Origin of the sequence: uncultured Mailhella sp., from assembly GCF_947631555.1 — a bacterium.
Lineage (GTDB): Bacteria > Desulfobacterota > Desulfovibrionia > Desulfovibrionales > Desulfovibrionaceae > Mailhella.
This window is the reverse complement of sequence record NZ_CANRLT010000008.1, coordinates 1-47,670: the sequence shown is the minus strand read 5'-3', so window position 1 is coordinate 47,670 and position 47,670 is coordinate 1. Positions and strand designations below refer to the sequence as shown.

The following is a 47,670-nucleotide window of genomic DNA, read 5'->3' as shown; positions in this document are numbered from 1 at the left end:
TATGGTTTGAGACCTCGGCCTTTAGGCCGATAGAACCCCACCCCGCCCTGAAGGGCTTTGCTACATTATTGCTCAACATTTCCTTGAGGTGTGAACGTTTCCCCTGCAGAGGGAAACGAGTGAAGAACAAAACGGCGGAGCCGATGACATCCTTTTCCGGAGACGCTTTCTTCAGGGAGAGTTAATCCGCACGATTCCTGCCTGTCGGCTGCAGGGGCAGTCACGAAGGCGGGCCGGGAGAGAGTTGAAACATGGAAAGCAGGGAAGCAGGCAAAATTTTTGAAGCTCTGGCATCGGAAGTGCGTCTCGATGCCTTCCGGCTGCTCGTCCGGTATGCGCCGGACGGATTGGTTGCCGGAGATATCGCGAGGCTGCTCAAACTGCCTGCCACGAATCTTTCCTTTCACCTCAAGGGGCTTGTCCAGAGCGGTCTTGTCACGGTGGAGCGTGAAGGGCGTTTCCAGCGCTATCGGGCGTCCATCCCGCTGATGCTGGAAATCATCGCCTACCTGACGGCGGAGTGCTGCTCCGGCAAGCCGGAATGCTGCCGGAAGCTCCGTGAGGCGAGCGGCATAGCTCCGGAGTTTTTTAAGGCTCCATGAAGAACAGCTTTTTTTCGGAGTAATATTTCAATAGTTCAACGATTATCAATAAGAGGCTTTCATGAAAGAGGCTTTCCAATCGGCGCAGACAGCCGGAAACGGTACTGGGGAGCAGGGGATGAACGGCGTGGACAAGGCGGAAGTCCGCTGGCTTTTGCGCTATGGGGTAAGCATGGTCCTTCTCGCGCTGCTCTGGGCTGGCGTGTACATGCAGGCGGAAGCGGTGTCGGGCTGGCTGGTGTTCAACCTGTCTGGCCTCGCGGCAGATTCACCCTTCGCTGCGGCGCTTCAGTTTTTCCTCTATGACACGGTGAAGATTCTGCTTCTGCTCGTGGCACTCATCTATGTCATCGCCTGGCTGCGCGCTGGGCTGAATCCGGAGCGGGTGCGCGCTTTTCTGGCGGGCAGGAAGCGGGGGCTGGGCTATGTGCTTGCGGCGTTGTTCGGAGCAGTGTCGCCGTTTTGTTCCTGCTCCAGCGTGCCGCTTTTTCTCGGTTTTACCTCGGCGGGCATTCCCCTCGGCATAACCATGGCCTTTCTCATCACGTCGCCCATCATCAATGAAGTTGCCGTGGTACTCCTGTGGGGCCTGCTGGGATGGAAGTTCACCGTTGTGTATGCCGGCATCGGCATAGGTGCGGGGATAGCCGGAGGCTGCTTCATGGACGCGATAAGGGCGGACAGGTGGCTTCAGCCCCTTGTGCGCGATGCCATGAAAACGCCGCTCCTGCCGTTGACGCTTTCCCGGCGGCGTTCCAGGCTTTCCGTGTACCAGAGGCACCGTTTCGCCTGGGGAGAGACGGTTTCCATCTTCAGACGCGTGTGGAAATGGATCATTGCCGGCGTGTGCATCGGCGCGGCCATACACGGCCTTGTGCCCGCAAACTGGTTTGAGGAACATCTGGGCACCGGGCAGTGGTGGACGGTGCCGGCGGCGGTGATCGCAGGGATTCCCCTGTATTCCAGCGTTACGGGCATAGTGCCCGTCATGGAAGGGCTTCTGGGCAAGGGAATGCCCGTGGGAACCACGCTGGCCTTCTGCATGAGCGCCGTTGCTGCCAGCATTCCTGAAGTCGTCATGCTGAAACAGGTGATGACGAACCGGCTCCAGGCGGTCTTCATCGGCTATCTGTGGGTGATGTTCACTCTTGCGGGCTGGGCGCTCAACACGCTTCAGGGAGTGCTTTTCTGACCGGCGCACGGCATGGACTCCCTGAAACAGCGGCAGACCGCCGCTCCACATAAGGCCGGACTTCACGGAACCCCCGTTGTCCGGGTGTGGAAAGGACGGCTTTGCGGCACAGCCGCGGGAGCGGGATTTTTTTCTTGGATATCCGTGTGTTTTGCGGTATCTGAAGGCATGGCATCCTTCATCTATATCACCGACGTTTTCTGCCCGTGGTGCTACGGCTTTGCGCCTGTGCTGCGCAGGCTGACCGCCGCGTATGGTCTTCCTGTCCGCGTCCTGTGCGGGAACCTTGTGGACGAGCCCGAACAGACCTCGGCCATGGGTACGCCCCGCCTTCACGCCTTTTTCCAGCGTCTGGCCGGCACCACAGGCCGCGCCGCCGGGCAAGGCTTTTTCGACATCCTCTGCCCGGAACGCAGTGTACTCATGGACTCTTCCCGTTCAGCGCAGCTCATGGCCGCGCTCAAAACTCTTGCGCCGGGACATGCGTTGGAGCAGATGGAGGCGTTTCAGGACGCCTTTTACGGTGAAGGCCTGGACGTGCTCGCCCTGAACGTTCAGGTGGACGTTGCCCGGCGCTGGGGCGTGGATGCTGCCGCGCTCGAGCAGGCTCTTGCCTCTTCTGCCGTCAGGGAAAAGGCATCCCGCGAGATGGCCGAAGCCGAAGACATACTTGGGGATTTCGTGGTCTATCCCTCGCTCTTCGTCAAGGAAGGCGCGGCGCTTCACGCCGTAGCCCGGGGCTTTGCGCCTTACGATACCGTGGCTGCACTTATCGGCAAGGCTCTGTCCGATACCGGGGCGGAGGCACAGGTTTCGGGGCAGGCCTGCGGACTGGACGGATCGGGCTGCTGCCTGCGCTCTTGAACAAAGGGCAGGAAGAGGCTAGCCTTCTTTTATTGCAGAGGGGGAGCCGCCAGGCGGCGTCTCCCTTCCTGCCTTATCACTTTGTTCCCGACCGTCTTTGTACGGAGAAAAACTCCCGCTGCGTCCGGTAACCGCTCTGACGCCGGGGAGAGAACGCTATGGCGCTTACCGCAAAAGTCGTCCTGACCGGACTGCCCATGATCACGGCGGCGGCCATGTTCATGCAGATGCTGGACAGCACCGTACTCAATACGGCGCTGCCCACTATCGCCGCGGACATGCACCGTTCGCCCTTTTCCATGCAGATGGCGGTCATCAGCTATACGCTCACCGTGGCCCTGCTCATACCCGTGAGCGGCTGGCTGGCGGATCGCTGCGGTACGAAAAAGGTCTTCATGGGAGCGGTGTTTCTCTTCGGCCTGGGGTCACTGCTCTGCGCGCTTTCCCCCTCCCTGCCGGCGCTCGTGTCAGCGCGCATCGTGCAGGGCGTGGGCGGAGCCATGATGGTTCCCGTTTCGCGGCTGGCACTCCTGCGCGCCTACACGCCCCACGACTTCGTGCAGGTGTTCAACTTTGTGACCATACCGGGCCTCATAGGGCCTGTGGTAGGCCCGCTGCTCGGCGGCTGGCTCGTCACCTACGCTTCCTGGCACTGGATCTTCCTCGTCAATATTCCGCTCTGCGTTCTTGGGCTTCTGGTCTCCGTAAAAAAATTCCCGGACTTCCGGCAGGAGCGCGGCTCCTTTGATCTTCCGGGATTTCTGCTCATAGGGGCGGGCGTTTTGCTCCTGACCATCGGCATGGAATATACCGGCGGCAAAACGGCTTCCCTTCCGCTGGCGCTCTCCCTGATGGCCGGCGGGTTTCTTTGTGTGGCGGCCTATGTGCGGCACGGACTGCGCTCGCCGTCTCCGCTCATTTCTCTGAAGGTCTTCCGTATACGCACCTTTGCCGTGGGCATTTCGGGAAACATGGTTGCGCGTCTTGGCATCGGCAGCATTCCCTTCCTTGTTCCGCTCATGCTTCAGGTGGGGCTGAACTACCCTGCGGACGTGGCCGGAATGCTGCTCCTCGCTCCGGCCGTGGGTTCGATCATGGCCAAGACGCTGGTGCTCCGCGTACTTAATCGTTTCGGCTACCGGCACACGCTCATGTTTTTTACGATTTCCATCGGCGGCGTGTACATGCTGATGAGCCTTCAGGAGCCCGGCTGGTCGATACTCTTGCTTGTGGCACAGCTTTTTGTTCAAGGAATGCTCATGTCCGGACAGTTCACCTCCATGAATACCATCACACTGGGGGATCTGCCCGGAGAACTCGCCAGCGATGGCAACAGCCTGCTTTCCGTGGCCCAGAACCTCTGCCTCAGCTTCGGGGTGGCCATCAGCACGGCGCTGCTGCGCTTTTTCTCCCTTTCGGGCACAGAGCTTTATTCCCTGCACGCCACCTTTATTGCCGTGGGGGTAATGACCATGCTTTCCGCGCTTGTCTTCAGGCTTTTGCACGCACAGGACGGAGCGCACATGCTGAGCCGTGCGCCGCAGAACGGGCACACGCGTGGAATGTAAGCCGCGGTGGAGCGCGAAACAAGGAATGCCGAGGCTGATTATGAAACGAAGACTTTCCGTGGCTCAGGCCGTCGAAGCCGCAGCCATTCTTTTTTCTCTCAACTCCGGACGGGACGGAGTGCTCCTCATGGCCGCACGCTCCGGCCTGCCCTGTTCCTCAGAAGAGGAGATCCGCAGGCTGCTTCTGGAATGGCGCGCCTTTGTCCATGCCGCCGTGCTCTACGGGCTTATGGTGCAGGCTCCCAACGTGGTCGTGGTGGCCTACCTGCGCTCTACACAGGACATGCTGAAGCAGCTCGGCTATACCCAGGAGCAGGCGGACGCTTTTGTGGACGGCGCTTTTCGCGCCTATTCAGAACCGCTCGTGCGGACAAGAACGCAGGAATGCCCGGCGGTGTTTTTCCGCCGTCTTCTGGACAAGGACATCACGGATGTGCCCGCAAAGACGGCGGCCACGGTCTCCGGCATCATGGCCATGATTCTGTCCGCCGTGCTGGACAAGCTCGAACAGTACGACTACGCGCTGGACTGAGGCTTTCCCCGCGCAGGGAAAAGTGAAGACGCCCTTCACGGCGAACCGTGAGGGCGTCTTCTTCCATGCAGGGCCGGAAGCCGTGCTTCCGGCGGTGGATCAATGATACCTTGGCGTATGCTTCAGGCGGCTGCGGAACCAGTGGGTGACGTTGTTCACCACCACGAAGAAGGTAGGAATGAAGAAGATGCCGAGGCAGGTGGCGCATACCGTACCCCAGAACACGGCCGTACCCACGGCGTGCTGAGATGCCGCCCCCGCACCGGAGGCCGACATCATGGGCAGTACGCCCAGACCGAAGGCCAGCGAGGTCATGAGGATGGGACGCAGACGCAGACGGCAGGCTTCCACCGTGGCGTCGATGAGGCTGCGGCCTTCTTCTCTGAGGTTTCGGGCGAACTCAACGATCAGAATGGCGTTTTTCGACGAGAGACCCATCACGGCCAGAAGACCTACCTGGAAGTACACATCGTTAGTGAGTGACTTGCTGAAGTAGGTGCCGAGCACGGCGCCCAGAATGCCGAGAGGGATGACGAGCAGCACGGCGAAGGGGATGGACCAGCTTTCATACAGGGCCGCAAGGGCGAGAAAGACGACCAGCACGGACAGGGAATACAGCACGGTCGTCTGAGAGCCGGCCATTTTTTCCTGGAAGGAAAGGCTGGTCCATTCAATGCCGAAATCGCTGCCGAGTTTGCGCACTTCTTCTTCCATGATGGCCATGGCGTCACCGGATGCGACGCCCGGTATGGGTTCGCCCTGATATTCGAGGGCGGCCATGGCGTTGTAGCGCTGGAGAACGGCGGGACCGAAGGCCCAGTCCGTGGAGTACACCGCGTTGAAGGGCACCATTTCTCCGCGCTGATTGCGGAATTGGATGCGGTTGAGGCTTTCGGGCGTACGGCGTACGTCGGCGTCCCCCTGCACGTACACCTTCTTCACGCGCTCGTTATGCACGAAGTCATTGACGTAGGTGCCGCCGAGCAGGGTGGATATGTCGGAGTTCACGTTGGCGAGCGTCAGTCCCATGCTGGTGGCCTTGGCGGTGTCCAGATGGATGTTGAACTGGGTGATATCGTCCATGCCGGTGGGCCAGATGTACGCGATCTGCGGGTTGGCGAAGGCCGAGGTCATGAGCTTCATGCCGGCTTCTCTCAGCTTTTCATGACCCACGCTGCCTCGGTCCTGAAGCTCCATGGTAAAGCCGTTGGTCATGCCCAGAGAGATGATGGCCGGCGGGATGGAGGCGATGAACTGACCGTCGAGGATGCCGGCAAACCTGGAGCGAACGCGGGCGGCCACGGACGCGGCGTCCTGACCGGGTTTTGTGCGCATCGGATAGTCCTTCAGCTTGATGAAGCCCATGCCGGTATTTTCCGACACGCCGCCCATGCCGTAACCGGCCATGAACATATAGGAGTCCACGCTGTCCTTTTCTTCCGTGAGGACGTAGTCGGCTACCTGCTTGAGCTGTGCCGTGGTCTGCTCCAGAGTGGCGTTGGGCGGCATCTGGAGCATGGTGATGACGGCGCACTGGTCTTCCGTAGGCAGGAAGGAGGTAGGGAGCTGCTTGTAGACGAGTCCGAGGCAGGCGACGAGCATTGCGTAGATGATCATCAGTCTGCCGCCGCGCTGCGCCAGAGAGGCCACGCCGCCAGTGTAGCGGCGCTGGTTTCTGGTGAACATGCGGTTGAACCAGCCGAAGATGCCGTTCTGCGCACCCTGCGTATGCGGCTTGAGCATACTTGCGCACAGCGAGGGCGTGAGGATCAGAGCCACTAGCACGGACAGTGTCATGGCCGAGACGATGGTCACGGAGAACTGCCGGTAGATCACACCCGTGGATCCGCCCATGAAGGCCATGGGCAGGAACACGGCGGAGAGCACCACACCGATGCCGATCAGCGAGGAGCTGATCTGATCCATGGATTTTTCCGTTGCTTCCACAGGCTTGAGGTGTTCTTCCTCAATGATGCGCTCCACGTTTTCCACGACTACGATGGCGTCGTCCACGAGCAGACCGATGGCCAGCACCATGGCGAACAGCGTCAGTGTGTTGATGCTGTACCCAAAGGCTAGAAGCACGCCCAGTGTGCCGAGCAGAACGACGGGGACCGCGATAGTGGGAATGACGGTGGCACGGAAGCTCTGAAGGAACAGCCACATGACGAGGAAGACGAGGATGATGGCTTCCACCAGCGTTTTGACCACTTCCTTGATGGAGGCGATAACCGGAGGCGTGGTGTCGAAGGCCAGGTCATAGGCCATGCCGTCGGGGAAGTAGTGAGAAAGTTCCTCAATCTTGTTCTTGACCAGCCGCGCTGTTTCTAGGCCGTTGGCGCCCGGGGCGAGGGTGATGCCGATTCCGGAGGCGGGATGCCCGTTGTAATAGCTCGTGATACCGTCGTGTTCCGTGCCCATGGCGACGCGGGCCACGTCGCGGATATGAACCCTTTCGCCGTCTTCCGTCACCTTGAGCAGGACGTTTTCGAAGTCCGTTGTGTTGCGTAGTAGGCTCTGCGCCTTGATGATGACGTTGAGGGCCTGATCATTGACCCCGCCGATCTGGTTGGAGCCGAGCTGTCCAGCGGTGACTTCCGCGTTCTGCGTGGAGATGGCGCTGCGCACGTCCGAGGGCGTGAGGCTGTATTTGGCCAGCTTGTCCGCATCGAGCCAGATGCGCATAACGTACTTGCCGCCAAAGACTTGCACGGTGCCGACGCCCATCGTGCGGCTGATTTCGTCCTTGATGTTGGTGCTGATGTAGTCGGCGAGGTCGATGTTTTCCTGAGTGTCGTCTGGTGAAAACAGGGTAATGGCCATGAACATGTTGTCATTGCCCTTGGATACCGTGACGCCGTAGTTCTGCACGGCCAGGGGAAGCTGGGACTGAACCTGCTGAACCTTGTTCTGCACCTGCATGTGCGCCACGTCGGGGTCGGTACCCACGGCGAAGGTGAGCGTGATCTCAGACGTGCCGGAGGAGTCGGATTGGCCCTGCATGTAGATCACGTTGTCGATGCCGGTCAGGTTCTGTTCGATGACCTGCGTGACGGTCTGATCCACCGTGGTGGGTGAAGCGCCGGCGTACAGGGTATAGATGCGGATGGAGGGTGAGGCTACTTCCGGGTACTGCGATATGGGCATGGTGAAGATGGCCAGAACGCCGGAAAGCATGGTGATGATGGCCAGCACCCATGCGAAGATGGGATGATGGATAAAAAAGCGGGAAAGCATTAACGATCGCCTCCGGCCTGCTGCATGGCCTCTTCGGAGACCTCTTGCACGGGCATGCCGCCGCGCACGTTATGGACGCCGTTCAGGACAATCTTTTCACCCATGTCCAGCCCGGCGGTCACATACCAGTCGTTGCCGACGGCATGGCTTATGGTGATGAAGCGCCGTTCGGCCTTGCCGTCCTTGAGGACGTAGACATAGGGGGCACCCTTGAGGTCGCGCAGTACGGCTTTCTGCGGAGCGAGGATGGCGTGCGTGTCCTTGCCCATGATGACGCTGGTGCGGACGAAGAGTCCTGGCAGTAGCTCGCCTCCGGCGTTGGGAAATTCGGCGCGCAGTGTGACGGTGTTGGTACTCTGGGTAACGTCCACGCCGGTGAAGTTCAGATGGCCGGGCGTGGGATAGACGGAGCCGTCGTTCATGGTCAGCGTGGTCTTGATGGCGTCCGGCGAGCTGTTGCCCAGGGCGTTGTTTTTGCCGAGCTGTTTCCTGAGGGAATACAGGTCATCGGAAGACTGCGAGACATCCACATACATAGGGTCGGTCTGATAGATGGTGGCCAGAGGAGAAGTCTGACTTGCCGTGAGCAGCGCGCCTACGGTGTAGTTGCTGAGGCCTATGCGTCCGCTGATGGGAGCGCGTACTTCCGTGCGGCGGTAGTTGATCTCTGCGGCATCCAGTGCGGCACTGCAGGCCTGTACGGAAGCCTGTGCCTGACGCATGGCGGCCTTCACGTCGTCGTAGTCCTGCTGGCTCACGGATTTTGTCTTCAGCATACTGGCAGTGCGGCGTTCGCGCAGTCTGGTGACGTTGAGATTGGCTTCCGCGCTGGCGAGGTCGGCACGTGCCTTGTCCAGAGCGGCCTTGTAGGTGTCGGGTTCGATGCGGTAGAGCACGTCCCCGGCCTTCACACTGTCTCCTTCCACGAAGCAGCGCTCCTTCAGGATGCCGCTGACTTCAGGACGGACTTCCGCCCAGCGGCTGGCCACTGTGCGGCCGGTGAGTTCGCGCTGTATCTCCACGGTGTGCGGAGTCATTTCAACGGCGGTCACCCGAATGACGCGAGCCTGAGATGCGGAGGAAGCGCTTTTTTTGGTCAGGAGGCTGTCCATCTGATCGCAGCCGGTGAGAATGAGGGGGAGCGCCAGCAGAACGGGCGCAAGCGTATGGATGTTGACCATGATAATATGCTCCTTGAAAGCAAAGGGAAGACGTGGCTATTCCTGCCAGCCGCCGCCGAGCGCGAGGCATACTTCGGCGATACTGACGAGGTGGCCGGCATGTGCTGCGGCAAGGGCCTGCTGAGCGGAGAAGAGGTTGCTTTCCGCCGTGAGAAGTTCCAGATACGAGGCGAAACCGTTGTCATAGCGGGTGCGCGCATGAACCACGGCGCGGCTCAGGTAATCCACCTGACGGGTGAGAGCTTCCACGGAATGGGCGTATTCCGTCTGGGAGACCAGGGCGTCACGGATGTCCTTGAAGGCGTTCTGCACCGTGAGTTCATAGGTCGCAACCGCGGCGTCCTTTGCCGCTTCGGCGTTGTCCACGGTGCGTTTGATGGTCCAGAAATTCAAGGGCAGGCTCACGGCTCCGCCGAGTGCTGCGTACTGGTTTGTGCTGCGCAGAAGCTCATTCAGCTCCAGACTGGCGGATCCAAGCAGACCGGTCAGCGAGAAGGAGGGAAAGAAGGAGGCCCGAGCCGTGCCGATATCGTAGTTGGCCGCCTGAAGGTTGGCCTCCGCCTGACGGATGTCCGGGCGATATTCCAGAAGTTCGGAAGGAATGCCGGAGGGCAGGGCGGGCGTCGTGTCCAGAGAGGTCATGAGCGAGGCTGGCGCCTTGAGCTTGTCCGGCGTCATGATTTCGGCGGGAGAGCGGCCGAGCAGGACGGCCAGGGAAGTTTCGGCGGCATTTTTGGCGATGCGGGCCGAGGCGAGGGCGTTGCGGGCGGTCTCCACGTTGGCACGGATGCTCAGCATGTCGAGATCGCTGATCTGGCCGTTGTCGAAGCGGCTCTGATAAATCTGAAGCGAATCCTCGCGGTTTTTCAGGACGTCGCGGGCGATCTCTTCCTGCCAGGTATAGGCGCTCAGCCAGAAATAGGACTCTACGACACCCGCGGAGACGGTGAGGATGACGTTGTCGCGTGCGGCTTCGGTGGCAGTCAGAGAGGCACGGGCCGACTCTGCGGCGTTCCAGTATTTGCCCCAGAAGTCGAGGAGCCAGCTTGCGGAAAGTGCGCCGCTGAAGGTGTGGGTGTTCTTGCCGCCGCGCTGAAGAGCCGTGGGCGAGGTGGCTTCGCGCGCCATGGTGCGCTGCCCGTCGGCGGATGCGGAAGGCACGGGGAGCAGCGCGTCCCGGGCTATGCCGAGACCGGCCTGAGCCTGACGCACGGCAGCCATGGCCTGTGCGATATTTTTATTGTGCGCCAGAGCTTCCTCGACCAGAGCACTGAGCGTCTCGTCATGGAAGCGCGTCCACCAGGCGCGCTGGATGGCCTGGGACTGGGAGGCGTCCCAGGTCTGGGGAAGCTCCATTTCCGGACGCTGGTAGTCAGGCGCAAGATTGCAGCCTGCAAGGGCCAGCGCCAGCACTGGAGCGAGAAAAGACGAAAGTTTGACCATAAACAAAGGCTCCTGGATCCTTTATGCCACGGAGAACGGCGGAGCGGGGCAAAGGCCCGGGCTTCCGGCTCTCTTCAGCCCCCTGCCGCAGCAGAGAAGACGCCGCAGGCAGGTCTTGATAGCTTGCCGGAGATATCCTATACTTTTTGTTATGAAAAGTTAAAAACTATCAAAATTTTGATGGAATTGAGGTTTCGCTTCATGGACTGGACCATCGAACAGCTTGTTTCCTTTGTGACCTCCGCCGAAGAAGGTTCTTTTTCCGCTGCAGCCCGTTCGCTGGGGCGGGCGCAGTCCGTTGTGAGCACCCATATTTCCATGCTGGAAGACGCTCTGGGGGTGACGCTTTTCGACCGCTCGACCCGTTCCCCTGCACTCACGGAAGCGGGGCGCGATCTGCTGCCGGAGGCCAAGGCAGTGCTGCGCCAGAGCCGCCGCTTCCAGTCGCGAGCCATGGCGCAGTTTGACGGACAGGCGTTCAAATTCAGCATTGCCGTGAGTTACGGCATCCCGCTTCAGACTATTTCCGAGAGCGTTGCCGCGCTGACGCAGCGCTATCCCTACGTTTCCGGCGAGATGAACTTGGCATCGGTCTCCAGTGTGCTGGAACAGGTCAGGCAACGGAACGTCCATATCGGAGTGGTCTTTTCCGAGGCGCCGCACCTTCAGGAAAACTGCGAGCGTATGTGCCTCGGTCAGCTCCAGTACTGCGCGGTGGCCTCCCGGCATTCCGAACTCGCGAAGCTGGAGCGGGTCACGGCTCACGACGTTTCCCAGCACCGGCAGATTCTTCTTGGGGACGAAGGCCAGCAGAGCCACATCAGCTCGCAGTATCTGGTGGTGAACGACATCTTCTGTGCCGCGTACTGGGCCGCGCTGGGCATAGGCTGGGCGGCGCTGCCCCTGAGGATGGCGCAGCAGGCTTCCAGCTACGATGTCCTCAGGGATCTGGTGGTACTGAACTCCGAAAAGGTCATCTTCCCGGTACGCAACATCTTTCTCCTCTGGTCCCAGGATGTCCAGCGCAGAGACGTGCAGGAATTCTTCATTCAGGATCTCCAGGCCCGCTATCTGGCGCAGAGAGACAAGGTAATGCAGGCCATATCGCAGTCCGGCTTTTTTCCGAAGGGACTGCCAGCCTGAACGGAAGGAGCTGCCTGCACGGAGCCGAGGTTCGCAGCGTGCCCGCGCTCTTGACAGAAAAGGCCGCATCCCGCAGGATACGGCCTTTTCTCTTGGTGTGTCGGTGCTTACATGAAGAAGATCCAGGTAATCAGCAGGAAGAGCGGGCAGAGAATGCCCACGGACCAGCCCATGTAACCGAAGAAGCTGGGCATCTTGACACCCTGTTCTTCCGAGATGGCCTTGACCATGAAGTTGGGGGCGTTGCCGATGTAGGTGTTGGCGCCCATGAACACGGCGCCTGCGGAAATAGCTGCCAGCACTTCGCCTTCGGCCATGAGTTCAACGGCGTTGCCGCCCGCGGTGTTGAAGAACACGAGGTAGGTCGGCGCATTATCGAGGAAGGAGGAGAGTATACCCGTCATCCAGAAAAACATGGGGGTGACGTGGTGGCCCTGGGCGTCAGTAGTCAGGTTGACCACGGCGGCGAGGGCGCCGTCGGAACCGGCGCGCAGGATGGCGATGGCCGGAATCATGCTCAGGAAGATGCCGATGAACAGCTTGGCCACTTCTTCGATGGGGGCCCAGGTGAAGTTGTTGCGCTCGCGGCATTCTTTGCTGGTGGTCATCCAGGAGGCGACGGCGATGACGATGTACATGAGGTCGCGCACCACGTTCTGGAGTTCCATGGGAACACCGAAGATGTGGAAGGTCGGGCCGGTCCACTGACCGGAGATGAGCGTGTTGGCCACGATGCAGGCTAGGAACAGGAAGTTGATGCAACCCTCGAAGCCGAGCTTTTCGGAAGAGCTGGCTGCATCAGCAGGCACCGGGCTGCCTTCCTTTTTGAACAGTACGGTGTCGAGACCGTAGTACAACACCAGCAGGATGACGGCGGCCAGCAGCGTCTTGACGAAGAGGTGCTTGGTCGTCCAGAAGAAAGCCACACCCTTGAGGAAGCCGAGGAACAGCGGCGGATCGCCCAGAGGCGTCAGAGAGCCGCCGATATTGGCCACGAGGAAGATGAAGAAGATGACCTGATGCACGCGGTATTTGCGGTGAGCGTTGGCGCGCAGGAGCGGACGGATGAGCAGCATGGCCGCACCGGTGGTTCCCATCCAGCTTGCGAGCAACGTGCCTACGGCGAGGATGCCGGTGTTCACCAGAGGCGTTCCCACCAGTGTGCCCTTGAGCCGGATGCCGCCCGCCACGGTGAACAGGGCGAGGAGCAGCAGGATGAAGGGCAAATACTCGAGCAGGATACTGTCGGCGGCCAGGAAGAAGGCGTTGCCGAAGCCGAAGACCAGCGCACAGGGGATGAGGAAGGCCAGCCCCCAGAAGGCCGCCACCTTGCCGAAGTGATGTTCCCAGAAGTGCGGAACCGTCAGGGGGCAGATGGCGATGGACAGCAGCATGCAGACGAACGGGACTACCCAGAGGATGGACAGGTCGCTGGGCAGATGGAAATGTTCTTCCGCCAGGCAGATGCTGGGAACGAGCAGCAGCGCCAAAAGAAGGGAGAGAATAAATTTGAAGCGGTGCATCCGGTGTCTCCTTGTGACAAGAGCTATAGATTCGTTCCTCGTATCACAAAAAGAACGATTCAGCAAGCACTTCGGGGCGCGGCTTTGCGGAAGAACTCTTGACCTGCCGGAAATTTTGTCGTTTCTGAAAAGAAATACCTTAAAAAGGAGCCGTTTCATGCAGCAGCCACCCAACATTCTCACCATTGCCGGTTCTGATTCCGGCGGCGGCGCCGGTATCCAGGCCGATCTCAAGACCATGACCATGATGGGGGCCTTCGGCATGAGCGTGATCACCGCGCTCACGGCGCAGAACGGACTCGGCGTGAGCGGCGTCCACGCGCCGGAACCGGAATTTGCGGCGCTTCAGCTCCGCACCGTGCTGGAAGGCTTCCCCGTACACGCCGCCAAGACGGGTATGCTGTTCAACAGCGGAATCATTTCGGCACTGGCCGATATCTTGGATGAACAGTCCTTCCCGCTGGTGGTGGATCCCGTGTGCGTGAGCACCAGCGGACACCGGCTTATGGAGGATACGGGTGTGGCCACCCTGAGGGAACGCCTTCTGCCCCGCGCCGACCTGTTCACCCCGAACCGCCCCGAGGCTGAAACCTTCACGGGCGTGAGCGTCCGTTCGGATGACGACGCCCTTGAAGCCGGACAGCGGCTTCTGGACATGGGGGCGCGCGCCGTACTCATCAAGGGCGGGCACTGCGAGGGGCGGCCTGTTTTCGTCACGGACTGGCTTCTGGAGCCTGGCCGTGAACCCGTGCCCCTGCGTCAGCCCTTTGTGGAGACGGAAAACACGCATGGTACGGGCTGTACGCTTTCGGCCGCCATCGCCACGCAGCTGGGCTTCGGTATGCCGCTGCGCGTAGCCGTCACCCGTGCGCAGGAATTTCTGAACTGCGGGCTGCGCCACAGCTTCGCGCCGGGCAAGGGGCATGGACCGTGCAACCACATGGCCTGGAAGCGGTGACTCCTCTCTGATGAGGGGAGATCGGTCAGGAAAGCCGTCCGCGAAAATCCTCGTAGCCGAACACGCGGGTGACGCGGCGCTCATCGGTTTCCGAGTCCCAGAGTGCGATGGACGGCAGGCGCAGACCGTTGAAGGTCGTGGTCTTGACCATGCTGTAGATGGCCATGTCCAGGAATACCAGCCGTTCTCCGGGCTGAAGCGCGTGGTCGAAGGAATATTCCCCGATGACATCTCCGGCGAGGCAGGATTTTCCCGCAAGACGGCAGGTGAAGGCTTTTTCGCCGGGCATTCCCGCGCCGGCGACGTTCGGGCGGTAGGGCATCTCCAGAACGTCAGGCATATGGCAGGCTGCGGAAGTGTCGAGTATGGCAATGGGCATGTCGGCCTGAACCACGTCGAGCACGCTGGTCACAAGCACTCCGGCGTTGAGGGCCACGGCCTCGCCCGGTTCCAGATAGACCTGGACGCCGTAGCCGCCGCGGATGTGTTCGATGCAGCGGCAGAGCAGTTCCACGTCGTAGCCCGCACGGGTGATGTGGTGGCCGCCGCCGAAGTTAATCCATTTCATGCCGCGGAAGTACCTGCCGAAATGCCTTTCCACGGCCTTCAGTGTGCGGGCCAGAGGCTGTGCGTCCTGTTCGCACAGGGTGTGGAAGTGCAGCCCGCTGATACCGTCCAGGGCCTGCGGGTCGTGCGCGAGTTCCGCGTGGAAGGCGGCGGGGCGTATGCCCAGACGCGAACCCGGAGCGCAGGGGTCGTAGAGGGGGACGGTTCCTTCCGAATGTTCGGGATTCAGTCGCAGGCCGCATTCGATGCGCCGTCCTTCGCGGGTCTCGGCGGCTTCCACCAGCGGGCGGAAGCGCCGCCACTGAGCGAAGGAATTGAAGACGACGTGATCGGCATACTTCAGGGTTTCCGCAAGCTCCTCCTCGCTCCATGCGGCCGCAAAGGCATGGACTTCGCCGCGGAATTCTTCCCGGGCCAGGTGCGCTTCATCGGGAGAGCTGGCGCAGCAGCCGCAGAGCGGGCCGCGCATGGCGCGCGAGAGTCCGGGGAAGGCAGCCCACTGGGCAAAGCACTTGAGAGCCAGCATGATTCTGGCCCCCGTGCGCCGCTGTACGCCGTCGAGGATGGCGGCGTTTTTTCTCAGCCGGGCAAGATCGGTGACGAAGCAGGGAGAAGGCCAGGTTTCGGGGCGGAGCTTGGCGAGGCAGTCGTTCATGATTCCTCAGGAAGCGCGGTTCAGTATCGTTCCGGCATGTAGTGGGGCGGGAGCGTGTTCTGCGGAGCGTCGCGCAAGGCTTCGAGCGCAGCGTGCAGACTGTTTTCCATCTGTTCCACGCGTTTTTCCAGGAGATCGAGCTGCTTCTGCTGGCCGGTGAGCGCATCGTTGAGCTGAGAGAGCAGGCGCTCCTGAAAGTACGCCTGCTCTTCCAGCCGGGCCGCCGTTTTTTCCAGATCCATGCGGGCCTCCTGTCGGGGCGCTCCGTTGTTTCAGGCGAGATCGACGACCTTCCAGGGAAGCCCGTATCTGCCGAGGGCCTCCAGGAAGGGATCGGGATCCATCTGCTCCATGTTCCACACGCCGGGCCGGTTCCATGCGCCTGTGACCAGCATCATGGCTCCGACCATGGCTGGGACGCCGGTGGTGTAGGAGATGGCCTGTGAGCCAAGCTCACGGTAGCATTCCTGGTGATCGCAGATGTTGTAGATGTAGCGCACACGCTCCTTGCCGTCCTTTTGTCCGCGCATAAGGCAGCCGATGCAGGTTTTGCCCACGGTGCGCGGCCCCAGAGATGCGGGGTCGGGCAGGAGCCGGGCCAGAAATTGCAGGGGAACGATCTTCTGTCCCTGAAAGTCCACGGGTTCGATGCCGATAAGCCCCACATTCCTGAAGACCTGGAGGTGGTTCAGGTAGGCGTCGCCGAAGGTCATCCAGAAGCGGGCGCGGCGCAGCCCCCGGAGGTTTTTCACCAGCGATTCCAGCTCCTCGTGATACATGAGGTAGCAGCTGCGCCTGCCGATGCCTTCCGGGAAGTCGAAGGACATTTTCCAGGAGAGAGGGTCGGTCTCCACCCATTCCCCGCGTTCCCAGTAGCGCCCCCTGGCCGAAACTTCGCGCAGGTTGATTTCGGGATTGAAGTTCGTGGCGAAGGGCAGACCGTGATCTCCGGCGTTGGCGTCGATGATGTCCAGAACGTGGATTTCATCGAAGAGGTGCTTCTGGGCGTAGGCGCAGAAGACGTTGGTTACGCCGGGGTCGAAGCCGGAGCCGAGCAGGGCGCAGAGCCCGGCCTGCCGGAACCTGTCCGCATAGGCCCACTGCCATTTGTATTCGAAATGGGCATCATCCGGCGGTTCATAGTTGGCGGTATCCAGGTAGTTCACCCCGGCTTCGAGGCAGGCGTCCATGATGTGCAGGTCCTGATAGGGCAGGGCGATGTTCATGACCAGGTCGGGCTGTACGCTGCGGATGAGAGCCGTGAGTTCAGGCACATTGTCCGCGTCCACCCGTGCGGTCTCGATGCTGCGGCCGAAGCGCTGCTTCACGCTGGCGGCGATGGTGTCGCATCTGGCCCTGGTGCGGCTCGCCAGAACGATGTCGGTGAACACGTCCGCAGCCTGGGCGCATTTGTGGACGGCCACGGAACTCACGCCTCCGGCGCCGATGATGAGCACTTTTGCCATGTCTGCTCCTTGCGGGATAAAAGTTTACGGGAGGGACGGAGCCGTCTCTCAGCGTTCAAAATAGGTGTAGCCGCGCAGTCCGTCTTCAAAAGCCTGCATAAGCTGGAAGCGCTGCGTGGGCGTGAGGCGGTTTTCGCGCACGGCCCGTTCCGCAGATTTGCGTATGCCCACCAGAACGCGGTGCGGGTCGTATTCCACATAGGCCAGAATGTCGGCCACGGAGTCGCCTTCGAGTTCGCGCACGAAGTCGTAGCTGCCGTCCTCCTGAATGCGCACGGAAACGACGTTGGTGTCGCCGAGAAGGTTGTGCAGGTCGCCCAGGGTTTCCTGATACGCCCCTACAAGGAAAGTTCCCAGATAGTACTCCTCGCCGTCCTTCAGAGGATGCAGTTCCAGCGTGGTCTTTAAACCCTGCGGGTCGATGAAGTGGGAGATGCGGCCGTCGCTGTCGCAGGTGAGGTCGGAGAGTATGCCCTGCCGTTCCGGGAACTCGCCGAGGCGGTGTATGGGCATGATGGGGAAGAGCTGGTCGATGGCCCAGCTGTCCGGCAGGGACTGGAACACGCTGAAGTTGCAGTAGTAGATATCGGCGAGGATGGAATCAATTTCCTGCAGTTCCCTGGGGATGTACTTCACGCGGCGGCGTTCTTCGGCGAGGGTGCGCATGATGGCCCAGAAGAAGTGTTCGGAAAGGGTGCGCTGGCGCAGGGTGACGCGCCCGGCGATGAAGAGCTGGCGCATCTCGTCGTAGTAGTAGACCGCGTCGTTGTAGGTTTCCTGAAGGTTGCGCGGGTTGATGTTCTCCAGCGTTTCCCGAAGGTTGCGCACGGGTTCGGGCGTGTCTTCCGGAAGTTCGCCGGGGAGGTCGCCCACTTCGATGAGGCTTACGCCGAGGACGTTGAACAGCAGGACGGAGTAGTAGGCGACGGTGGCCCGGCCCGATTCCGTGATAATGTGCGGGTGAGGAATGTCCTGATCGTCCAGAATGGTCATGACCGCTTCCACCACGTCGGTGCAGTATTCCATGAGCGTGTAGTTGCGGGAGCTGACATAGTTGGTGTGGGAGCCGTCGTAGTCCACGGCAAGGCCGCCGCCGAGGTCAAGGTAGCCCATGGCCGCGCCTTCCTTGACCAGGCTTGCGTAAATGCGTGTGGCTTCCATGACGGCGGAGCGGATATCGCGGATATTGGGCACCTGAGAACCCAGGTGGTAGTGCATGAGCTTGAGGGAGTCGAGCATGTCGTGCGCTTTCAGCTTGTCCACGACGTCGATGATCTGGGCGGAGGTAAGCCCGAAGGCGGAGCGTTCGCCGCCGGATTCCGACCAGTGACCGCTGGCCTTGGTGGAGAGCTTTACCCGCACGCCGATCTGAGGCCGAACGTCCATGGCCGCCGCTTCGTGGAGTATGGTGTCCAGCTCGCCGGGCATTTCGAGGACGAAGATGACGTTGAAGCCCATGCGCAGGGCGTGCAGACCGAGGTCGATGAATTCCTCGTCCTTGTAGCCGTTGCAGATGAGACAGGCTTCGCGGCTCTTGAGCTGGCTGACCGCTGCGATGAGTTCGGCCTTGGAGCCGACTTCCAGCCCGTGGTGGTAGGCTTCGCCGTAAAGGGCAATCTTTTCCACTACCTGCTGCTGCTGGTTGACCTTGATGGGGAAGACTCCGCGGTAGTCACCCTTGTATCCGAGTTCGGCGATGGCGGCGCGGAACGTCTGATGCAGAAGTGAGATCTGAGAATCAAGGATGTTTTCGATGCGCAGAAGCACGGGCAGGTCATAGCCCCGCGCCTTGAGTTCGCGGATGATCTCAAGGATGCTTACTTCCGGGCCGCCCTCACGTCCGAAGGGGCGGATGACGACTTCACCGCGCTTGGAAATGTCAAAGTAGCCTGCGCTCCAGCTTCGGATGCCGTACAGGTCGGCTGAATCTTCCACGGTCCACTGCTGCATGGATTTTTTTCTGGCCAACGATGCTGACTCCTTGAAGGATGACGGTGTGCGCCGCCCGGCAGAAGGGTTCGCTTCCCCGGCGCTTTTCCTTTGCGCGGGGACATGATAGAAAAAGACAGGTACTTTTTCCTTAGAGGCAGCCTTGTTCCTTGTCAAGGACAATCCGCCGGAACAGGGGTTTTCTTTGGAGCTAGTGGGTATTAATTCGGGGAAGGCCATGACGAACGCGCAGCGCTGGATCATGCATATGGACATGGACGCCTTTTTCGCCTCCATCGAGCAGATGGACGACCCCTCGCTGAAGGGCCGTCCGGTGATCGTGGGCGGCGGGCATCGCGGCGTAGTCAGCACCTGTTCCTATGAGGCGCGGCGTTACGGCGTCCATTCGGCCATGCCCATGAGTGAGGCGCGGCGGCTCTGCCCGCAGGCAGTCTATGTGCGCCCGCGAATGCGGCGCTATGCGGAGCTTTCCGCACGCATCAGGGAGCTTCTCGGGCAGTTTTCCCCGCTGGTGGAAATGGCCTCCGTGGACGAAGCCTATCTGGACGCCACGGGGCTTGAACGTATCTTTGGCAGCGTGGAGCGCATGGGTTGGCAGCTCAAACGTGCGGTGACGGAGATCACGGGCGGACTGACCTGCTCTGTGGGCATAGCTCCGGTGAAATTTCTGGCCAAGATTTCCTCGGAACAGCGCAAGCCGGACGGACTGTTTCTCCTTGCGCCCGAAGACGTGTCCGCATTTCTGCATCGGCTGCCCGTCACGGATGTGCCCGGCGTGGGGCGGCACTTCGCGGCTGCGCTGTCCGCGTTGGGCGTGAAGACCTGCGGCGACGTCCTGCGCTACAGTGAAGATTTCTGGGCGCGGCGTTTCGGCAAGGCCGGACTTTCGCTTTGGGACAGGGCCATGGGCGTTGACCCCAGACCCGTCGTGCCCTGGGCGCCGCCGAAGTCCGAGAGTGCGGAAGTCACGCTGGATGAAGACACGCTGGATCGCGAACTTCTGTGCACATGGCTGATGCGCCATGCCGAGCGTGTGGGTGCGAGCCTGCGCCGTGCCGGGCTGGCCGGACGCACGGTGACGGTGAAGGTCAAGTACGCAGATTTTCGTCAGGTCACGCGGCAGATTTCCTTGCCGGAGCGCATCAGCAGCACGGCGGCCATCTATGAAGCGGCGCGCACGATTCTGGATGGCATGGAACTTGCCGGTTCAGTGCGGCTCATCGGGCTGCGGGTGTCGGGCTTCGAGGACGGGCCGCCCGTCCGTCTTTCCCTGCTTGACGAAGAAGACACTGTACACGACGAGCGTCGCCGCGGGAGCCTTGATACCGCGGTGGACGCCCTGCGCGAGCGTTATGGCCGGAATGCCGTGATGCGGGGCAGGCTTTTTGCCACGATGGGCGGGAAGGATCGGGAAAAGGCGGCCAGTCAGGAAGACAAGGCTGAGAGCCGGCGCATACGCGGCGCGTAACGAGGAACGGCGGCCTTATTCGGCAACGGTAAAGAGTCCGCGGTACTGCTTCAGGAGCGGGCGTGAGGCCTGATCTGCGGCGGATTTGGAAAAGTAGGGGCCGAGCTGGACGAAGTGCAGGACGCTGCCGTCATGTCCGGAGATGCGGCAGCCATATCCGCGCTTGCGCATGGTTTCGGCCAGCGCCTTGGCGCGTGGCAGTTCCCGGAACGCTCCGATCTGGATGTAGAACCGTCCGTCCATGTCCCCGTCGGGTGTGATCCTCACGGGCTTTTTGCCTCCCTCCAGCGCCACGAGCCGCACTCGTGCCGTGCCTGTTCCCAGCATATCCAGCTCCTTGGCCGCGGCGCGGGAAAGGTCGATGATGCGTGAACCCACGAAGGGGCCGCGGTCATTGATGCGTACAATGACGGAACGCCCGTTTTTCAGGTTGGTGACGCGCAGCTTCGTACCGAAGGGCAGAAGTTTATGAGCCGCGGTCAGGCTGTTCTGGTTGTAGCGTTCCCCGTTGGAGGTGGTTTTGCCGTGGAAGCCTGGCCCGTACCATGATGCCACGCCGGTTTCCGTGAATCCGGCGGCGGACTTGAGCGGGTGGTAGGTCTTGCCTCTGACCGTGTACGACGCGGTTCCTTTGCTCCCGGTGTGGCGGCGGGTGGAACAGCCTGCGGCAACGGCGGCGGCAAGGAGAAGGCAGAAAAGGAAGAGGAGCAGACGGGGCAGGCTCGGCATAGCTATCCTTTACCGGAAAACGAGAGATGAACGGCCTATCATGAGCCAGAGCGGAGTTTTTGTCCAGCGTCCCAAGATGCGGGGCGCGTACAGGCTTACGGCGCAGCGTTTCGGAAGCGATATTTTTCCGTTCGGGAAAAGAAACGTGAAAAGCGGCTGGTTCATATTTGCCAAACGGCGCGGCATGACGTATCGTTTCCCTTGTTCAAAGGACATTTTCTGGAGAAGCTTCATGATCAAGTTTCTGATCGGTAAGATATTCGGTACCCGCAACGATCGCTATCTGCGTTCCCTGCGTTCTCAGCTCAAAAAATGCAACGCCCTCGAACCCGCCATGCGGGAACTCGCAGACGACGAGTTCCCCGCCAGACTTGGGGAGTACCGCGACGCAGTGCAGAAGGAGGGGAAGAGTCTCGACGAGGTTCTGCCCGGAGTCTTCGCACTGGTGCGCGAGACGGCGCGGCGCGTCATGGGAATGCGTCATTACGATGTGCAGATGCTGGGCGGCATGGTGCTCCATGCCGGCAAGATCGCCGAAATGAAGACCGGCGAAGGCAAAACACTGGTGGCGACGCTGCCCGTGGTGCTGAACGCGCTCTCGGGCAAGGGCGTGCATGTGGTCACGGTGAACGATTACCTGGCACGGCGTGATGCCGAATGGATGGGCAGGATCTACAGCTTCCTGGGCCTCAGCGTGGGTGTCATCGTACAGGGCCTTGACGACGAGCAGCGCAAGCAGGCGTACGCCTGTGACATCACCTACGGCACCAACAACGAGTTTGGTTTCGACTACCTGCGCGACAACATGAAGTTCTACGCCGAGCAGCTTGTGCAGCGCGGCCACAATTTTGCCATTGTGGACGAAGTGGACTCCATCCTCATCGACGAAGCCCGTACACCGCTCATTATCTCCGGTGCCAGCGACGAATCCACCACCCTGTATCAGGCTATGGACGCCGTGGTTCGTCAGCTCAAGGCTCAGGAGGACTTCACGCTGGACGAAAAGGCCAAGACCGCCATGCTTACCGATGCAGGCGTGGCCAAATGCGAGAAGATACTGGGCATACAGAACCTTTTCGACCCCGGCAGCATTGCCTATCAGCACCACATCCTGCAATCCTTGAAGGCGCATCACGCGTTCAAGCGCGATGTGGACTACATCGTCAGCGACGAGGGCAAGGTCGTTATCGTGGATGAGTTCACCGGCCGCCTCATGCCGGGCCGCCGTTTCAGCGATGGCTTGCATCAGGCGCTGGAAGCCAAGGAAGGCGTGAAGGTTGAGGCCGAGAATCAGACGCTGGCCAGCATTACCTTCCAGAACTACTTCCGCATGTATGACAAGCTGGCGGGCATGACCGGCACGGCCCAGACGGAAGCCGTGGAATTCGACCAGATTTATCATTTGGAGACCATCACGGTTCCCACGAACATGCCCATGATCCGCGATGATCGCCCGGATCTCATCTACCGCACCCAGCGTGAAAAATACGACGCCATCATCAAGGCCATCAAGGAACTCTACCACACGGGTCAGCCCGTCCTCGTGGGCACGATCTCCATCGAGACTTCGGAACTGCTTTCCTCCATGCTGAAGAAGGAAGGCATCCCGCACAGCGTGCTCAACGCCAAGCATCACGCCGAGGAAGCTGCCATCGTGGCCCAGGCAGGGCAGAAGGGGCATGTGACCATTGCCACCAACATGGCCGGCCGCGGTACTGATATCGTTCTGGGCGAGGGCGTGAAGGAACTGGGCGGCCTGCATATTCTGGGCACGGAACGTCATGAGAGCCGCCGCATCGACAATCAGCTCCGCGGCCGTTCCGGGCGTCAGGGTGACCCCGGTTCTTCCCGCTTCTATCTTTCGCTGGAAGACAACCTCATGCGCATCTTCGGTTCGGAGCGCATCTCCGGACTCATGGAAAAAATGGGCATGAAGGAAGGCGAGCCCATCGAAAACCGCATGGTTTCCAAGGCCATCGAGAACGCCCAGAAGCGCGTGGAAGGCCACAACTTCGAGATCAGGAAGACCTTGTTGGATTATGACAACGTTATGAATCAGCAGCGTGAAGTCATCTACGGACTGCGACGCGATCTCATGCAGCTTCCCGATGTGGAGGGCGTGCTCTTCGATTTTGTGGAGGAACTGCTTGAAAGCATCTACCAGCCGCTGGAGGGGCTGAAGGAGGCGCCGGACGCGGAGCTTGCCGCTTCGACCAACACACGGCTCATGGAGATCTGCAATATCGCACGGGCCTTGCCCGATATGACCATGAGCGTTGTACCGCCGCGCTCCCAGGCCCGCCAGGCCGTGGAGAAAATCTTTGCCGAACTGCGCGAAGAGGCCGGCCCCATGTACGGCGACATCCTGCGCTACTTCCTGCTGGAGGCGCTGGATCGCTGCTGGAAGGAACACCTGCGCGCCATGGACTACCTGCGCGAGGGCATCGGTCTGCGCGGCTACGGTCAGCGCGATCCCAAGCTGGAATATAAGCGCGAAGGCTTCAACATGTTCCAGGAGATGATCTTCCGCATCCATGAGAACGCCATTACCTCCCTGACCCATGTGCGCATGAAGCGTGTTGAACACGAGGAGGCCGAAGCCGCTGACGGTGAAGAAGCGCCTGCGGAGGCTCCCGCCGAAGCCGCAGCCGCTGAACATGCCAAGGAAGCCGCAGAGCAGGAGACGCCTGCACCGGAAGCCGTGTCCACGCCTCTGGACGCTTCCGGCCGAAAGCTGGAACTGCGCCACAAGACTGATCCCGCGGCCATGGGCGGCCCTGTGAAGAGCGAGACACATGTGTATAAGGGCGTCAAGGTGGGGCGCAACGATCCCTGTCCCTGCGGCAGCGGCAAGAAGTTCAAGAAGTGCTGCGGACGCAACCTGTAGCCGGTCACGTGTCCTGAATGTTTTCAAGGCGGAGACGCGATGTGTCTCCACCTTTTCTGTCTCTGTTTGAGGGCGGCGGAAACAGGGAGCATTCAGAATGTCCGACAAAGTAAGAATTGCGCGGCTTTTGAAAAGCACACAGAAGATACCTCTTGTCCCTGGGGTATTATGGAGAGGTGTTTTGCCAGCAGTAAAAGGAGAGGAATAAGAGAGTGGAACCGCATTTTCCGTTTAAAGAGCCGGAGAAAGGAGAGAGACGGTTTCACAGTTTGCGGCAGAGTGGCAGAAGAGCGCTTGTAAGTTTTTTTAGGGTAGATACACGTTGTCAGATATACTGTCAGCGAATAAGGACGCAAGGGAGGAAAGAGTTATTTTAATTAATTGAACTAGTTGAATTTTTAAAAGATATAGATTATTAGTAAAAAAGGACGTTTAAAAAGATTTGCCAAAATGACATCTTTGAAGTATTTATCAAAAATTCCTTTGTGGTTTGAGACCTCTCCCTTCAGGGAGGGGCAACCCGCACGACACCTATCCGTTGGTTGTGGAGTCAGTCGGCGGATGGAGGCGACTGTGGATTGAAACATTACTCTGTGTTTGTCAACAGTATATCTGTCAATAAGCTGACACTTGGGAATGATATGAGTGAAGTTCTGGCCATGCGACATACGGGGCTTGTGGTGAGCGACATGGATGTCTGTCTGCGTTTTTACACGGAGATTCTGGGATTGAAATATGCCGAACCTGTCTTGGAATCCGGCGCATGTCTGGAAACAGTACTGAAGGCGCCGGGCGTTAGAGTCAGAACTGCGAAGCTTGGCACGGAGAAGGGGACAGGGGTGCTGGAACTATTGCAGTTTTTATCCCCCTATGAAGACAGTCGAAAGGAATCCCGTTCTTTCTGTCAGCATGGTTTGACGCATGTAGCTTTTACAGTACAAGACGTATCTCGCCTGAAGGAACGTATAGAAAAAGCTGGAGGGAGCAGTCTTTCGGAGCCTGTACCGACAACTGATGGGAAGTATCTTCTTCTTTTTTGCCGTGACCCTGAAGGTAATCTTCTTGAATTGGTACAATTTTTGAATTAAGTTTGATTTTAATTTCATTGTTAGAATGTACAATATGTGAAAATATTAATATAAAATATATTTGATATGAGGCGTATTTAATTAAATATAAATGAAAAATATAGGAAGTTTATGGATTTAATTTAAAAAGTGAAATTAAAAAATAGATAAACTGTTATAATTGCAAAAACGTGGTAAAAAAGATATCCGTTCCTTGGTAGGAGCGGGACATGACTGCTGGAGTGTAGCTCAGCCAGAATTAATCAAAACAGGAGGCCGCAGGACAAGTGCCCGCGGCCTCCGCCGTTCTGGTAAGGAAGAGGGTATCAGTAGGCGTGTTCGCCGTTCAGGGTGTGCTCCGTCACCTTGTGCGCGAAGGTGTAGTACACCCATGCCTGGTACAGGATGACCACGGGGACGGCGCACAGCGTGACAATGAGCATGATCTTCAGGGTCAGCGGGCTGGACGCGCCGTTGGCAATAGTGATGCTCCATGCGGGATCAAGGCTGGAGAGGATGATTCCCGGATACATGCCGAAGACGCCGAAGAAGGTCAGGCCCACGATAAACAGAGCACTGAACAGCCAGGCCATGAGGGTGCAGCTGGAGAGCACGAGTCGCGTTCCCACGAGTCCGACCACGGCCAGCACCAGCGCAACGTAGACGGCCGGGTGCTGGGCAATGCGTTCAAAGGAGTCGGTGTAGTGTCCGGTAAGGGCCAGAAACGCCAGCACCATGGCCAGGAGCAGCGGCCAGAGAACATAGGCCGTGCGGCAGGCTTTTGCCTGAAGCGCTCCTTCCGATTTCAGTTCCAGCCACAACGCTCCGTGGTAGCAGAACATCAGCACGAAGAGCACGCCTCCGGCCAGACCGTAGGGTGAAAGCAGTCCCAGCAGGCAGCCGTGATACACGCCGTCCGCATCAATGGGGATGCCCATGAACAGGTTGGCAAAGGCGACGCCCAGGAGCAGGGCGGGCAGGAAGCTGCCGAGCACCATGCACACGTCCCAGGAGCGCGTCCACGCCAGGCGCTGCACCTTGCCGCGGAACTCGAAGGCCACGGCGCGGAAGATCAGGCAGAAGAGCAGAAGCAGCAGGGGGGCATACAGGGCACTGAAGAGCACGGCGTAGGCGTTGGGGAAGGCGGCAAAGGTCACGCCGCCGGCCGTAATGAGCCACACTTCATTGCCGTCCCAGTAGGGACCCTGCGCATTGTAGATGACGCGGCGCTCAACATCGTCCGCGGCGAGGAAGGGCATGAGCGTCCCCATGCCGAGGTCGAAGCCGTCAAGGACGAAGTACACGGCCCAGAGCAGAGTCCAGAGGAAAAACCAGATTGTTTCCATGACTACGCCTCCTCAGCGGCTTTGGCGGGTTCGGGGCCTTTGCGGGACTGGGTGTACAGAAGCCAGATATCAACGACACCCAGCAGGGTATAGACGGCGAGGAAGCCGAGAAGGGAGACAAGTACCGAGCTGGCAGGAACCGGGGACACGGCGTCCGAGGTGCGCATGAGTTCGTAGACTATCCACGGCTGACGCCCGATTTCGGCCACGGCCCAGCCCGCCATGATGGTGAGGTAGGGCAGGGGAATGACCCAGGGCAGGAGGCGGAGCAGCCGGGGGGATGCCTCAAGGTCGCGGCGGCGCCACCAGGTCCAGGCCGCCAGAGCGATGAACAGGCCGCCCATGGCTACCATGAAGCGGAAGGAAAGGAAGGTGGGCAGCACGGGCGGAATGTCGTCCTTGGGGAAGTCACTCAGGCCCTTGACTTCGGCATCGATGTCGTTGAAGGCGATGAAGCTCATGAGTCCCGGGATGGGCAGCGCTTCGACAAAATTTTCGCCTTTATCCTGATTGGGCCAGACAAACAGGTACATGGGGGCGCGGGTCTGGGTGGTCCAGTGGGATTCCATGGCGGCCATCTTTGCGGGCTGATACTCGGCCACGTTCATGCCCTGATGGTGTCCGGCCAGGCCTACGAGGAGCGCCATGATCAGGGTGAAGGGCGCGGCAAGGCGCACGCACTTCCTGAACAGGGCGGAGTCGTTTTTCCGTGCCAGATGCCAGGCTGCGATGCCGAGGACGAAGAAGCCGCCGAGCATCCAGGCCGAAGACAGCGTGTGGAAATATTCGCCCCAGGCGTAGGGATTGGTGACCACGGCCAGAAAGTCGTTCAGCTCGGCGCGGACATTGCGCAGGACATAGCCCGTGGGATGCTGCATGAAGCCGTTCGCCAGAATGATCCACAGGGCGGAAAGGTTGCCCGCGAGGGCCACCATCCAGATGGCAAAGCAGTGGACTTTTTTGCCGACGCGTTCCCAGCCGAAGGCCCAGACCGCGACGAAGGTGGATTCCAGGAAGAAGGCCACGGTTGCTTCAATGGCGAGGAGTGAACCAAAAATATCGCCCACATAGGCCGAATAGCGCGACCAGTTGGTGCCGAACTGGAATTCCAGAGTGATGCCGGTGACTATGCCCAGTACAAAGTTGATGAGGAAGAGTTTGCCCCAGAATTTCGTCATGCGCCGGTAGTCTTCATCGCCCGTGCGCACATAGAGGGTCTCCATGATGGCGAGCAGGATGGAGAGGCCCAGTGTGAGCGGAACGAAGACGAAGTGGAAGAATACGGTGATGGCAAACTGGAGGCGCGAGAGTAAGATGAGATCCATGGGTTGCTCCTTGTTCTCGTCCGGCGTTCACAGATGCGGACTCGATGCCGCAGTCCCGGGCCGCCGTCCAATGGGGGCGGCCCGGCGGCGTCAGGTCAGTCAGCGCATTTTTCCTTCAGGGCACGGGCCACGGCCACACCGAGTTCGCGGCATCTGGCCAGGTCTTCGGCCTGAGGGTTGAAGTAGCATTTCAGAGGTTCGGCCACGACTTCAACCTTCATGTCGGCGAGGGCGTCGGCCATCATCTTGGGAGCTTCTCCGGACCAGCCGTAGGTGCCGAAGGCTGCGCCCACCAGGTTCTGCGGCCGCAGACCCTTTACATGGGCGATGCAGGCCATCATGTTGACCATGGGCATATTGTTGCGGGTGGCAGAACCAAGGATGAGTGCGCTGCTGTCGGCAAGTTCGGTCATCACGTCGCTGCAGTGGCAGTTCTGAAGGTTCATGAGCACATAGGGCACGTTTTCGGATTCCAGGCCGTCAGCCACGGCTTCGGCCATTTTCGCGGTGCCGTTCCACATGCTTTCATAGGCGATGACGGCACGCTTCTGCGGCTTCTGTTCAGCGAGTTCCTTATAGGTATTGATGACGAAGGCCACGTCTTCGGGGGTGCGGAAAATCAGCCCGTGGTCGGGAGCGATGACGTCAAATTCCAGTCCCATGTCCACAACGCGCTTGATGGTCTTGAGAACCTGCGGGGAAAAGGGCAGGACAATGTTGTAGTAATAACGCTTGATGGCTTCCCGCAGCGTATGGTGTTCGCACTCGTCGGCAAAGCGGCAGGAGGAGGCGATGTTCTGACCGAAGGCGTCGTTGCTGATGAGCACCTTGTCTTTTTCCAGATAGGAGACCATGCTGTCGGGCCAGTGCAGCATACGGGTTTCAAGGAAGGTGATATTGCGCTTGCCGATGTTCAGGCGGTCGCCGTCCTTGACCACTTCGATGGGCCAGCCCGTGGTGTCGAAGATGTTGGTCATGGATTTGTAACCCATGGGGGAACAGAAGATCTTTTCGGGCTTGCACAGCTTGACGATGCGCGGCAGCGCTCCGGAGTGATCCTGTTCCAGATGGTTGCAGACGATGTAGTCGACCTTTTCGGGTTCGATGATCTCGGCGATGTGTTTGGCCAGAACGCTGAACTCATGGGCGTTCACGGTGTCGAAAAGGACGTTCTTTTCATCGCAGACCAGATAGGCATTATAGGTACTGCCTTCAGGAGAGCGGCTGTAATGGTGGAAGTTGCGGATGTCGAAATCGACGGCCCCTACCCAGTATATATCTTTTTTCAGCTCAACGGGTCTCATGCTTCCTCACTTGAGAAACAAGGTTTTTGTCTGCCGCGTCTTAAGCTGTCCGCTTGAGAGCGTCAGAGGGTTTGTAAATAAAAAAGGGGAGCCTCCTCAGAAAGAAGGCTCCTCGCCGGTCGGCAATGCAGAGGTCATCAGGCGGCTTCGAAGTCGCTTTTGGAAGCGCCGCAGACGGGACAGACCCAGTCTTCGGGGAGGTCTTCGAAAGCAGTGCCGGGGGCGATACCGGAATCAGGGTCGCCAACGGCAGGATCGTATTCATAGCCGCACACGTTGCAGATGTACTTCATGGTTCAGCTCCGTTAATGTCAGATGGTGGTTCAGTCGTGGAAGTGTTCCAGATTGCAGTGTTTGACGCGGTCTCTTTCCTCGGCGCGTTTGCCATCGTTGAAGCGATCCAGTGTTCCGACAAGATAGCCGGTGATGCGGCGGATCCGTTCAAAGGCAACGCCAGTACCTACCAGCGTCTGATCGGACAGGCTGGACGTAGAGGTTTTGCAGTGGATCATGACAAACTCTCCTGAGCGTGATTACGCGAGTTTTTTGAACATTTTCCTGGAAGCGCCGCAGACGGGGCAGTGCCAGTCATCAGGCAGATCCTCAAAGGCCGTGCCCGCGGGGATTTTTCCCTTGCGGTCGCCTTTTTCCGGGCGGTAGATATAGCCGCAGTTACCGACCTGGCACTGCCACATGGCCATGTCGCTTTTCTGCTCCGCAGCGGAATCGGCACTGTCCGCAGCATGGAAGTCACTCCTGGAAGCGCTGCACACGGGGCAGACCCAGTCCTCGGGGAGGTCTTCAAAGGCCGTTCCGGGAGCGATGCCGGAGCCAGGATCGCCAACAGCGGGGTCGTACTCCCATCCGCAAAGACTGCAAACGTGCTTTTTCATGCCTTCGCTCTTAGAGTTCGGCCTTCCACTGGCCGTGCTTGTTGCAGAATTCACGGGCGGTGACCTTGTCGGCCTTCACGCAGAATTCGGCTTCAGGGGCGTCTCCGGGTTTAAGGAAGCGGGTGTAGGAGATACCATCGGCGATGAGTTCGATCCATTCGATATAATGGTCGTCCGCCATGGGATGAGCCACGGCTCCCACCTTGACCTTGTAGCCGTCAGCCGTCTTTTCGATGACGGGAACATGCTTTTCCAGAGCGCCATCGGTAGTGCCTTCACGCAAAAGCTGCATGGGTTCGCCGCAGCACGTCATGGTGCAGACGCCACCATGCAGAATTTCCGCAATGTTTCCACAATGTTTACACTGATAGACATCAAGTCTGGCGGGCATAGGGAGTACCTCCTGGTTGAAATATCTGCATCCGTAACGGATGAAGTTTTGTTGGGAATGATTTTTATTAACGGATTCTTTTTTGCCGGTCAAGGAAATTCAAACGAAATTCTTCGAGAAAAACTCGGTGCGGCAAGCATTCGGTGCCGGAGAAAAGTCTGCCGTTTTTCCGGCGGGAGAAGGTCTGGCCAACGGAAGTTTTTTGCTGTAACATTATCCCTTTCCAGGGAAAGTGCCAAGTTTCCTCTTGGCTCTTTTTCGGAAATACGATACACAAGCCCGAGCGCCATGAAAGTATACCGCGATTATTATTTCCTCAAGGCCAAAGAAGATCATTACCCTGCCCGTTCCGTGTACAAGCTTCAGGAAATGGACAGGGCGTTCCGCCTCTTCAGGGCCGGAATGAAGGTGCTGGATCTTGGGGCTGCGCCGGGGTCGTGGTCACTGTACGCCGCCGAACGGGTAGGAGAAAAAGGCCTTGTGCTGGCCTGCGACTTGCAGGGTACGGAGACGGCCTTCCCGCCGAACGTGACCTTTCTTCAGGAGAATGTGTTCGAGCGCTCTCCGGAATTTGAGTCCCTGCTTGCAGAGAAGGGGCCGTTTGACATGGTGATCAGTGATATGGCTCCGCGAACCACGGGCACGAAATTTACCGACCAGGCTCGTTCGCTGGAACTGTGCCTGGAGGCGGTGGCGGTGGCCGACCGGTATTTAAAGTCCGGCGGCGGTTTTGTTGCCAAGATTTTCATGGGGCCGGATTTTCAGGAACTGGCGGGCGCGCTCCGGGCGCGTTTTGCCACGGTCAGGACGTTCAAGCCCAAAAGCTCCCGTGCCGAAAGCAAGGAGATCTTTGAATTGGGCATGGGGTTCAAGGGTGCCGTTCAAGGCTAAACATTTTCGGGAGGCATTATGTCGGGACACAACAAATGGGCAAATATCAGACTGCGCAAGGGTGCTCAGGACGCCAAGCGCGGCAAGGTCTTCACCAAGGTCGCCAAGGAAATCATCATCGCTGCCAAGAGCGGCGGCGACCCTGCCGGTAATGCCCGTCTGCGTTCCGCCATCGCGGCCGCCAAGGCCGTGAACCTGCCCAAGGATCGCATTGAGGCCGCCATCCGCAAGGGCACCGGTCAGGATGCCGGCGGCGACCTCTCCGAGATCATTTATGAAGGATACGGCACGGGCGGCGTGGCCATTATCGTGGAGACCGCTACCGACAACAAGAACCGCACAGTGGCCGATGTGCGCCATGTTTTCACCAAGTACGGCGGAACAATGGGCGAAAGCGGCTCCGTGTCCTTCCAGTTCGACCGGCTGGGCGTGATTACTCTGGACAAGGAAAAGTATCCTGACGAAGAGTCTGTGATGAACATGGCTCTCGAAGCCGGAGCCGATGACGTGCAGGACAGCGGCGACACCTGGGAAGTACGCACCGCCATGGGCGATTTCAATACCGTTCGCGAAGCGCTGGAAGGGCAGGGCGTGGAAATGCTGGAAGCACAGCTTGCCATGGTGCCCAGGATCCTCGTTCCCGTGGACGCCGAGACCGCGCAGAAACTCTTCCGCATCACCGACGCCATGGAAGAGCTGGACGACGTGCAGAACGTGTATACCAACGCCGATCTGCCCGACGACTTCAACCCTGAAGCGTAACCTGCCGGGAAACGTATGCGCCGGGCGGAGGGGAAGCTCTCCTGCCCGGCGTTTTCTTTGGTTCAGGCACAGGGGAAGGAGGACGGGGGTGCTTGCCGAAATCGGTCTCATCGCGGGAGGTATCCCGGCGGGGTGGCTCACGCGTCGTTCCGAAGCAGCGGTGAAGGCCGTGAACCGCTGTCTTGGCTGGACAGTGCGCGCCATGCTCTTCCTGTTGGGGCTGTCCATCGGGGGAAACGACGAACTCCTTGCCCAGATGGAGAAGTTCGGACTGTGTGCCGCGGTCATCAGCTCCCTTTCCGTTCTGGGCTGCCTTGCGGCCGCCCGTCTGCTGGGCCGGTATGTGTTTCCTGAATATGCGCCCGGCCGGGTGGTGCCTGCGCCGATGCTTCGTTTCTGCAGCGGAATTTCCCTTGCGGCACTGGCCTTTTTTGCGGCCGGCGTGTTTTCTGGACTGTACCGCGTCCTGCCTGCGGGACTCTCCGGCGGTGAAGCCGTCGCCGGTGTCCTTTATGTTTTGCTTTTCCTCGCCGGCATGACTGTGGGCTTTGACCTCCGTGCGCTCTCCGTGATTCGGGAGTTCAAGGCGCGCATCCTGCTTATCCCGCTGGGGGTGGTTGCGGGCACGTTCTGCGGCAGTCTGCTGGGCGGCTTTCTCCTTTCCCTGAAGTACGGCATTACGCTGATCGACGCTCTGGCTGTGGGCGCGGGCTTCGGCTACTACAGCCTCGCCACGGTTATTCTGACCCGTCTTGGAGATCCGGCGCTTGGTTCGGTGGCGCTGCTTTCCAACATGATGCACGAAGCGTTGGCCTTGCTGCTTTCACCGCTTCTGCTGCGTTTTTCCGGCGGGCTTGGCCCGGTACTCGCCGGCGGGGCCACGGCCATGGATACCTGTCTGCCTGTGATCGCAAGTGTGAGCGGGGAGCGCTGTGCCATTCTCGCCATGTTCTCCGGCGTGTGCCTGACGCTGGCCGTTCCCGTGATCCTGCCCCTGCTCATGGCGCTGCGCTGAAATCGTGCTGTTTTCCAAATAAAAACGGGTCGCCCCGAAGAGGGAGACCCGTTTCATGTTTGGGCTGGGTAAGGCCTACAGAACGTCCATAAGCATCTTGACGGCCACGAGGTACAGGAAGCATGCGAAGACGCGCTTCAGTTTGGGGATGGGCAGTTTGTGCGCGATGCCCGCGCCTATGGGGGCGGTGAGCATACTGACGGCGACAATGCCTGCGAGTGCAGGCAGATAAATGAAGCCCAGAGAATAAGCCGGGAGTTCGGGAACGCCCCAGCCGTTGGTGATGAAGCCCAGACTTCCGGCCACGGCAATAGGGAAGCCGATGGCCGCGGATGTGCCCACGGCCCGGCGCATATCCACATTGTGCCAGACGAGGAAGGGCACGGACAGTGTCCCGCCGCCGATGCCTACAAGGCTGGAGATAGCGCCGATGAACATGCCCGCGCCGGTCATGCCCGCGATGCCGGGCATGGTGCGGCTGGGGTTGGGCTTCTTGTTCAGGAGCATATTCGTCGCCACATAGAAGAGGAAGCAGACGAAGAACATTTGAAGATAACGGGCTGGAATGCGGGAGGCGATGAAGGTGCCGCAGTAGGTACCGATGAGGATGCCCACGGCGATGCACCTGAAGACGCTCCAGTCCACGCCGCCGCGCCGATGATGCGCCATGGCGCTGGATACGGCCGTGAACATGATGCTGCCCATAGAGGTTCCCACGGCCATGTGCATGGCCACGTCAGGCGAGATTCCCTGCCATGCGAAGGCGAAGACCAGCATGGGAACGATCACGGCGCCGCCGCCGATACCCAGAAGTCCCGCCAGAATGCCGGCGATGCCGCCAAGCAGACAGTAAACGATAAGTGCCGCTGCCATAGTACGTCCTTATTCAAGATGATATGCGGCGTATCATAGACTTTGTGCCGCTCGCGTCAACTCCGGACAGCGGGCCTTGAGTCCAGCAGCCGCACGACGGTGCGCAGCGCCTCGGCAAGCGTGTCCCTGTCCTCTATTCCTCCCAGAGCCAGCCGCACACCGTGTCCCTGCGCTGCGTGGCCGGTCAGGAAATGTTCGCCTTCGGCCACAAGCAAACCCTGCTGACGGGCGGCATCCGCGAACTGTATGCCCGTCCAGGGTTCGGGCAGAGGGAGCCAGCAGAAAAAACCGGTACGGCGTGAGACAAGCCCACAGCCATCCAGCAGCTCCTGCGCGAGGAGATTGCGTGCCGCGGCTTCTCTGCGCTTGGCTTCCAGAACGCGGTCGGCTGTTCCATCCAGGATCCATTGCGAGGCGAGTTCGGCCATGAGCGGCGGAACCATGGAAAGGGTATAGGAGATCGTCCGTTCCAATTCCTCGCGGTATTCTTGAGGCGGGCAAAGATAGGCCACACGCAGGCCGCCGCCGAGGATTTCGCTGGTGGCCGCAATAAAACAGGTACGTTCCGGAGTCAGTGCGGAAAAGGTGGGCAGCGCCCGTCCCGTATCCACGGCCAGGGCGAAAACATCATCTTCAATGATGAGCAGGTCGTGCCTGCGGCAGACTTCTGCCAGATCCCGTCTTCGGGTTTCAGGCATACAGGTGAGCGTGGGATTGCGGCAGGAAGGCATGAGGTAAACGGCACGAACACCACCATTGCGGCAGACCTGGTCGAGAGCATCGGGGAGCATTCCACTGGCATCTGTGCGCACGGAGGCGAGATTCAGGCGCAGACGCCAGGCGAGCTGGCGCAGCAGAGGGTAGCTCAGAGTCTCGGCGGCGATACGTTCTCCCGGAGAACAGAGGGACATGAGGATCGTTACAAGGGCGTGCTGAGAACCGGCGCAGATGAGCGGCTCCTGGCCGGACACGGCCGCACCGCAACGCCGTGCCCAGCGTGCTCCGGCCTCGCGGTGCTTTTCCATGCCGCCGGGCCGCTGATAGCTCTGCAGTGCTGCCAGCTCTTCTGGCGGAAGTGTAGAGAGCAGATGGGAAAGACCATCGAGCAGGGCGGGGTTCAGGTGTTCAAAGGGCGCGATGAAGCCCAGATTCCAGAGAGGTTGGGAATCGCCGTCGTTTGTTTCCGCCGTTTCCCGTGGGCAGGCAAAGGGACCTTTGTCCGGACCGTCGACAGGGGAAGGTGCGGGGGGAAGCACGTCCACGTCCGGGCGGCTGGCGCGGACGAAGGTGCCGCGCCCGGTGACGCCCGTGACCAGCCCGCGCCGGGCGGCCTCGGCATAGCCGTGCGTGACCGTGCCCACGGTCAGCCCGAGTGCCGCCGCTAAAGCCCGCTGCGTGGGCAGAGCCTGCCCGGGCAGAAACAGTCTCTGCTCAATACCCGCCTCCAGCGCCGCCGCCACCTTCTGATAGCGGCAGGGCTGGGCGGCCTCTTCATACAGATGAATAAATGTCTGAAAATCCGGCATTGTCATCCTGTCCTTTTTCAATGTCTTCATGACAATCTTTATTGTCACTAGATTGCTCTATTTTCTGGATTTCTTCAAGAGGTCTTTCTATAGGAAAGATGTGAGCGGCAGATTCCCGCCGCAGGTGTGCACGGGAGCACCGTTTCCGCATCCGCAGCGACAAGGAGGAAGTATGGAAAAAAGCACGTTTCGAGTGAAAAGCGGTTTAGCCGAAATGCTCAAGGGCGGCGTCATTATGGACGTGACCACTCCGGAGCAGGCCGTCATTGCCCAGGAAGCTGGGGCGTGCGCCGTTATGGCGCTGGAGCGCGTTCCCGCTGACATCCGCAGAGCCGGAGGCGTGGCGCGTATGGCCGATCCCGCGGTGGTGAAGCGCATCATGGCCGCGGTGAGTATCCCCGTCATGGCCAAGGTTCGTATTGGACACATCGCCGAGGCACGCATTCTTGAACATCTGGGCGTGGACTACATCGACGAGAGCGAAGTGCTCACGCCTGCGGACAGCCGCTTTCATCTGGACAAGCACGACTTTCGTGTGCCCTTTGTCTGCGGCGCCCGCAATCTGGGGGAAGCCCTGCGGCGTATAGGCGAAGGCGCGGCCATGATCCGCACCAAGGGGGAACCCGGCACCGGAAACGTCGTCGAAGCCGTTCGGCACGTCCGCGAGGTGATGGGACAGCTGCGTCAGCTTTGTTCTCTGCGGGAGGAAGAAGTTCCTGGCTATGCCAAAGAACTGGGTGCGCCTCTGGAGCTGGCCCTTGAGGTGCATCGCTCCGGCAGACTCCCCGTGGTGAACTTTGCTGCGGGCGGCATTTCCACGCCTGCCGATGCCGCTCTCGTGATGCAGCTGGGATGCGACGGCGTTTTTGTCGGCTCCGGCATCTTCAAATCCTCCGACCCCGCACGTTTTGCCAAGGCCATCGTCGCCGCCACCACGAACTACGCCGATCCCGAGATCCTGGCTCAGGTTTCTGAAGGACTTGGCGAGGCCATGCCCGGTCTTGAGATCGCGTCCATCGCTCCTGAACAGCGTATGCAGGAGCGCGGCTGGTGAGTCGCCTGCGGATCGGTGTGCTGGCGGTGCAAGGGGCATTCCGCGAACACAGGCGTGCACTGGAGCGCTGCGGAGCGGAGGTGGAGGAGCTGCGCCGCCCTCTGGACTTTGGGGACGACGTTTTTAAAGGACTGCAGTGCTTCGACGGTATTGTCCTTCCCGGCGGCGAGAGTACGGCCATGGGCGTACTGCTCAGGGCCGAGGGGCTGCTGGACGCGCTTGCCGCCTGCGGCAGGGCGGGTATGCCCCTGTATGGGAGCTGCGCCGGACTCATCCTGCTCTGCCGTGAGATCGAAGGGGCGGATGGAAAACTTGTGGAACAGCCACGCCTCGGTCTCCTGGATGCACGGGTACGCCGGAATGCCTTTGGCCGTCAGGTGGACAGCTTTGAGACTTTTCTGAACGTGACGGACATCGCCCAGGATCTGCGGGCCGTGTTCATCCGTGCACCGCTTATCGTGCACACGGGGCCGGATGTGGAGATACTCGCCGAAGTGGAGCGGGAGGAAACTGCCTTCCCCGTGGCTGTCCGGCAGGGGCACCTTCTGGCGTCATCCTTCCATCCAGAGCTTACGCCCGATCTCCGCTTCCATCAGGCTTTTCTCGATATCTGCCGTAACCGGCGCTGAACTGCTGGGGGCGCGGATTGACGGTTCGCGCCCCTTGCAAGGGCAATCTTTAAGAGAGGAACGGTGCCACCGGTAAAAGGAACCCCATACGCGGCACTGACAACGGTTCAAATGTTCCGTCATCCGAAGCAGGCAAAATTTCAGGAACTGCGGCCCGGCACCACGGCAAACACCTTGTCCTGGGGATACGCTGACAGTCTTCCCTTCCTGCCATGACCAGATTTTCCTGGCACCGCGCCGGATGTGTTCTCATCTTACTTCCTTTATGGTTTGAGACCTCGGCCTTTAGGCCGATATAGCCCCACCCCGCCCTGAAGGGCGGGGTATCTTTGGGGCGGTAGCTTGGGAGGGGATGCAAACCCCTCCCAAGCGCAGGACGCAAAGCCCTGAAGGGCTTTGCTACATTATTGCTCTCCCGCCTTCGTCTTTGGCCGGGGAACAGTATGGTCTTCGTTCCTTTTTTCGGCGGAGTACTGCCGGAGAGGCATTCTCCGTTTTTTTGCCGCTGCTTGAAAAGAAATATTGTTTTTTTTAAAAAAATGATGTATCCTGATATATTCTAAAATGTGTCACAAAACGCTTGCAAATTTTCCAGGAAGGGGTTAGAGTATCGAACTCGTCAGGGTTTTCGGTGGACGGATACGCGGGCATCACAGCATGAGAGATTTCTGATAACAACAGATGCCACCAGTTGCAGACAACGCCCTTTCCGGTACGGAGACAAGGGGGTTGTTGTCTGCTTTTCTGTGCCTGTACAACAGGCGCCGCGATGCGCATATTTTTTGTTAATTTTCCGGTGCAGGGCCGGACAACGCCATTCTTGAGGTAGTAGAGTAATGGGTCAGCTCACGAAGCAATTTGGCAAAATTAAAGTCTCCATTCCCATTCCGCACCTTTTGAATCTTCAGGTAGATTCCTACAGTGTCTTTCTTCAGGAAGGCCGCAAGGAATCGGAACGCGATCCCAGCGTAGGACTCGAAGGAGTCTTTCGTTCCGTGTTCCCCATTGAAGATTTTAACCGTACCGCCAGTCTGGAATATCTGGGCTACGAAATCAGCGAACCCAAGTACGACCAGGCGGAGTGCATCTCCAAGGGGCTGACATACGAAGCTCCTGTGCGCATCAAGGTTCGTCTTGATATCTACGATGTGGACGAAGCCTCCGGCAGCCGCACCCATCGCGACAGCAAGGAACAGGATATCTATTTTGGAACCCTTCCCTTGATGACTGAGAAGGGCACGTTCATCGTGAACGGTACGGAACGCGTCATCGTGAATCAGCTCCAGCGCTCTCCAGGCATTATTTTCGAGCATGACGGCGGCAAGACGCACACCTCCCGCAAGGTGCTGTACTCCTGCCGGGTCATTCCCATGCGCGGCTCGTGGCTCGATTTTGACTTCGATCACAGAGATATCCTGTACGTCCGCATCGACCGCCGCCGCAAGATGCCTGTGACCATACTGCTCAAGGCCATGGGGATGACTAAGGAGCAGATTCTTGAGACCTTCTACAAGAAGGAAGAGTATCGTCTCGATGGCGGGCGTCTGTTCATGCGTGCTGACGCTGAGCTGTTCTCCGGCGACAAGGACCGCGTGACCTTTGCCGATATCGCCGATGCAGAAGGCAACGTGGTGGTGAAGTCCGGCAGGAAGCTGAACAAGCGCGACTGGAAGAAGATTTCCGATGCCGGCATCGAATACATCGAAGTGGATCCAGACTCGATTCTGGGCCTTGCCTTAGCCGAAGACGTGGTCAACGCCGCCACTGGCGAGATTCTGGCCGAATCCACAGCGGAAGTGACGCCCAGTCTTTTTGGAGAACTGCAAGAGTCTGGTGTGAAAAGCATCAAGCTGCTGCACACCCGCGGGGCGGGGACTTCCTCCTCCATTCTCGACACTCTTGCCCTCGACAAGGCAGCAAACAAGGAAAAGGCGCAGGAAGAAATCTACCGCCGTCTGCGCCCCAGCTCTCCGCCCACGCCGGAGATCGCGGCCGGCTACTTTGACAACCTGTTCCGCAATGCGGACTACTACGATCTTTCCGCGGTGGGGCGCTACAAGCTGAACCTCCGCCTTGGCCTGCACACGGACAAGAACGTCTTTACGCTTACGGATGAGGACATCATCACCGCCATCAAGGTGCTGGTGGAACTCAAGGACACCAATGGTGCGCCGGACGACATCGACCATCTGGGCAACCGCCGTGTGCGTCTCGTGGGCGAATTGGTGGAAAACCAGTACCGCATCGGTCTTGTGCGCATGGAGCGCGCCATCAAGGAACGCATGAGCATTCAGGAAGTGGCCTCCCTGATGCCGCACGACCTCATCAATCCCAAGCCGGTGGCCGCAGTACTCAAGGAATTTTTCGGCACGTCCCAGCTCTCCCAGTTCATGGACCAGACCAACTCCCTTTCGGAAGTGACCCACAAGCGCCGTCTGTCCGCTCTGGGGCCTGGTGGGTTGACCCGCGAGCGTGCGGGCTTTGAAGTCCGCGACGTCCACACCTCCCACTATGGCCGTATCTGCCCCATCGAGACTCCCGAAGGTCCGAACATCGGCCTCATCGTCTCTCTGACCACCTACGCCAAGGTGAACGAGTACGGCTTCATCGAGACGCCGTACCGCGTGGTGCGCGGCGGCTGCAAGACCGACGAGATCGTGCATCTCGATGCCTCCCGCGAAAAAGGCCAGATTATCGCACAGGCCGATGCGCCTGTGGATGAGAACGGCCGTTTCCTTCAGGAGAACATGACAGTTCGTTCCACCGACGGCGACGTGCTCATGGCCAGCCGCGATGACGTTACGCTTCAGGACATTTCGCCGAGCCAGATGGTTTCCATCTCCGCTGCACTCATTCCCTTCCTGGAACACGATGACGCCAACCGCGCCCTCATGGGTTCGAACATGCAGCGTCAGGCCGTGCCTCTCCTGCGCTCCGAACGTCCGCTGGTGGGAACTGGCATGGAATATGACGTGGCGCGCGACTCCGGCGCCTGCCTTCTGGCCGAGGGCAGCGGCGTGGTTCGCTACGCCGACGCCGAACGCATTATCGTGGCCTACGATGATCTGTATCTGGAAGACCGCGGCGGAGTGCGCAGCTACGATCTCCTGAAGTTCCACAAATCCAACCAGAATTCCTGCTTCGGTCAGAAACCCACTTGTCTGCCCGGTCAGCGCGTGAACAAGGGCGACGTCCTCGCCGACGGACCCGGCATCGAGAAGGGTGAGCTGGCTCTTGGCAAGAACCTTGTGGTGGCCTTTATGCCCTGGTGCGGCTATAACTACGAAGACGCCGTGCTCATTTCCGAACGCGCTGTGCGTGACGACATCTACACGTCCATTCATATCGAGGAATTTGAAGTGGCCGCCCGCGATACCAAGCTCGGGCCGGAAGAAATCACCCGCGACATTCCCAACGTGGGCGATGACATGCTTCATGATCTGGACGGCAGCGGTGTGATCCGCATCGGCGCTTCCGTCAAGCCCGACGATATTCTTGTGGGCAAGATCACCCCCAAGGGCGAGACGCAGCTCACTCCCGAAGAGAAGCTGCTGCGCGCCATCTTCGGCGACAAGGCCAGGGATGTGAAGAACACCTCCCTCAAGGTGCCGCCGGGAATCGAAGGCACGGTCATCGATGTGAAGGTCTTCAACCGTCGTTCGGGTGAGAAGGACGACCGCACCCGCGAGATCGAAGCCTACGAGATCGCGAAGCTCGACCGCCGGGAAGCCGACCATGTGCGCGCACTGACAGAGCGTACCCGCGAGCGTATGCGTTCGCTCATGGAAGGTCAGGTTCTGGCTGTGGATATCCCCGGCAGGCGCAAGGATGAAGTTCTGGCGAGCGCCGGTTCCGCGCTTACCTGGGAGGTCATGCAGGAGCTGCCCCTCAAGCAGCTTGGAGGCGTCCTGCGCAATAAGGAAACGGACGCGGAAGTCGTCAGCATGATCGGGGCTTACGACCGCCAGCTTGAAGTGATTAAAAAGCTCTACGATGCCAAGCGCGAGAAGGCCACTGAGGGCGACGACCTGCCTCCGGGCGTGATCAAGATGGTCAAGGTGCATATCGCCATCAAGCGCAAGCTTTCCGTGGGCGACAAGATGGCCGGGCGTCACGGCAACAAGGGCGTGGTTTCCATGATCCTGCCGGAAGAAGACATGCCCTTCTTCAAGGATGGCCGCCCCGTGGACGTGGTGCTGAATCCCCTGGGTGTGCCTTCCCGTATGAACATCGGCCAGATCATGGAAACGCATCTGGGCTGGGCCGCCAAGGAGCTGGGGCGGCAGCTTGCTGAAATGGTGGATCATGGCGCAGCTATGGAAGCCATCCGCTCCGAGGTGAAGGACATCTTTGCCGCCGACCTGCCCGTGGCCCACAGCGACGGCATGAGCATCGACGAGCTTGTGGACAGCATGGATGACGAGACGCTGCGCAAGGCCGTGCTCGACCTGCGCAAGGGCATCGTGACCAAGACGCCGGTGTTCGACGGAGCGCAGGAAGACCAGATCTGGGCGTGGCTGGAGCGTGCTGGCCTGCCGAGTGACGGCAAAACGGTGCTTTATGACGGACGCACAGGTGAACCCTTCGCCAACCGTGTGACCACCGGCGTGATGTACTACCTGAAACTGCATCATCTGGTCGATGAAAAGATCCACGCCCGTTCCACAGGCCCCTATTCTCTGGTCACCCAGCAGCCTCTGGGCGGCAAGGCCCAGTTCGGCGGCCAGCGTCTTGGCGAAATGGAAGTGTGGGCTCTGGAAGGCTACGGCGCTTCGTATCTCCTGCAGGAATTCCTGACAGTGAAGTCCGATGACGTGGCCGGCAGGGTGAAGATGTATGAAAAGATCGTCAAGGGAGATAACTTCCTTGAAGCCGGTCTGCCAGAATCCTTCAACGTTCTGGTCAAGGAACTCATGTCCCTCGGCCTCAATGTGAATCTGGAACAGGAAGAATCCAGGAAGCCTGCCAGGCAGCGTTTCTTTGTGAATGATCCCGTTCTGGACAATATAGAGGAATAGGGAAAAACAAGCGCCCATGCCCGCCGAAGCCATTCCGGGTTTCGCCGGGTGGGGCTGTTTCCCCTTGCGATCGATGCCGGTTCTGCCGGCACAGGCAAAGCGAATCCAACCCTCTTGCTAGGGAGACATAGATGAGTCTGGACGATCTGTTTACTGTCCGCGACACGGCGGCGGCTTCCAATGTGTCGAACATCCGCAATCTGAACGCCATTCAGATCACGCTCGCCTCGCCGGAGAATATCCGCGAATGGTCCTACGGCGAAGTGAAAAAGCCGGAGACCATCAACTACCGCACGTTCAAGCCCGAACGCGACGGTCTGTTCTGCGCCAAGATCTTCGGCCCGGTGAAGGACTACGAGTGCAACTGCGGCAAGTACAAGCGCATGAAACACCGCGGCATCGTGTGCGAGAAATGCGGCGTGGAAGTTATTGCTTCCAAGGTGCGCCGTGAACGCATGGGTCATATTGAGCTGGCCGCGCCTGTGGCCCACATCTGGTTTCTGAAGACACTTCCCTCCAAGATTGGCACGCTTCTGGACATGACCATGGCCGACCTGGAGAAGGTGCTGTACTTTGATTCCTATGTGGTGCTCGATCCCGGTTCCACGAGCCTGAGCAAGATGCAGGTTATTTCCGAGGATCAGTATCTTCAGTATCTGGAGCACTATGGCGAGGATGGACTCAAGGTGGGCATGGGCGCTGAAGCTATTCGTACTCTGCTGGAAGAGCTTGATCTGCCCAGACTGAAGGTGGAGCTTCGCGACGAGTCGCAGGAGACCAAGAGCCAGTCCAGGAAGAAAAAGGTCACCAAGCGCCTCAAGATCGTGGAAGCCTTCCTGGAGTCCAACAACAAGCCTGAGTGGATGATTCTGGAAGTCATTCCCGTTATTCCCCCGGATCTGCGGCCTCTGGTTCCGCTGGACGGCGGCCGTTTCGCCACGTCCGACCTCAATGATCTCTACCGCCGCGTCATCAACCGCAATAACCGTCTGAAGCGGCTCAAGGAACTTGGTGCGCCGGATATCATCATCCGCAATGAAAAGCGTATGCTGCAGGAAGCTGTGGATGCGCTCTTCGACAACGGCCGCCGCGGCCGGGCCATCACCGGCACCAACGGCCGCGCCTTGAAGTCGCTCTCCGACATGATCAAGGGCAAGCAGGGCCGCTTCCGTCAGAATCTGCTCGGCAAGCGTGTGGACTATTCAGGCCGTTCCGTCATCTGCGTGGGGCCTTCCCTCAAGCTGCATCAGTGCGGACTGCCCAAGAAAATGGCCCTCGAGCTGTTCAAGCCCTTCATCTATTCCGAACTTGAGAAACGCGGCTACGCCTCCACCATCAAGAGCGCCAAGAAGATGGTCGAGCGCGAGGAGCTGGTGGTCTGGGATATTCTGGCCGAAGTGGTGCGTGAATACCCCGTGCTGCTGAACCGTGCTCCCACACTGCACCGCCTGGGCATACAGGCATTTGAGCCGCTGCTTGTGGAAGGCAAGGCCATACGTCTGCATCCGCTCGTTTGCACCGCCTATAACGCGGACTTCGACGGCGACCAGATGGCCGTACATATCCCGCTTTCCGTGGAAGCCCAGATTGAATGCCGTGTGCTACTCATGAGCACCAACAACATTCTGTCGCCTGCCAATGGCAGTCCCGTCATCATTCCCTCGCAGGACATGGTTCTTGGCCTGTACTACATGACCATGGATCGTTCCTTCTGCAAAGGTGAGGGCATGGTCTTCTGCGGTCCCTGGGAAGTGGAAGCAGCCTACGATGCGAAGCAGCTCGATCTTCACGCCCGCATCCGTGTACGCATGGAGGACGGCAATCTTGTGGATACCACCTGCGGCCGCGTGCTTGTCTGGGAGCGCCTGCCCCATGTCATCCCCTTCGATGAAGTGAACAAGGTGCTGACCAAGAAGGCCATCGGCAAACTTGTGGGCATTGCGTACAAGGCTGCCGGTATCAAGAACACGGTCATCCTCTGCGATCAGCTCAAGAATATCGGCTATGAGTTCTCCACCCGTGCCGGTATCTCCATCGGCCTCAAGGATATGACCATTCCACAGAAAAAGAAGGCCATTATTTCCGCTTCGCAGTCCGAAGTGGACGACATCGAGCGGCAGTACCGGGACGGTATCATCACCCGGACGGAAAAGTACAACAAGGTCGTTGATGTGTGGTCGCAGACCTCCACCACCATTTCCAAGGAAATGATGAAGGAGATCTCCGTTGATCATGTGACGGATCCCAAGACCGGACGCGAGGCCGATGACACCAGCTTCAATCCCATTTTCATGATGTCCAACTCCGGTGCGCGAGGCAACGCCGACCAGATGAGGCAGCTCGGCGGTATGCGCGGCCTGATGGCCAAACCCTCCGGCGCCATCATCGAAACGCCCATCACTGCAAGTTTCCGCGAGGGGCTTACCGTGCTTCAGTATTTCACCTCGACGCACGGTGCACGCAAGGGTTTGGCCGACACCGCCCTCAAGACGGCCAACTCCGGCTATCTGACCCGCCGTCTCGTGGACGTGGTTCAGGATGTCATCGTATCTCAGGAAGACTGCAACACCGTGGACGGCATCGAAATGTCCGCCCTGCGCGAAGGTAACGAAATCAAGCTGCCCCTGCGTGACCGTATCCTCGGCCGAGTGCTGCTCTATCCCGTGATGCATCCCATCACCAAGGAAGAACTCTTCCCCGAAAACACACTTGTGGACGAGAAGGTGGCCGACGTTCTTGACGCGGCCGGCGTGAGCACCGTTACCATCCGCTCCGCCCTGACCTGTCAGGCCGAACGCGGCGTGTGTGCGCTGTGCTACGGGCAAGATCTGGCCCGCGGCCATCTGGTCAACGTGGGCGAGACCGTAGGCATCATCGCGGCACAGTCCATCGGTGAGCCTGGTACGCAGCTTACCATGCGTACCTTCCACATCGGCGGCACGGCTTCCGCTCAGGTTGTCAAGTCCAGCATCGCTGCGCAGAATTCCGGCCGCGTCAGCCTTACCCGCGTGAAGATCGTCAGGAATCGTGAAGGTGTGTCGCTGGTCATCGGCAAGAGCGGTCAGCTCACCATCGTGGACGATCAGGGCCGTGAGGTCGAGAAGTATCCTCTGCCCAACGGCGCACGCTTGTACGTTCAGGACGGTGAAGAGGTGGTCAAGGGCAAGCAGCTCGCCGAATGGGACCCCTTCAACGACCCCTTCATCACGGAGGTGGACGGCAAGATTCAGTATCATGACGTGATTGAAGGCAAGACGGTGCAGGAAAAGCGCGATGAGACCACGGGCCAGTCCACCCGTATCATCATTGAATATCGCAACACGACCAATAACCGTGAAAAAAGTCGTGAGAAGGAGCAGTACTTTCCCTACATTTCCATTGTGGACGAAAATGGCAGGACTCGGACGCGCACCTCGGTACAGGGAGATGAGATTGAAGCCATCTACACTATGCCCGTGGGCACACTGATCATGGTCAGGGACGGAGAACTCGTACAGGCTGGCGATATCATCGCCCGCAAGCCCCGCGAAACCTCCAAAACCAAGGACATCGTGGGTGGCCTTCCCCGCGTGGCTGAACTTTTCGAAGCCCGCAAGCCCAAGGAAATGGCCGTGGTCTCCGATATTTCAGGCGTTGTGAAATTCGCCGGCGAAGCCAAGGGCAAGAGAAAGCTCATTGTGAGTTCTGATGTGGGCGACGAGAAGGAATACCTCATTCCTCGCGGCAAGCACATCACCGTTATGGACGGGGATTCTGTGGAAGCCGGTGAGGTCCTGACCGAAGGCAATCCCGAACTTCACGACATTCTGCACACCCGCGGTGAAAAGTACCTGGCCCGGTATCTCGTCGATGAGATTCAGGAAGTGTACCGCTTCCAGGGTGTGGGGATCGATGACAAGCATATCGAAGTCATCGTGCGCCAGATGCTCAAAAAGGTGTCCATCATCGACCCGGGCCAGACCACCTTCCTTGTGGGCGAGCAGGTGGACAAGATCGAGTTCAAGGAAGAAAACGAAAAAGCGCTTGCCGAAGGCCGCAAGCCCGCTACTGCGGAACCGCTGGTTCTTGGCATTACGCAGGCGTCCCTCAGCTCTCTGTCCTGGGTGGCCGCCGCCTCGTTCCAGGAGACGACCAAGGTGCTCACCGAGGCGTCCCTCAAGGGAAAGCAGGATTACCTGCGCGGCCTCAAGGAAAACGTCATCGTTGGGCGGCTCATCCCTGCGGGTACCGGATACCGCGAATATGTGAACCAGAACATCGAGGTGCCGGAACAGAAGGAACGCCCCAACAGGTTCCTTGAAGAGATTGATGATCGGCCCATCATCGCCCCTGATCTGGCCATCGGCATCGCAAACAAGTAAAGAAGACGGGAAGGGAATCTCCCTTCTCAGGCAGCAAGGCCCCTGTTCCTTTGTGGAACGGGGGCCTTTTCTGTTAACGGACATAACGTTCTGCTGAATCCCGGGGCAGGGAAGCCGGTGAGAGTTCATAAGAATAAAACCGGCCCGCGGGCAAAGACAAACAACGCTCGTAAAGAACAGTTTTTCTAAATGGCACAAATCAGAAAAGCGTGAGGTTGCCAGGTGGTGTCCTTCTGCGTTCAGGTGGTACTGTCCACCGTACACGATCATATCCGGCACGGGTTGAGCATTGCCCGTGCCCGACAGTCCATCTTCAGCGAGGAGGATTTATCTGTGGCAGGAGTTTACGGCTATATCCGAGTGTCCAGCATGGATCAGAACGAGGCTCGCCAGCGTGTGGCCATGGCGGAACACGGCGTTGCTGCAAGCTGCATTTTTCTGGACAGGCAGTCAGGCAAGGACTTTAACCGTCCGCAGTACAGGGCGCTGCTGAAGAAACTATGTCCCGGCGATCAGCTTTGCATCACAAGCATAGACCGGCTCGGGCGCGATTACAAGGAGATTCAGGAACAATGGCGCATTATTACCAGGGAAAAACAGGTAGACATCAGCGTCTTTGATATGCCGCTGCTCGATACCCGCCGGGTGAAGGATCTTGTCGGGACGTTGATCGGGGATATTGTCCTTCAGCTGCTCTCATTCGTTGCTCAGCAGGAACGCGAAAACATACGCAGGCGGCAGGCGGAAGGCATTGCAGCGGCGCGGGTGAGGGGAGTGAAATTTGGACGCAGGCCCGAACCTCTGCCAGCAGCGTTTGAGGAAGCATACCGGGAATGGTGTTCAGGGACAATCCGCGCCGTTGAAGCCGCCCGGCGATGTGCCATGCCAGTATCGACGTTCCGCTATCGGGCGAAACGGTATGAAACGGAAACTTCTGGGGACGAGTGAGGGAAGCGACAAGAAAGTGTACTTTTTTGCCGTGTTCCAGCCAAAAGACTTCCGACTATAATCTATCAAAATCATAAAAAATACAATGAGAATTTCCAAATTTGTTTGCACTGACATTCGCGTGTCAATGCTTTTTGAAAAATTAATTTTTTATTTCAGATAGTTAAAATGCGACCTTCATTAAAACGCACATGTCACTTTTTCTAAGCATTCATTTTCTGCCTGCGGCAAAAAAGTACACTTTTTTGTCATTTCCAAGGGATGAGTTCGGGAAGCCGAGACGATCCTGGAATATGAAACAA

Annotated in this window: 37 protein-coding genes and 1 pseudogene; 19 read left to right on the top strand and 19 right to left on the bottom strand. The window is 59.2% G+C overall.

Annotated elements, in window-relative coordinates:
* Positions 1-251: 251 nt before the first annotated feature.
* The 5 genes from Q0Z94_RS02295 to Q0Z94_RS02275 all read left to right on the top strand — a co-directional run bounded on the left by Q0Z94_RS02295 (position 252) and on the right by Q0Z94_RS02275 (position 4,758).
* Positions 252-602 carry a helix-turn-helix domain-containing protein gene (locus Q0Z94_RS02295; RefSeq protein ID WP_298067309.1) on the top strand — a complete coding sequence of 117 codons (351 nt, stop codon included), beginning with the start codon at positions 252-254 and terminating at the stop codon, positions 600-602.
* A 61-nt stretch (positions 603-663) separates the two neighbouring features.
* Entirely contained in the window at positions 664-1,794 is a 1,131-nt protein-coding gene (locus tag Q0Z94_RS02290; protein ID WP_298067306.1) for a permease, read from the top strand.
* Between the two features lie 168 nt (positions 1,795-1,962).
* A complete protein-coding gene (locus tag Q0Z94_RS02285; RefSeq protein WP_298067303.1) occupies positions 1,963-2,658 on the top strand; it encodes a DsbA family protein in 696 nt (231 codons plus the stop codon).
* A gap of 158 nt (positions 2,659-2,816) precedes the next feature.
* The gene (locus Q0Z94_RS02280) at positions 2,817-4,226 is read left to right on the top strand and encodes a DHA2 family efflux MFS transporter permease subunit (protein ID WP_298067301.1); all 1,410 of its coding nucleotides are present in this window, start codon (positions 2,817-2,819) and stop codon (positions 4,224-4,226) included.
* A 40-nt stretch (positions 4,227-4,266) separates the two neighbouring features.
* Positions 4,267-4,758, top strand: coding sequence for a hypothetical protein (locus Q0Z94_RS02275; RefSeq protein WP_298067299.1), 492 nt, complete (start codon positions 4,267-4,269; stop codon positions 4,756-4,758).
* Between the two features lie 99 nt (positions 4,759-4,857).
* Here the strand turns inward: Q0Z94_RS02275 and Q0Z94_RS02270 are convergent, their stop codons facing one another.
* The 3 genes from Q0Z94_RS02270 to Q0Z94_RS02260 are packed head-to-tail and all read right to left on the bottom strand — an operon-like array spanning position 4,858 to position 10,619.
* Positions 4,858-7,995, bottom strand: coding sequence for an efflux RND transporter permease subunit (locus Q0Z94_RS02270; protein ID WP_298067296.1), 3,138 nt, complete (start codon positions 7,993-7,995; stop codon positions 4,858-4,860).
* A complete protein-coding gene (locus Q0Z94_RS02265) occupies positions 7,995-9,176 on the bottom strand; it encodes an efflux RND transporter periplasmic adaptor subunit (protein ID WP_298067294.1) in 1,182 nt (393 codons plus the stop codon). The genes Q0Z94_RS02270 and Q0Z94_RS02265 overlap by 1 nt, the downstream gene beginning before the upstream one ends.
* 36 nt (positions 9,177-9,212) lie before the next feature.
* Entirely contained in the window at positions 9,213-10,619 is a 1,407-nt protein-coding gene (locus tag Q0Z94_RS02260) for an efflux transporter outer membrane subunit (protein WP_298067291.1), read from the bottom strand.
* 201 nt (positions 10,620-10,820) lie between these two features.
* On the opposite strand from Q0Z94_RS02260, the gene Q0Z94_RS02255 reads away from it, so the two are divergent.
* The gene (locus tag Q0Z94_RS02255) at positions 10,821-11,762 is read left to right on the top strand and encodes a LysR family transcriptional regulator (RefSeq protein WP_298067289.1); all 942 of its coding nucleotides are present in this window, start codon (positions 10,821-10,823) and stop codon (positions 11,760-11,762) included.
* Between the two features lie 107 nt (positions 11,763-11,869).
* Here the strand turns inward: Q0Z94_RS02255 and Q0Z94_RS02250 are convergent, their stop codons facing one another.
* A complete protein-coding gene (locus tag Q0Z94_RS02250; RefSeq protein WP_298067287.1) occupies positions 11,870-13,285 on the bottom strand; it encodes a sodium:proton antiporter in 1,416 nt (471 codons plus the stop codon).
* A 157-nt stretch (positions 13,286-13,442) separates the two neighbouring features.
* Here Q0Z94_RS02250 and thiD point away from each other — a divergent pair, with 157 nt between their 5' ends.
* Positions 13,443-14,243 carry a bifunctional hydroxymethylpyrimidine kinase/phosphomethylpyrimidine kinase gene (gene thiD / locus Q0Z94_RS02245; protein WP_298067285.1) on the top strand — a complete coding sequence of 267 codons (801 nt, stop codon included), beginning with the start codon at positions 13,443-13,445 and terminating at the stop codon, positions 14,241-14,243.
* A 25-nt stretch (positions 14,244-14,268) separates the two neighbouring features.
* Here thiD and nspC read toward each other — a convergent pair whose 3' ends face one another.
* From nspC to speA, 4 genes are read right to left on the bottom strand one after another with little or no spacing between them, the layout of a single operon-like run.
* Positions 14,269-15,465, bottom strand: coding sequence for a carboxynorspermidine decarboxylase (gene nspC, locus Q0Z94_RS02240; RefSeq protein WP_298067283.1), 1,197 nt, complete (start codon positions 15,463-15,465; stop codon positions 14,269-14,271).
* Between the two features lie 20 nt (positions 15,466-15,485).
* Positions 15,486-15,707, bottom strand: coding sequence for a SlyX family protein (locus tag Q0Z94_RS02235; RefSeq protein WP_298067281.1), 222 nt, complete (start codon positions 15,705-15,707; stop codon positions 15,486-15,488).
* Between the two features lie 30 nt (positions 15,708-15,737).
* Positions 15,738-16,931 carry a saccharopine dehydrogenase family protein gene (locus Q0Z94_RS02230; RefSeq protein ID WP_298067280.1) on the bottom strand — a complete coding sequence of 398 codons (1,194 nt, stop codon included), beginning with the start codon at positions 16,929-16,931 and terminating at the stop codon, positions 15,738-15,740.
* Positions 16,932-16,979: 48 nt separating this feature from the next.
* The gene (gene speA / locus Q0Z94_RS02225; RefSeq protein WP_298067277.1) at positions 16,980-18,899 is read right to left on the bottom strand and encodes a biosynthetic arginine decarboxylase; all 1,920 of its coding nucleotides are present in this window, start codon (positions 18,897-18,899) and stop codon (positions 16,980-16,982) included.
* 199 nt (positions 18,900-19,098) lie between these two features.
* Between speA and dinB the strand changes: the two genes are divergently transcribed.
* Positions 19,099-20,349, top strand: a complete 1,251-nt coding sequence (gene dinB, locus Q0Z94_RS02220) for a DNA polymerase IV (RefSeq protein ID WP_298067274.1) — start codon at positions 19,099-19,101, stop codon at positions 20,347-20,349.
* A 15-nt stretch (positions 20,350-20,364) separates the two neighbouring features.
* Here the strand turns inward: dinB and Q0Z94_RS02215 are convergent, their stop codons facing one another.
* Positions 20,365-21,078, bottom strand: a complete 714-nt coding sequence (locus tag Q0Z94_RS02215) for a septal ring lytic transglycosylase RlpA family protein (RefSeq protein WP_298067273.1) — start codon at positions 21,076-21,078, stop codon at positions 20,365-20,367.
* Positions 21,079-21,310: 232 nt separating this feature from the next.
* On the opposite strand from Q0Z94_RS02215, the gene secA reads away from it, so the two are divergent.
* Together secA and Q0Z94_RS02205 are read left to right on the top strand one after the other, a co-directional pair.
* Positions 21,311-23,965, top strand: coding sequence for a preprotein translocase subunit SecA (gene secA, locus Q0Z94_RS02210; RefSeq protein ID WP_298067271.1), 2,655 nt, complete (start codon positions 21,311-21,313; stop codon positions 23,963-23,965).
* Between the two features lie 641 nt (positions 23,966-24,606).
* On the top strand, positions 24,607-25,053 hold the full coding sequence (locus tag Q0Z94_RS02205) for a VOC family protein (RefSeq protein ID WP_298067269.1): 447 nt from the start codon (positions 24,607-24,609) through the stop codon (positions 25,051-25,053).
* 305 nt (positions 25,054-25,358) lie between these two features.
* Here the strand turns inward: Q0Z94_RS02205 and cydB are convergent, their stop codons facing one another.
* From cydB to Q0Z94_RS02165, 8 genes and pseudogenes are all read right to left on the bottom strand, one after another.
* Positions 25,359-26,378 (bottom strand): cytochrome d ubiquinol oxidase subunit II, encoded by a 1,020-nt coding sequence (cydB, locus tag Q0Z94_RS02200; RefSeq protein WP_298067267.1) that lies wholly within the window; start codon positions 26,376-26,378, stop codon positions 25,359-25,361.
* 2 nt (positions 26,379-26,380) lie between these two features.
* Positions 26,381-27,703, bottom strand: a complete 1,323-nt coding sequence (locus tag Q0Z94_RS02195; RefSeq protein WP_298067265.1) for a cytochrome ubiquinol oxidase subunit I — start codon at positions 27,701-27,703, stop codon at positions 26,381-26,383.
* 95 nt (positions 27,704-27,798) lie between these two features.
* Positions 27,799-29,007, bottom strand: a complete 1,209-nt coding sequence (locus tag Q0Z94_RS02190) for an MBL fold metallo-hydrolase (RefSeq protein WP_298067263.1) — start codon at positions 29,005-29,007, stop codon at positions 27,799-27,801.
* Positions 29,008-29,144: 137 nt separating this feature from the next.
* On the bottom strand, positions 29,145-29,300 hold the full coding sequence (gene rd / locus Q0Z94_RS02185) for a rubredoxin (protein WP_298067260.1): 156 nt from the start codon (positions 29,298-29,300) through the stop codon (positions 29,145-29,147).
* A 30-nt stretch (positions 29,301-29,330) separates the two neighbouring features.
* A complete protein-coding gene (gene nrdD, locus Q0Z94_RS02180) occupies positions 29,331-29,519 on the bottom strand; it encodes an anaerobic ribonucleoside-triphosphate reductase (protein WP_298067259.1) in 189 nt (62 codons plus the stop codon).
* A gap of 21 nt (positions 29,520-29,540) precedes the next feature.
* Positions 29,541-29,702: a rubredoxin gene (locus tag Q0Z94_RS02175; protein ID WP_298067312.1), complete on the bottom strand. Its 162-nt coding sequence runs from the start codon at positions 29,700-29,702 to the stop codon at positions 29,541-29,543.
* A 42-nt stretch (positions 29,703-29,744) separates the two neighbouring features.
* A pseudogene (rd, locus tag Q0Z94_RS02170) lies at positions 29,745-29,900 on the bottom strand (rubredoxin); the annotation flags it as partial.
* A 10-nt stretch (positions 29,901-29,910) separates the two neighbouring features.
* Positions 29,911-30,291 carry a desulfoferrodoxin gene (locus Q0Z94_RS02165; RefSeq protein WP_298067258.1) on the bottom strand — a complete coding sequence of 127 codons (381 nt, stop codon included), beginning with the start codon at positions 30,289-30,291 and terminating at the stop codon, positions 29,911-29,913.
* An 82-nt stretch (positions 30,292-30,373) separates the two neighbouring features.
* Here Q0Z94_RS02165 and Q0Z94_RS02160 point away from each other — a divergent pair, with 82 nt between their 5' ends.
* From Q0Z94_RS02160 to Q0Z94_RS02145, 4 genes are all read left to right on the top strand, one after another.
* The gene (locus Q0Z94_RS02160; protein ID WP_298067257.1) at positions 30,374-30,502 is read left to right on the top strand and encodes a hypothetical protein; all 129 of its coding nucleotides are present in this window, start codon (positions 30,374-30,376) and stop codon (positions 30,500-30,502) included.
* Between the two features lie 77 nt (positions 30,503-30,579).
* Complete coding sequence (locus tag Q0Z94_RS02155) at positions 30,580-31,182, top strand: RlmE family RNA methyltransferase (RefSeq protein ID WP_298067255.1); 603 nt, start codon at positions 30,580-30,582, stop codon at positions 31,180-31,182.
* Positions 31,183-31,200: 18 nt separating this feature from the next.
* Positions 31,201-31,944: a YebC/PmpR family DNA-binding transcriptional regulator gene (locus tag Q0Z94_RS02150; protein ID WP_298067251.1), complete on the top strand. Its 744-nt coding sequence runs from the start codon at positions 31,201-31,203 to the stop codon at positions 31,942-31,944.
* An 88-nt stretch (positions 31,945-32,032) separates the two neighbouring features.
* A complete protein-coding gene (locus Q0Z94_RS02145) occupies positions 32,033-32,959 on the top strand; it encodes a lysine exporter LysO family protein (protein ID WP_298067250.1) in 927 nt (308 codons plus the stop codon).
* 75 nt (positions 32,960-33,034) lie between these two features.
* On the opposite strand, the gene Q0Z94_RS02140 is transcribed toward Q0Z94_RS02145, so the two are convergent.
* Both Q0Z94_RS02140 and Q0Z94_RS02135 read right to left on the bottom strand, forming a co-directional pair.
* The gene (locus Q0Z94_RS02140) at positions 33,035-33,832 is read right to left on the bottom strand and encodes a sulfite exporter TauE/SafE family protein (protein ID WP_298067249.1); all 798 of its coding nucleotides are present in this window, start codon (positions 33,830-33,832) and stop codon (positions 33,035-33,037) included.
* A 56-nt stretch (positions 33,833-33,888) separates the two neighbouring features.
* Complete coding sequence (locus tag Q0Z94_RS02135; protein WP_298067246.1) at positions 33,889-35,388, bottom strand: PLP-dependent aminotransferase family protein; 1,500 nt, start codon at positions 35,386-35,388, stop codon at positions 33,889-33,891.
* 142 nt (positions 35,389-35,530) lie between these two features.
* On the opposite strand from Q0Z94_RS02135, the gene pdxS reads away from it, so the two are divergent.
* The 5 genes from pdxS (at position 35,531) to Q0Z94_RS02110 (ending at position 47,368) form a co-directional block, all read left to right on the top strand.
* The gene (pdxS, locus tag Q0Z94_RS02130; RefSeq protein WP_298067243.1) at positions 35,531-36,412 is read left to right on the top strand and encodes a pyridoxal 5'-phosphate synthase lyase subunit PdxS; all 882 of its coding nucleotides are present in this window, start codon (positions 35,531-35,533) and stop codon (positions 36,410-36,412) included.
* Positions 36,409-37,041 carry a pyridoxal 5'-phosphate synthase glutaminase subunit PdxT gene (gene pdxT / locus Q0Z94_RS02125; RefSeq protein WP_298067239.1) on the top strand — a complete coding sequence of 211 codons (633 nt, stop codon included), beginning with the start codon at positions 36,409-36,411 and terminating at the stop codon, positions 37,039-37,041. The genes pdxS and pdxT overlap by 4 nt, the downstream gene beginning before the upstream one ends.
* An 836-nt stretch (positions 37,042-37,877) precedes the next feature.
* Positions 37,878-42,059: a DNA-directed RNA polymerase subunit beta gene (gene rpoB, locus Q0Z94_RS02120; RefSeq protein WP_298067236.1), complete on the top strand. Its 4,182-nt coding sequence runs from the start codon at positions 37,878-37,880 to the stop codon at positions 42,057-42,059.
* A gap of 131 nt (positions 42,060-42,190) precedes the next feature.
* On the top strand, positions 42,191-46,420 hold the full coding sequence (gene rpoC / locus Q0Z94_RS02115) for a DNA-directed RNA polymerase subunit beta' (protein WP_298067235.1): 4,230 nt from the start codon (positions 42,191-42,193) through the stop codon (positions 46,418-46,420).
* Between the two features lie 333 nt (positions 46,421-46,753).
* Positions 46,754-47,368 (top strand): recombinase family protein, encoded by a 615-nt coding sequence (locus tag Q0Z94_RS02110; protein WP_366517558.1) that lies wholly within the window; start codon positions 46,754-46,756, stop codon positions 47,366-47,368.
* Positions 47,369-47,670: the final 302 nt, after the last annotated feature.

What these genes read in the sequence shown, in the direction of transcription:
- Q0Z94_RS02295 (WP_298067309.1), top strand. Translation starts at nt 252, where the DNA reads ATGGAAAGCAGGGAAGCAGGCAAAATTTTTGAAGCTCTGGCATCGGAA.
- Q0Z94_RS02290 (WP_298067306.1), top strand. Translation starts at nt 664, where the DNA reads ATGAAAGAGGCTTTCCAATCGGCGCAGACAGCCGGAAACGGTACTGGG.
- Q0Z94_RS02285 (WP_298067303.1), top strand. Translation starts at nt 1,963, where the DNA reads ATGGCATCCTTCATCTATATCACCGACGTTTTCTGCCCGTGGTGCTAC.
- Q0Z94_RS02280 (WP_298067301.1), top strand. Translation starts at nt 2,817, where the DNA reads ATGGCGCTTACCGCAAAAGTCGTCCTGACCGGACTGCCCATGATCACG.
- Q0Z94_RS02275 (WP_298067299.1), top strand. Translation starts at nt 4,267, where the DNA reads ATGAAACGAAGACTTTCCGTGGCTCAGGCCGTCGAAGCCGCAGCCATT.
- Q0Z94_RS02270 (WP_298067296.1), bottom strand. Translation starts at nt 7,995, where the DNA reads ATGCTTTCCCGCTTTTTTATCCATCATCCCATCTTCGCATGGGTGCTG.
- Q0Z94_RS02265 (WP_298067294.1), bottom strand. Translation starts at nt 9,176, where the DNA reads ATGGTCAACATCCATACGCTTGCGCCCGTTCTGCTGGCGCTCCCCCTC.
- Q0Z94_RS02260 (WP_298067291.1), bottom strand. Translation starts at nt 10,619, where the DNA reads ATGGTCAAACTTTCGTCTTTTCTCGCTCCAGTGCTGGCGCTGGCCCTT.
- Q0Z94_RS02255 (WP_298067289.1), top strand. Translation starts at nt 10,821, where the DNA reads ATGGACTGGACCATCGAACAGCTTGTTTCCTTTGTGACCTCCGCCGAA.
- Q0Z94_RS02250 (WP_298067287.1), bottom strand. Translation starts at nt 13,285, where the DNA reads ATGCACCGCTTCAAATTTATTCTCTCCCTTCTTTTGGCGCTGCTGCTC.
- thiD (WP_298067285.1), top strand. Translation starts at nt 13,443, where the DNA reads ATGCAGCAGCCACCCAACATTCTCACCATTGCCGGTTCTGATTCCGGC.
- nspC (WP_298067283.1), bottom strand. Translation starts at nt 15,465, where the DNA reads ATGAACGACTGCCTCGCCAAGCTCCGCCCCGAAACCTGGCCTTCTCCC.
- Q0Z94_RS02235 (WP_298067281.1), bottom strand. Translation starts at nt 15,707, where the DNA reads ATGGATCTGGAAAAAACGGCGGCCCGGCTGGAAGAGCAGGCGTACTTT.
- Q0Z94_RS02230 (WP_298067280.1), bottom strand. Translation starts at nt 16,931, where the DNA reads ATGGCAAAAGTGCTCATCATCGGCGCCGGAGGCGTGAGTTCCGTGGCC.
- dinB (WP_298067274.1), top strand. Translation starts at nt 19,099, where the DNA reads ATGACGAACGCGCAGCGCTGGATCATGCATATGGACATGGACGCCTTT.
- Q0Z94_RS02215 (WP_298067273.1), bottom strand. Translation starts at nt 21,078, where the DNA reads ATGCCGAGCCTGCCCCGTCTGCTCCTCTTCCTTTTCTGCCTTCTCCTT.
- secA (WP_298067271.1), top strand. Translation starts at nt 21,311, where the DNA reads ATGATCAAGTTTCTGATCGGTAAGATATTCGGTACCCGCAACGATCGC.
- Q0Z94_RS02205 (WP_298067269.1), top strand. Translation starts at nt 24,607, where the DNA reads ATGAGTGAAGTTCTGGCCATGCGACATACGGGGCTTGTGGTGAGCGAC.
- cydB (WP_298067267.1), bottom strand. Translation starts at nt 26,378, where the DNA reads ATGGAAACAATCTGGTTTTTCCTCTGGACTCTGCTCTGGGCCGTGTAC.
- Q0Z94_RS02195 (WP_298067265.1), bottom strand. Translation starts at nt 27,703, where the DNA reads ATGGATCTCATCTTACTCTCGCGCCTCCAGTTTGCCATCACCGTATTC.
- Q0Z94_RS02190 (WP_298067263.1), bottom strand. Translation starts at nt 29,007, where the DNA reads ATGAGACCCGTTGAGCTGAAAAAAGATATATACTGGGTAGGGGCCGTC.
- rd (WP_298067260.1), bottom strand. Translation starts at nt 29,300, where the DNA reads ATGAAGTACATCTGCAACGTGTGCGGCTATGAATACGATCCTGCCGTT.
- nrdD (WP_298067259.1), bottom strand. Translation starts at nt 29,519, where the DNA reads ATGATCCACTGCAAAACCTCTACGTCCAGCCTGTCCGATCAGACGCTG.
- Q0Z94_RS02175 (WP_298067312.1), bottom strand. Translation starts at nt 29,702, where the DNA reads ATGTGGCAGTGCCAGGTCGGTAACTGCGGCTATATCTACCGCCCGGAA.
- Q0Z94_RS02165 (WP_298067258.1), bottom strand. Translation starts at nt 30,291, where the DNA reads ATGCCCGCCAGACTTGATGTCTATCAGTGTAAACATTGTGGAAACATT.
- Q0Z94_RS02155 (WP_298067255.1), top strand. Translation starts at nt 30,580, where the DNA reads ATGAAAGTATACCGCGATTATTATTTCCTCAAGGCCAAAGAAGATCAT.
- Q0Z94_RS02150 (WP_298067251.1), top strand. Translation starts at nt 31,201, where the DNA reads ATGTCGGGACACAACAAATGGGCAAATATCAGACTGCGCAAGGGTGCT.
- Q0Z94_RS02140 (WP_298067249.1), bottom strand. Translation starts at nt 33,832, where the DNA reads ATGGCAGCGGCACTTATCGTTTACTGTCTGCTTGGCGGCATCGCCGGC.
- Q0Z94_RS02135 (WP_298067246.1), bottom strand. Translation starts at nt 35,388, where the DNA reads ATGAAGACATTGAAAAAGGACAGGATGACAATGCCGGATTTTCAGACA.
- pdxS (WP_298067243.1), top strand. Translation starts at nt 35,531, where the DNA reads ATGGAAAAAAGCACGTTTCGAGTGAAAAGCGGTTTAGCCGAAATGCTC.
- rpoB (WP_298067236.1), top strand. Translation starts at nt 37,878, where the DNA reads ATGGGTCAGCTCACGAAGCAATTTGGCAAAATTAAAGTCTCCATTCCC.
- rpoC (WP_298067235.1), top strand. Translation starts at nt 42,191, where the DNA reads ATGAGTCTGGACGATCTGTTTACTGTCCGCGACACGGCGGCGGCTTCC.